Raw genomic sequence first — 57,671 nt, 5'->3', positions numbered from 1 at the left:
CAATTTTCTAAATATTAATATTGACAATATTAAACCAATAATACTCGCTACGTTTATATTTACCAATAACCCAAAGGTTAAATCTACAACCTTTAGATCAAGATGAACTGGTTCTTTTAATCCAACAGGATAACTTTTGGATAAAATCGGAAGTTTGTCGCTTAATAGATCGCCTATTACTCCGCCAATTACTATACCAACAATTAACAAAATAATCAATACTAAAGAACTTCTATTTCTTGTTCTCATTATTAACCTCCTTAAGTTTATGTTAATATAATGCCTTATTCAATACTTTTTTAAATTTATCAGTAATAAATATAGAACTCAAACCAACAAAATAACCTGTAAATAAGCTTGTTAAGCTCATAATAGGCAAATAAGAAAAAATCTTTATATTTTCCATTATGATACTTGCAACACTTATTTGGGCAACATTATGTGCAATTGCCCCAAAAATACTTACACCTATAAGGCTAAAATAACTTGAGAAATATTTATAGATACAAAACATTACAATAACACTTAAAACACTACCTGATAAGCTGTAAAATAAACTTGAAAAATTACCTGTGGCTAAAGTAAATGTTATACTTCTTAATATTGCCACTGTTATTGCACTTTTAAACCCGAAAATAACTAAGGTTATCAATGATACTATATTAGCAAGTCCTAGTTTTGCCCCAGGGGCAATAAAAGGTACTGGTATTGTTGATTCAATTATACTTAAGGCAAGTCCCAAAGCTACCAATAAAGCTAAGAAAATTATCTTTTTTATCCTACTCAATATTATCACTCTCTCTTAATAACTCATATAGTCTAATTCTTTATCTTCATTATTTTCTGTAATTATTTCAACAACTAGCCTATTTGGCAAACATACAATTACTTGACCTGGATTTGAAATCCAGCCTTGTTTAACATCTAATTTATCGGGACAATCTGCTTCAATTATCCTTACTCTTCCATCTCCTATTTCTAACTTGTTATATCCATACTCTGTTTTTACTTCTATCGTTTCACCTATCATATTATTACCGAAAGAAATTTTTTTATATTGTTCTCCATCAACCTCTATTAAAATATACTTTGTAGAATTGTTCGATGCAATTCCTTTAACATAATATAATCCTAATAAACTTGCAACTAGAACAAATACAATTAATAGTTTGTCCCATTTTGTCATATAGTCACCTCTCACAAAAATTAAATCTAACATACAAATTATTACAATTAAAGTTTACCACTTATAAATGTCAAATACAAGTAACAATTTTTTCATCAATTTCCGCATATAAAGCACCTTCTTTTCTATATCATATATATTCGAAAATAATAAATCAAAATTTGAGTGTTTTCTCAAATTAGTTATTATTTAATATACACTATTTTAGTAAAAAAGCCCTGCTTAGTCAGCAGGGCTTTTTACTTATTTTAATGTTATTGCATCTTTTGGACATTTTTCTGCACAAACTCCACAACCAATACATTTATCTTCTATAACTTTGTGATTTTCTTTTAGCTCTCCCTCTATAGCTTCAACTGGGCAATTCTTTTTACAAATTGTACATCCTACGCAGTTATCAGGATCTATTTCAGCCTTTTTTCTAGCTGAAAAATCAGCATATATTGCATTTGTAGGGCATTTTTCTGCACAGATCATACAATTTGTACATTTATCATAATTTATCTTTGCTAATTTATTTTCAAACTCCATAGCATCAAATGGACACGCTTTTACACATAACTGACATCCTATACAACCAGTAGTACATTTAACTTTAACATCTTTTCCAAATTCATTACTATTACATTCTACTACAACATTTTGACTATATGGTATTAACTCAATAACAGATTTTGGGCACGCTTTAATACATTTTTCGCAGGCTGTACATTTGTCAGGATCAATTTTTGCTATACCATCAACTATTTCTATAGCATCAAAAGGACAAACATCTACACATGTTCCTAAACCAAGACAGCCATATTCACATGATTTACTTCCGTTTGATACTAAAGAAGCAGCTTTACAATCTTTTATTCCCATGTATTCATACTTTTCTTTAGCATTTTCACATGTTCCTCCACAGATAACTCTCGCAACTTTCTTCTCTCCTGCACCAGCACTTACACCCATAATTTCTCCGATTTTTTCTGTAGTATCTGCTCCTCCTACCGGACAACCATTTACTGGTGCTTTTCCTTCTGCTACTGCATTAGCAAATCCATCACATCCAGGATAACCACAAGCACCACAGTTTGCCCCTGGAAGAGCAGCTCTAATTTTTTCAACCTTTGGGTCAACTTCAACTGCAAACACCTTTGAAGCTATTGCAAGGCCTGCACCAAATAATAGGCCTAATCCTCCAAGACTCAATATTGGGTATAATATACTATCTACCATTTAATTTCACCTCCTATACAAGACCTGCAAAGCCTAGAAATGCTATTGACATTAATCCTGCTGTTATAAGTGCTATTGGAAACCCTTGTAATGATTCAGGAACATCAGCAAGGGCTAATCTTTCTCTTATACCTGCAAATAGTACTATTGCTAATGAAAAACCAATTGCCGCTCCAATTGAATGAACAATAGTTTGTAATAGGTTGTATTCTTCTTGGATATTAATAATAGCTAATCCAAGTACAGCACAGTTAGTTGTAATTAATGGTAGGTAAACCCCTAATGCTTGATATAGTGTTGGGCTGGCCTTTTGGATAAACATTTCAACTAACTGTACAAGTGAAGCAATTACTAGTATAAACGCAATAGTTTGCAGATACTCTAAACCTAATTTATCTAATATTGTATGATGAATTATATACGTAATTATAGATGATAATGTCATAACAAATGTAACTGCCATACCCATTCCAAAGGCTGTTTCTACTTGTTTAGAAACCCCAAGGAACGGACAAATACCTAAGAACCTTGATAATACAAAGTTATTAACTAATATTGCACTTATTAAAATAACGAAAAGATTTCCAAAATCCATCTATAACCCTCCTTTTATGCATTAGCTGCCCTTTTCTTACTTAACCAATTATATATTCCAACTAATATACCAAGTGCTAAGAATGCACCAGGAGGTAGTATCATAATTATTGCAGGTTTAAAAGCTTCACCAAATACACTAATTCCAAAAATGCTTCCTGCACCTAATAATTCTCTAACACTACCAAGTAGAGTAAGGGCCCAAGCAAATCCAATACCCATACCTAATCCATCGGAAATTGCTCTTACTGGAGTATTTTTTGAAGCAAATGATTCTGCTCTACCTAGTATTAAACAGTTAACAACGATTAATGGTATAAATAATCCTAAAGATCTATATAAATCAATAGCATATGCATGCATAAACATGTCAATAAGTGTAACAAAAGTAGCAATTATTACTATATAAGATGGTATACGAATTTTGCTTGGAATTAACTTTCTTAATAAGGATACTACAAGATTGGCACTAACTAATACTGTTGTTGTTGCAAGTCCCATCGCAAGACCATCAGTAGCTGTCGTAGTAACAGCTAGCGTAGGACACATTCCTAAAAGCTGTATAAATATTGGGTTTTCCTTTAATAATCCATTTTTAAAAGTCTTTATAATACTCATTTTTTCACCTCCGACTTATTGCAGAGTCTATTTTGAAAGCTTATTATTAAACAATTCTCTCGCTATATTTACTCCATTAGTAACAGCATCTGAAGTTATTGTAGCTCCTGTTAGAGCCTGTATTTCATTTTCATTACTTGGTTGAGTTTTAACTACTGTGATTTCTTTTGATGTATTCATATCTTTATATTGATTTTGGAATTCAGCACTTGTTGCATTTGCACCTAATCCTGGAGTTTCTTGATGCTTAACTACCTTAATTCCTGTTATCTTTCCTTCTGTTGAAATACCTGTAATAACTTCTACATTACCTCCATAACCTGGAGTAGCTGTTTTTATTGCATATCCAACTATATTTTCACCTTTATACCCAGCATAAACTTCTAAAACCTTCTCATTTCCATTTAATATTTCATTAAGTTTTTCTTCCTCTAAAGTTTTGAAGTTTTCTGCTTCAGGTAAAACTTCTTTCCTTGCAACTTCACTTGCTTTTGCCTCAACAGCTTCAATAGTCCCAATAGTAGCAGCATTAGATAAACCTAATACTACAGCCGCCGCTGAAGTAATTAATAGTAATATTAATCCTAATTTAACTATCTCACGCATTTTGCTTCACCTCACCAAAAACTCTTGGACGTGTATATTTGTCAAGTAATGGCGCTGCTAAATTCATTAGAAGTATTGAATATGAAACCCCTTCAGGGTAACCTCCATAAAGTCTAATAATAGAAGTTATTAAACCACAACCAATTCCAAAGATTATTTGTCCCCTTGAAGTAACTGGTGATGATGCATAGTCTGTTGCCATGTAAAATGCTCCTAGTATTAAACCTCCTGCAAAAATATGATAAAGCATATTAGTAAATCCGCCACCAAATATCATTGTCATTATACCAACTGTAGCAATATAAGGAATTGGTATTCTCCAGTTAATTACACCTCTATAGAACAGGTAAGCAGCTCCTATTAATAATGCAAGTGCTGAAGTCTCACCAATACAACCTCCAATATTACCAATTAAAAGATTAGTAAGTGAGGGCATTGATGCTCCTGCTGCTTCACCACCTAAAATTCCTAAAGGTGTTGCCGTACTTACAGCATCAGCTCCTGGAGTAACCCAATTTGTCATAATTACTGGCCATGAAGCTAAAAGCATAGCCCTTGCTGCTAAAGCTGGATTCATAAAGTTATGTCCTAACCCTCCGAATAATTGCTTTACTATTATTATAGCAAAGGCTGAACCAATAACTGGTATCCACCATGGGGCAGTTGGAGGTATATTAAATGCAAGTAAAAGTCCTGTTACTACTGCACTCAAATCATTAATTGTAATCGGTTTGTTAAATAGTTTCTGCATAAGGGCTTCTGATACCACAGCAGAAACTATAGCAAGAACAATTAACTTTAAAGCATTAAATTTAAAATAGTAAATTCCTGCTAAAGTCGCCGGTAAAAGAGCAATTACTACATCTAACATTACTCTAGTTACAGTCTCATTTGACCTAATATGTGGAGAAGATGTAGCTATTAATTTTCCTTCCACTGTTCTCCCTCCTATTATTTAGCTTTTTTTCTTTTTGCAATTATTTCTCTTTTAGCTACTCTAATTGAATGAACAAGTGGTCTCTTTGAAGGACAAATAAATGAACAAGAGCCACATTCTATACAATCTAGAGCATTATATTGTTCAGCTTCATCATACATTCCCTTAAGTGAGAATTGGCTTATAAATAATGGTTGTAAATGGACTGGACAAATGTCTACACACTTACCACATCTTATACATGGTTGAGGTTCAGGTAATTTAGCCTCCTCTTCACTCAACACTAAAATTCCTGATGTTCCCTTTATTACAGGAACTTCATCTGTATGCTGAGCAATTCCCATCATTGGTCCACCCATTACTATTTTTCCTGGGTTTCCTTTATAACCACCACATTGTTCAATAATCTCTTTAAATGGTGTACCAATTTTTACTACTAGATTCTTTGGTTCTTTTACAGCACTACCTGTTATAGTTACTATCCTTTCAATTAGAGGCATTCCTGTTTGTATAGCTTCAGCAACTTTCGCAGCTGTTCCTACATTGTTTACAGCAACACCTACATCCATAGGTAGTCCTCCTGATGGAACTTCTCTACCTGTTACGGCATTTATTAGTCTTTTTTCACATCCTTGAGGATATTTTGTTACTAAAGTAGCAACTTCTATATTAGGTTCATTAGCAACCGCTTCTCTCATTTTCTCAATAGCATCTGGCTTATTAGTTTCAATACCTATAAAGCCTTTTTTTACACCAAATACTTTCATAATAGCTTTAAGGCCAAATACTACTTTTTGTGGTTCTTCAAGCATTAATCTGTGGTCTGCTGTTAAATATGGCTCACATTCTGCACCATTTAAAATTACAGTATCAATTTTCTTTTCAGGTGGAGGTGATAGTTTAACATGTGTTGGGAAACTAGCACCACCTAATCCAGTAATACCCGCTTCTTTTACTATTTTAACTATCTCTTCTTTTGTCAGCGAATCTAAATCTCCTTTTGATTTAATGCTTTCATCCACTTCATTGCTCCCATCTGATTCTATAACTACAGTTAAAGTTTTAGAACCTGTTGGAGTTACCATAGGAGTAATTTTCTTTACAGTTCCTGAAATACTAGAATGAATAGGTGCTGATACAAAAGCATCAGATTGTCCTATTTTTTGTCCTACTTTAACCTTGTCACCAACCTTAACTAAAGGCTCACAAGGTGCTCCAATATGTTGTTGTAATGGAATATAGACAGTTTTAGGTTCCTTTGCTCTTTCAATTGGAACCTTTTCAGTAAACTCTTTATAATGTGGGGGATGAACTCCACCTTTAAATGTGAGTTTCTCTAATTTCATTTCACTTCACCTCTTATTTATAAGATTTAAAGTTAATTAATAATAATTTTGTATACAAGATGCTAGAAAAAAATAAATAGCCAAACTATAAATTCTATAAAATAAATATTAAAGTAGACTTTAAGATATGACTAAATCTACAAAACTTGTCCAATATTTTCCCTTAAATAAAAATTCGACATTGGTAAAACGTTTTTCCACCGACAATATTAGACAAAATTTTAGGAACCCGACATAAGGGTTCCTATTTTATTTTTTCTGAATCCAATTATAACATTTTTGTGTTGAATTGTACAGATTATTATTTTTTTATCAAAGAATTTTACACAGTATAAAGATTTTTTATGTTTTCATTTATATAATCTTTTATCCATAATAACACTTCATTAGTTCTAATATCGACATCTTTCAACATTTCTTTTACTTCTAAAGTATTAAAAGTAAAACTCTTTTTATTATAATAGTGTCTATAAAAAATCTCTACACTTTGTTCATTATTTAACAGTATCATTATTGTTTCTCCAATATTCCCTAATGGTGGCCTATCAATATGATCATGCTTTAAACTACATAATACCTTAGTACCTTTATTTTTCTTTGATTCTATTTTAAAGTTTCCGTCACATCTTTCAGCAGTAGCTTTCATAAGAGATAGACCTAAGCCTACCTTTCTTGTTTTTCTAGTTGTAAAAAAAGGATCATCTGCAATTTTTAATAATTCTTTATCCATTCCCTTACCATCATCTTCTATTTCAATTATAAATTTATTTTTTTCTAAATCTTCTACAATAGTAATAATAACTTTATTTGCATCAGCTTTTAAAGAATTTTGTGCAAGGTCAAGTATATGCAATGATAATTCCTTCATACTTTATTCCTCCGTTTTTTGACTAAATAGCTAATTACTGACCCAATAGTTTTATCCTTAACATCAATAAATGATATCCTCTCATTAATATCACCTAAATAATGGGCATCTGAATTTACTATAACATTATAGTTACCTATATCTATAAACTTGTCCAATAAGCTATAATCTTGGTTAACTGAAATTTCAACTGTATTAAACTTTAAATTATCTGGCATAAAACCTAATACTGATATTATACTATAGGCTTTTTTATCTATATGTGCAGGTACAACTACTCCACCATATTTTATAGCTAAATCTCTTATCTCAGATAATGAAAAGTTAGTACTATTTATTAAAAGTTTATTAACCTCTCCTATTACTTTATCCTTTTTATTGAAAATTAACTGTTTTCCAAATACTTCAGTATTATTTTTCACATTAGGAAGATTGTCATAAATAATATCTTGAAATTTCATCCCTGATTTTAATTCTTTGAAATAACATAACACATGAACTTCTTCTTTGGTTGTAACTTCTATTCCTGGAATAACAAGAATATTTTTCTCTTTCCCTAATTCCATTACAGGTTTTGCATTCAACATTGTATTGTGATCAGTTACTGCTATTACATCTAGTCCTTTTAAATAGGCCATATTTACAATATTATTAGGAGTCATTTCATTATCTCCACATGGTGATAATGCTGAATGGATATGCAAATCTATACTCAATTTCATTCTATACACCTAATCTACATAATTTACAAGCAATTTCATAAGCACTTAATTCTGATTTTAATATTGGAATGTTTTCTTCCTTTGCCTTTTTTATAGTATCTTCATCTACATCCATTCCCTCAGCAATAACTATTGCAGAAAGATTAACTAGTGTAGCTACTGCTACTATATTTATGTGTGTCTGTATTGTTATCCATATATCATTTTCCTGAGCCTTTGCCATAACAAGACTTAATAAATCACCTATATATACACCTTCAACTTCAGTTTCATCTTTAGGTTCAACAACTACTGTTGCATTTAGTTCATCAATAATCTTTGTTAATTTCATAATACAATACCCCCAAATTATTTTGATATATTCGTACTTTTATTCATTCTAAAAACACAATTGTCAATAGTAGCATACCCTAAAACAATATCTTCTGCAAGTGCTCTACAAGTAGGCGCTCCACAGGAACCACAATCAAGCCCTGGTAATGAATCTGTAATCTGTTTAATCTTTTCTATTTTTCTGATAGCCATTTTAATATCCTCATCTAATTTCATAATTCCCTTTGCTTCAATCTCTTCTGTTAAGCTAAAAATACCTTCTTTATATAGATTTAAAATCTCTTCTTCATTAACCCTCATTATTTTACTTTTTTCTTCTATAGTTCTTCTAATTCTACTTTTAGCTATGAAAGGGTTTTCGACAGTTAAAGGCCCACCAACACAACCTCCAACACACGCCATTGCTTCTATATAATCTATATTATCTAATTTTCCAAGTTCTGCTTCCTCCAAAACTTTAATAACGTTTTCAATACCATCAACAGCAATATAATTTTCTATACCTAAGGCTTCACTTTGACCACCTACTTTTGCCCAACCTATTCCAAGGGAAGAACCTTTAGAAAAGCTTTCTACTTTTTTAACTGTAGTTGCATTTCTTAAAATATCTCCATAAATTCTTTTTATAGCAATTGCTCCATCAATATAAGAATTTTTTATTCCTATAGGATTTTTTATACTTGTAACTTTTGCTGGGCAGTGTGTTAAATAAAAAACACCTACTTCATCTGAGTCAAGATTATATTCATCCATAACTTTTTTCTTTGCTAGTCTTCCGGCAATTTCCATAGGAGACTCAATCCTAATTATATTATCAATTAATGAAGGAAAATTAATCTGAATTAGTCTTAATACAGCAGGACATAATGAAGAAATAATTGGCTTTGGTAAATCTGTTTTCTTAATTTCCTGTTTGATTGATATTGTAGCTATATCTGCTGCATGAGCTTCATCATAAACGTAATCAAATCCTAAAGATTTTATTCCTTGAAAGATTTTATCCATATCTAAATCAGAAGAAAACTGTCCGTACATAGAAAATGGTACAATAGCAATATTAAATTTATATTCTTTAAGCTTATTTAAATCATCTGTTGCAGAATTTTGAGCATAATAAGGACAGACTCTTATACATTCTCCACAATCAATACATCTTTCCTTGATGATATGTGCTTTTTTATCTTTTATTCTAATTGCCTCAGTAGGACATCTCCTCATACAGTTAGTGCATCCATTACATTTAGTCTCATCAAGGATAACAGAATGAAAATATTCTTTCATAGTTATCACCTACTAATCTCTTAATTTTGGTTAGATTTCATAAAAATCTCCATATAAACAGTAGTTCCCTTACCTTTTTCTGAATCTATTTTTAGCACATCTGAGCACTTTTTCATATTTGGAAGTCCCATTCCTGCACCAAATCCAAGTTCCCTTATTTCATTAGAAGCTGTTGAAAAACCTTCTTGCATTGCCTTTTCTATATCCTCTATACCAGGGCCATTATCTTTAGCAGTAATTTCAATCTTCTTAGATGATATCTCAACTAAAAGTTTTCCACCATAAGAATGTATAACTATATTCATTTCTGCTTCATATGTTACTATAGCAACTCTTCTTATTATTTTCGAATCGATTCCTAATTGCTTTAGTATCTTTTTCACATTACTTGAAGCTTCTCCTGCTCTAACAAAGTCATTCTGTATAATATCATACTCTAATTTAATTGTATCATCTTTTTTATTCATCTAAGTCATTACTCCCTTTTCAAATTCTATACCCTTTAATCCATTTTCATAAAGTTTACCACAAGAAGTATAAAGGGTATAGTCAGTCATTAAAATAGTAATATTATTTCTTTGACCCATTTTGATAATTTCATCACTTGGCCTTTTTCCTCTTACAAAAATTATTGCAAATAAATCTATCATTTCAGCCGTCCTAATTACTTGAGGATTTGTAAGGCCTGTAAGCAAAACTGAGCTGTTATCAACAAAAGCTAAAACATCACTCATTAAATCTGAACCAAAAGCTGAGCTAACTTTTCTATCTAGAAATTGTTCACCAGTTAATACTTGAGCATTTAGTATACCCTTGATATCATTCAAAGTCATCAAATCACCTCTACTCTTCCCTAAAATATAAATAATCAAAAAATATTTTGTTAAATTCTTCATAACTTTCTAGTATAGTTCCTTTTTCACCTTCATCTAATTTATCTATTATACTATTTCTCTTTTCTACTTGTTCCTCAATCCTCTTAATAAAAATTTGTAAATCATTACTGTAAATCTTATCTTCTATTTCATTTAAAATATTGTCTATTTTAACTGTATTACTCTCGATAAGTTCTTTAATTTTACCAATTTCTCCAGTATTTATACAATCATACCATAAACTTGTTTCATCATCATGAACGCTTTGTACAACTGACAGTAATTCTTTTATTTTCTTTATATTTTCCATGTCGTTTTCCATATATTTTATCTTTTTTTCTCCTAATTCCATTGTCTTAATATATGCATCAGAATAATCCTTTTTTATCTTAGTTAAAATCTTTTCTGCTTTATCTCTATTAAAAAATGAAGCCGCAAATACTTTAAATCCATTATTTCTAGTTATATCTTTAACAATATATGCACCATATCCTTTTCTATTTAAATTATCAACAAAGTTTTTAGCATTATCTATAGTACTAAAACTACCTACTTGTACATTATAGATATTTAGTCTATTCAGCTCTAAAGTCATAAACTTGTCCATATTTTCATTATTAGCTTCTTCCTCTATGTTTTCTTGCCTTTTTGTATCCTTTGACTGTATATTTTCCTCATTAACAATCTCCTTATTTTTCACAACACTAATTATATCACCATCAGCTAAATAAGGTAAAATGAAATATTTTACAACACCTATACCTAAAAGTATAGAAACAGCTGGAGCAAATACAAAAAAAGCTAAAAAATTCATAAGCTTATATTTCTTTTCCTCTAGCTTTCTTTTATTCCTAGTACGTCTCACTATGTTCCCCCCTTAGATACTGTCCCCCATTAAATAGAACTCCTATTAAAATTTTAACATATTTTTTGTTTATTTAAATGTCTAATTTTTTTGGGTTAAGTTTTCTACTTTTAAAACTATATCCCTAGCTGTCTTTAATCCTTCTCTATACCAATATTGACTTTCTTTTAATTGTTTCCCTTTCCTTTCTTTTTCGTTTAGCTTACCTATTGTATAGTTAAGTTCATCTAGGATTATCTTTATTTCTTTACTCAAAATATCACTCCCTTTAATAAATTATTCTATTTACTCTACTTTTAAAATATTACATTTTCTAGGTAAAGTAAATAGATTTGGTACTAAGATTTACTAAAATTAACATAGTTTTATTGAATAATACCAAAAAAATACTCCTTGGATACATTTATTTAACCAAGGAGTATTTTTCAAGATAAAGTTTTGAATTCCTAAGATTTATTCTTTCTTGATGAAATATCAACCCATACAGCTAATAATAAAACTAAGCCTCTTACAATCAATCTTTGTGTAGTTCCTACATCTAAAAGCAACATACCATTGTTAAGAGTAGCCATAACTAGTGCACCAATTATAGCACCGACTATAGTACCTTCTCCTCCTAAAGTACTAGTACCACCTATAATTGCAGCTGCGATAACATCTAATTCCATTCCCTGTCCTGCTGAGGCTGCTGCAGACCCAACTCTTGCTGTATATATTATACCTCCGATGGCTCCTAAAATTCCAGATGATATAAATATCCATAAAGTTCTTTTTCTAATATTTATACCGGATAGTTTTGCAGCTTCCCTATTTCCTCCTATAGCATAAACTTGTCTTCCAAAAGTAGTTTTTGTAGTTAAAAAAGTGTAAAGACTTCCAATTAACATTAGTAATAGTATTGAATAAGGTATTCCTAAGTAAAATGCCATAATTAAAAATACAGTAGTTATCAGTAATATTACTAAACTAATTTTTACAATAAATAATGACTTAGGTAGTATATCAAATCCATATCTAATTCTTTCTTTTCTTTTTCTAAACTCCATCCACAGATAGCCTATTATTACAATTATTAAGATTATAACTGTTGTATCATGAGGAATCATATCTCTCGGGGAATTTTTAAGAAATAATGTAGGTATATAATCTTGTCCAATTTTGTTAAAAGTATTATTTGTAGGTATTGTCTCTCCATTTGTAATACCAAGTAAAAGACCATTAAATATCATCATACCAGCTAAAGTAACAATGAAAGCTGGGACATCTCTGTATGCAACCCAATATCCTTGCCATATTCCTATTAAGGCTCCCACACCTAAAGTAATAATAATTGCTGGCACAACTCCTAGCCCAAATTTAGCTTGTAATATTGCAACTATAGCTCCTGTTAGTCCAACTACTGCTCCAATAGATAGGTCAATATGACCAGCAACAATAACTAATACTACCCCACATGCTAATATAGCAATATGTGCTGTCTGTAAAAATAATATTGACAAGTTTCTTGGAGTAAGAAAAACGTCGCTTAAAACTGAAAAAATCAACATAATACCAATTAAAGCAATAAACATTGTATATTGTCTAATATTGTTTCTAAGTGAAAATTTTATTATATCTATTGCTTTATTATTACCTTTAGCTTTGGATATCATTGAACATCCTCCTTTACTTTGACGCTAATTCTAAATCACCACTTCCAGTGGCAAAATACATTACTTTTTCTTGAGTAGCTTCTTTATAATCTAATTCTGCCGTTATTTTCCCTTCATGCATTACTAGAATTCTATCGCTCATCCCTAATACTTCAGGTAGCTCTGAAGAAATCATTATTATACAAACTCCCCTATCTGCTAGTTCATTCATAATATTATAAATCTCATATTTAGCACCTACATCAATACCTCTAGTTGGTTCATCTAGTATTAAAACCTTTGGCTCTGCCATAAGCCATTTAGCTATTACTACTTTTTGTTGGTTTCCTCCACTTAAATTTCTAGTCTTTTGCTCTATAGATGGTGTCTTGATTTTTAATGCATCTACATAATGATTAGAAATTTTTATCTCTTCATTCTCATTTATTCCCATTAATCCAGAAATCTTTTTTAGGCTAGCAAGTGTTATATTTTCTTTTACATCCATCATCAACACTAATCCAGATTTTTTACGGTCTTCTGAGAGATAACATAGACCTTTTTCTATAGCTTCTCTAGGTTCCTTTATTTTAACTTCCTCACCATCTATATAAACCTTGCCTGATTTCTTGATACCAAATGCTCCAAAAAGACTCATCATAAGTTCAGTTCTTCCGGAACCCATTAACCCTGCCACACCTAAGATTTCGCCTTTTCTAGCTTTAAAACTAACATTATCTATAATTTTTCTATCTGGTAGTTCAGGATTATACACTGTCCAATCCTTCACTTCCAACATTACATCCCCTGGTGTATGTTCCTCCTTTGGAAACAATTGATTAATTTGTCTTCCTACCATTCCTGTTATTATTTTATCTTGTGTGACTTTTTCATCATTAGTATAGGTTGCTATTGTTTTTCCATCCCTTAAGATAGTTATTGTATCAGCAATGGCTTTAACTTCTTTAAGCTTATGGGAAATGTAAATACAGCTTATTCCGTCTTCTTTTAACTTTCTTATTATTTTTAATAGATTTTCTGTATCATCTTCATTTAAAGCTGCTGTTGGTTCATCTAATATTAATATTTTTATATTTTTAGATAAAGCCTTTGCTATCTCTACTAATTGCTGTTTACCAATTCCTAGGTTAATAATTTTTGTAGCTGGGCTTTCTGTTAAACCAACCTCTTTTAACAGCTTTTTTGTCTCTGACATAGCCTTATTCCAATTTATTACCCCAAACTTTTGAAATTCATTTCCTAGATATATATTTTCACATATATTCATTTGCTTTACTAAAGTAAGTTCTTGATAAACTATACCTACACCGGCATTTTCACTATCCTTTGTATTACTAAATCTTTGTTCTTTCCCATTTATAAGTATTTTGCCTTCATAGGTTCCATATGGATAAACTCCACTTAAAATTTTCATTAATGTAGATTTTCCTGCACCGTTTTCCCCTACTAAAGCATGTATCTCACCTTTTCTTACTTTAAAATTAACATTATCTAATGCTCTTACTCCCGGGAATTCTTTTACTATGTTTTGCATTTCTAGTATATATTCACTCATACTTAGCTACCCACCTTTCTAAAAGAGAGAGGAATAACTTTAAAGCTATTCCTCTCTCTTTACACCTTTCTTTACTTTAAATCTTCTTCGGAAATATATCCACTATTAACTAATACTTCTTTTAGATTGTCCTTTGTAACTATTTTCGGTTCTAACAGCACAGAAGGTACATCTATTTTGCCATTGTCAACCTTTCCATTTGTTTCGATTTTTTCTCCTTTAGCAAGCTTAATAGCTATATCTATAGCTTCCTTACCAAGATCTCTAGTATCTTTAAATATAGTCATTGATTGAGTACCTTCTAGGATTCTCTTTGCAGCAGCTTTTTCAGCATCTTGTCCTGTAATAGGTACCTTTCCAGCTAAGCCTTGAGCAGCTAATGCTTGAATAGCAGCCCCTGCAGTACCATCATTTGGAGCTAAGATAGCATCAACTTCATTATTATTTGCCGATAAAGCTGCTTCAACTATTTTTAGTGCATTTTCAGGTACCCAGTTCTCTACTGCCTGTTCTGCAATAACATTTATCTTTCCTTCATCTATAAGTGGTTGTATATACTTCATAGCACCCTTTTTAAATAATTTAGCATTATTGTCTGTAGGAGCCCCTGATAAGATTATATAGTTACCTTCTGGCACCTTTTCTGTTATGAATTTTCCTTGCAATTCTCCAACCCTTACATTGTCAAATGATAAGTAAACATCCAGTTTATCAGTATTTGTTATTAAACGGTCATATGATATTACAGGAATTCCTTCTTTCTTAGCCTTTTCAACTAGTGTTGCAGCTGCAGCTGCGTCATGTGGAGCAAGTATCAAAACATCAATTCCTTGAGCTAATAAAGACTCAACTTGTGTAATTTGTTCTTCCATATCTGCATCTGCAACTTTAACTACTAATTCGATGCCCTTCTCAGCTGCTACTTTTTCCATTGTTTCTTTATCTCTTACCCATCTTTCTTCTCTTTGAGTTGGTAAAGATAGACCAACCTTTATTTTTTTGCTTCCCCCTGATGTTTGTTGACTACATCCTGTAAACAACGAAATAACCAACATAAAAACCATTAGTACTGTTAATACCTTCTTCATTTTCATAAAAAATCCCCCTTCATAAAAATTAGTGTTTCTTAAGACTCTGATACATCCGCTTGGCAAACGTTTGCCACTTGTCTTATGTAATCATTTCTGTTGTTTTCATTATATAATTTATCTTTCATTTTGGCCCTAAATAGTTTTGGTAATATTCTTTATTTTTTTACTTTTTGTAATATTCAGATAAATAAAAGTAGTATTTTTTTAAGGCAAAAAAAAACAGCTATTAGTTAGAACTAATAGCTAATTTTAACCTACAACTTTAACAAGTTAAATATATTTTGTAATATCTAGGATATCAATACCAAAAAAACTTATTAAGGTAAGTTTCTATATACATCATCCTTCATATGAAATCCATCTTTTATAACAGTATCATCAATATTATATTTGTCAACAGCAATTGGGTTAATAACATAATAAGGTATATGATATTTACCGTTATAAATAGTTTTTTCTATATCTATACTTTCTCCTCGTGCAAGACTTATTGCTACTTTAGCTGTTGCATGTGCTAACTTTTCGATCGGTTTATAGACAGTCATAAGTTGTGTTCCTTCTACGACTCTTTGACAAGCTGCTAAATCTGCATCTTGGCCTACAACTGGTATTTTTCCTGCTAATCTATGCTCTGATAAAGCTTCAATTATACCGTCAGCTAATCCATCATTTCCTGCTATTATTGCATCTATTTTTTTTCCTTTTTGTAAGAGCTTATCTACCACTTTAAATGCATATTCTTTCATCCAATTTGGAGCCCTTTCTTCACATATTATTTTAATATCTCCCTGTTGTATTTTAGGTCGTAATATTTCATCATATCCTTCCTTTATCATATTAGTGTTATTATCACTTTCAGGGCCATTTACTATAACGTAATTACCCTTTGGAGCTTTATTTAATACATACTGAGCCATTAGTTTTCCTACTTTAATATTGTCAAAGGATATATACATATCAATGTCAGAGTTAAGTACAAGTCTATCATATGAGATTACTTTCACACCTTTTCTTTTTGCAAGCTCTACTGCGTATGATGCTTTTATTAAATCATTTGGAACTATTATTAGCACATCAATATTTTGTTCTAGTAAATATTTCACCTGTTTAATCTGGTCATTATCATTATTATTGGCATTTTGAACTAAAATTTCAGCTCCTAATTCTCTAACTTTTGCCATTAAAATATCCCTATCCTTTAACCATCTTTCTTCTTTAAGGGTACCTAAGGAAAAACCTATCTTGATTTTATTATCTTCCTTATCCTCTGATGTATGGTTAGACTGGGCTATATGGTCATTTTGAAAAAGACTTTTAATGTTAATTACAACAAGTATAACAAAGATAGTAATCAGTAAAATAATTATCCCTTGTCTATAGTCTTTTTTGAAATTGCCCATCACATCACCTCTTACGATACGAAGTTAATACGATAATCTGTAGGTCTCATTCCTGTAGCCTTTTTGAATATTTTACTAAAATAATTTGGGTCACTATATCCTACCTTATATGATATTTCTTTAATGCTCATACTAGAACTTCTTAGCATTTCTTTAGATTTTTCTATTCTCAGTTCAGTTAAATAATCAACAAAATTTTTACCTATTGAATCTTTAAAGAACTTACTAAAATAGTGATAACTCATATTTATTTCTTTAGCTACATCATCTAAACTAATATTCTTATCATAATTGTTTTCTATATACTTTATGGCTTTTGATATAAGTCCATCCAATTCTTGCTTTCTTGACTGTTTAACGCTTTGAATAATATTTTTTAGATGGTTAATATAATTAATTTTTATATTTCTAATATCGTTATTTTTTAATATATTAATTACCAAAGTTTTGTCAGAAAAGTCTTTTTTTCTAATTTCAAAGGGAATAGACCTTTGTAAAACTATCAACAGTTCTAAAAGGCTTGATTTAATCTTATCTATATCTTCTTTATAATTAATTGTAATCCACAAAAATATTTCCTCAAAAACTTCAATAGCACCATTTATATCCCCTACCATAATATTTTGGATTAATCTTTTTTCATTTTTTAAAGGATATGATTCCTGTTTATTAATTGATAATACTATATCTTCAAAATGTATTATTGTATCTTTACTAGGAACTGATGTAGCCATATAGGCTTCATTATAAGATTTTAAAAAATTTTCTATAGAGTAGTTTCTACCTAAACCTATTTTGCAGTTTACATCAACATTCTTTCTAATTTTATCTATTATCTTTGTAGCAATTTCTATCGAATCATTCCTAATCTTATATGAATTTTTATCTGTATCACATGGTATATAAGCAACTATCCTGTCTAATAATGGCTGCCCTACAAGACAATTAGTTATACTTTTAAGTTCTAAACTAAATACATTGAAAAATTTTTGCTTTTTAAGACTGTTTTTTAAATTTTCTTCTTTTAATGAACTGCTAAAATCCTCTATAAGACCCATTATTACATAGCCATTTTTTAGCTTTGTATTAAAGATCTCTTCATAAAATTGTAAATCATTTATTATTCCACTATTAAAAAGCTGAGAATTAATAAATTGTCCTTCCAAAATAGGCAATATCTTATTAATTTTTTCTTTTAATATTAATTCTCTTTGAATTGCTTTCTTTTTCATAGATATAACTCTATTTAAATCATTAAGTACTTTAATTACTTTTTGCTTATTTAAAGGTTTTAAAAGGTATTCAAAAACATCTAAATTAACGGCCTCTTTAGCATATTCAAAATACTCATAAGCAGTAATTATTACAAATTTAGTATCCTTATCAACATCCCTTATTTGACGAATAGCATCAATACCATTAATTCCTGGCATTCTTATGTCCATAAATATAACATCAGGTTTTAAATCTAAAGCCATTTCTATAGCCTCTCTACCCGACTTTGCACATCCTACAACTTCTACAAAGTCTACATATTTGTCAATGATAAACTTTATTGACTCATTAACTATATATTCATCATCAGCTATTAGTAGCTTCAGCACTAGAAATCACATCCTTATAATAAGGTAGTTTCAATTTTACTTTTGTTCCAAATCCAACCTTACTTTCAATTTCAATAATTTCTTCATTTTCTGGAATATCATAAAATATCCTTAATCTATTTATTACATTTCGAATCCCTATACCTGTTACGTGTCTTCTTGAAGAGTATTTATCTTTTTCAGAATATATTATTGAATTAATCTTCTCTTTTTTCATGCCTATTCCATTGTCAATAACCTCTATTAATACGCTTTCTCCTTGATTTTTAACATTTAAATGTATTTCTCCATCCCTCTCTAGTCCCTCTAATCCATGTATGAAGGCATTTTCAACAATTGGTTGTATGACAATACAAGGAATTTTCATTTCAAGTACTTCCTCATCTATTTCTGTATAGAAGTTAATTTTGTCTCCAAATCTTGTCTTTAATATATACATGTATTTTTTAACGTAATAAATTTCATCTCTTAAGCTTACTGGCTCGTCTAACTTTCTCAAATTATATCTAAAGAGTTCCGCTACATTATGTATAAATTCGGAAGATTTATCTGCTCCTTCCATCATAGAAAGTTGTGAAGCTGCATTTAAAGTATTAAATAAGAAGTGAGGATTAATTTGTGACTGGAGTGATTTAAGCTCAGCATCCTTTAAAAGACTTTTCATTTTGAGATACTGCATTTCTTGTTCTTTTAGTTTTTTCTCAATCTCAGCTTGGCCTTTTATTTCATCAATATGACTTTTAACATTAACTACCATTTTATTAAATGCCTTAGTTAGTATATCTATTTCATCATTAGTCTTAATTTTTACTAATTCTATTTCATAATCTCCCTTTGAAATTTTTTCAGCTGAATGTGAAAGTTCTATTATGGGCTTTGTTAAACGATATGTGAGAAATATTGCTAAGAAAACGCTTACTATTACTGCAATTATAATAAAGAGCAGATTAAAATAGCTTACATAGTTTAAATTTTTAGTGATGGTCATATATTTTTCTGAACCCTTTTTAAGTTTATTGTTAAGCAAATTAGTAATGTATAATTTTATATATTTACTTATCTCATTAGCCCTTTTAAAATGTGCTATATATTCATTACTTATTCTACCTCTTTTTGCATTTACAGCATTGTCAGTTTCTCTTAGAAGTTCATCTATCATAAAGCTGATATCTTTTAACATTAATTTATCGATATCATAAACCGTTTCTCTAGATATATTCTTTGTTTTTTCTTGAAGTCTATTGTAAATAGTATAATAATTTAATAAAGAATCTGATGATTTTGTAGAAAGAAATCTTTCTACTTCTAACATTATTGAATTTACATCATTGTTTAAATTATTAAGGTAAATGTAATCTGTAATTATAGATTCTAGTTTTGTTAAAATTTGCTTTGCATTATAATAGGAAAAACCGCTTACTGATACAAACAATACAGCAATAACTAAATAGTATATTAATAATTTTTTTCTGATTCCAGTAAACTTAAAAATTTCTTTTCCCATTATTTCACCAACTATTCATCTTTATTAATTTCTTTTCTATTTTGTAGAGATTCCTCATAAAGGGTGTATGTAGTTAATACCTTAACTCCTGTATCGATAAAAGTAGATACATTGTTATTTTCTTCGATATCAATTAATGCTTTCAAACTTTCATATCCCATTTTATATGGATCACTCATGACTGTTCCATAAATTATACCTTTTCTTATGTATCTTAGAATACTTTCTGAATCTCCATATCCTACAAGTGTTATGTTTCCAACCTCATTCTGATTAACAATCTGTTGAGCTGTTCCCAACGTATCAACTGAACTAGTTGTATATATAGCATTAATATTTTGTTCATCATTTAAAATAGTTTCAGTAATTTCCTCAGCACTCAAAATTCCCATTTTAGAAGTATATATTTTTACTACTTTCATTTCAGCATAATTTTTTATAGCACTTAAAAATCCATTTATTTTAAGATTTTGGCTTACAGTATCTAATTCATAATCATTACTTACAATAATCGCTATATTTGCTTTTCCTTTAGTTGCTTTTATCATAAGTTTAGCAGCTTCTTTTCCAAGTAAAAAACTAGTAGTCCCAACAAATGCATTTCTATTACTTTTTTTATCATCATTCTCAATAGTTACTACTGGAATACCTCTGTTATAGGCTTCATTTATGAGAGAAGTGAAATCTAAACCATTTGAAACATGGGTTATAATACCATCAACATTAGAAATGACTGCCATGTCAAGGTATTTCAATTCTTCCTGTGGATTATTAAATTTAGGTGCATTAAATTCAACTACTACATTATAGTCCTTAGCTGCATCTTCTACACCTAATCTAACTTCCCGCCAAAATGGATCAACTGAATTTGGAGCAACTACATAGAAGTGATACCTAGGTTTTAATTTAGAGGAAATCTTTTGCTGATTATTGTTGTAATATAAAAATATAAGATTAATAATAATTAAAATAGTAAGTATTAATATTATCATATTTCTTTTTATTAAACTAACTAAGAATTTTAAACTTTGCATTTATACAATTATTCCTCCTAGAAAAATTCCCCAGTATTTAACTATTTATTATATTCTATATCAGTTAATAATTTCCTTTTTAAAATTCTTATTTAATCTAGAATGACCTTTTCTTTGATTTATCCCTTATAATATTTATTTGTATAGTAATTGACAATGTGTTAAAATAATTTATGATGGATAGTATCACTTTGTGTGAACTATACCACAATTTAATCATTTACTTAAAATTAAATATTAATTAATGGTTCTGCTCTGAGCCTTTGCTATGGACGGAGACAGAAAAGATAAGGAGAAATTCTAATTTGATAACCGCGTCCTTTCTATGTCCATTTGCATATGGGCTTAGAAAGGACTTTTTTATTGAGGGGTTGATCTATGTGCATATAGGGTTTATTGGAGCTGGAAAGGTGGGTACTGCCTTTGGTATATATCTTTCAAAAAAATGTTTTAAAGTAACGGGTTATTACAGTAAAACTTTTGAATCTGCTATAAAGGCTTCTAAACTAACTAAAAGTACTCCTTATAAAAAACTTAGTAATTTATGCTGTAATTGTGACATTATCTTTATTACTACTAATGATGATGAAATTGAAAAAGTATGTGAAAGGTTAGTGCAAGAAAATATATTAACAAAAGGCCAGATTATAATTCATATGAGTGGGGCTTCATCATCAAAAACTCTAAATAAGGCAAAAACTAAAGGCTGTTTTATATATTCTTTGCATCCTCTACAATCTTTTGCTGATATAGATAAGGCTGTAACTGATTTAGAGAATACTTTTTTTACAGTTGAAGGTGATAAAGAAAGAATTGATGTTATTGAAAATATTCTAAAAAAATTAGGTAATGAATACTTTGTTTTAAGCTCAGAGCAGAAAAGTATTTATCATGCTACAGCCTGTGTTGTATCAAATTACTTAGTAACCCTTATAGACTATGGCTTAACATTATTCGATACTATTGGAATGGAAAAAGATAAAGGATTTAGAGCCCTTTATCCCCTTATAGAAGGAACTATTAAAAATATTTATAATTTAGGCCCGGAAAAAGCCCTTACTGGACCAATAGCTAGGGGTGATGTCGATACTATAAAAAAACATATTGAATCTTTAAGTTTATATGCTCCTGATAAGGTAGATTTTTATAAAATCCTTGGAAAAAAGACACTTGAGCTTGCAGAAAAAAATAAGCTTAAGGACAAAAATAAGATTAAAGAGCTTAAAGAAATTTTTTAAAGAGGTGTTGTAAATGAATAATAAAAAATTTACTGTAAATTCTTTTCTTGAAAATAAAAAAAATAACGAAAAAATATCTATGTTAACAGCCTATGATTATTCAACAGCCAAACTTCTTGATAATGCTGGAGTAGACAGTCTACTTGTAGGTGATTCTTTAGGGATGGTTGTTCTTGGATATGAAGATACTCTAGAGGTAACAGTCGATGATATCATCCACCATTGTAAGGCAGTTTCTAGAGGTGCTAAAAGGGCTATGGTTATTGGAGATATGCCTTTTTTATCATACCATATAAATGTTGAAGAAACCGTTAGAAATGCTGGCCGAATTATCCAAGAGGGAAGGGCCCAAGCTGTAAAACTTGAGGGTGGAAAAGAGATTTTAGATAAAGTAAAAGCTATTGTCAAAGCTCAAATTCCTGTTATAGGTCACCTTGGTCTTACACCACAGTCTGTTAATGTTTTTGGAGGATTTAAGGTACAAGGCAAAACTTTAGAAAGTGCTAAAAGGATTATTGAAGATGCTTTACTATTACAAGAAGCTGGAGTATTTGCTATAGTTCTAGAATGTGTTCCAGAAAAGCTTGCTAAGATTATTACTGAAAAACTTGATATACCCACTATTGGAATAGGTGCAGGTAAATATTGTGATGGCCAAGTCCTTGTTACACAAGATATGTTAGGAATGTTTACAGGCTTTACACCAAAGTTTGTAAAAAAATATGCTAATTTAAACAAACATATAGAAAACGCTACCAAGGAATATATTAGTGAAATAAAAAAAGGTGTTTTCCCTTCTGATGAACATGTATTTAGCATTGATGAAAGTATAATCGAAAAGCTATATTAAAGTAGTTTTATTGTTATACTGTAAGGAGGCTTTAATAATGCAGATTGTAAAAACTATAAAAGAAATTAGAAATGAAATAAAAAGAGCAAAATCAAGTGGTAAAAGTATAGGTTATGTACCAACTATGGGGTTTTTGCATGATGGTCACATTTCCTTAATAAAAAGGGCACATAAAGAGAATGATTTTGTTGTAGTTAGCATTTTTGTTAATCCCACTCAATTTGGACCTAGTGAAGATTATGAAAGCTATCCCCGTGACCTAAATAGAGATGCTAATTTAGCTGAAAAGGCAGGAGCTGACATAATATTTGCACCTTCAGTTAAAGAAATGTATCCTGATGGATTTAGCACATATGTTAAAGTTTATGGTAATATCTCTAAAAAGCTTTGTGGTCAGTCTAGAGAAGGGCATTTTAAAGGTGTTACTACTGTTGTTAGTAAATTGTTTAATATAGTAACTCCTGATAGGGCTTACTTTGGACAAAAAGATGCCCAACAACTTGCAATAATAAAAAAGATGGTAAAAGAATTAAATTATGATATAGAAATAGTTCCATGTTCTATAGTAAGAGAAAAAAATGGACTTGCAATGAGTTCACGAAATACTTACCTAAATACAGAAGAAAGAAAAGCTGCTTTAATCCTTTCAAAATCACTTTTTAAAGCTAAAGAAATGATAGAAAATGGAGAAAACAATCCAGAAAAAGTTAGAAATTTTATAATAGAAAATATAAAAACAGAAAAACTTACTGAAATTGACTATGTTGAAATAGTAAATGCTGATACTTTAGATAATATAGACAAAATTAAAGGCAAAGTATTAATTGCTTTAGCTGTTAAAATCGGACAAGCAAGGTTAATAGACAATATTCAAATGGAGGTATAATTATGCTATTAAATATGTTTAAATCAAAACTTCATAGAGCTACAGTAACTGAGGCCAATTTAAACTATGTAGGCAGTATTACTATAGATAAAACACTTATGGATGCTGCAGGTATCCTACCAGGAGAAAAAGTCCAAGTAGTAAATAACAATAATGGAGCACGACTTGAAACATATGTTATAGAGGGACCAGCTGACAGTGGAGTTATATGTCTTAATGGAGCAGCTGCAAGACTAGTTCAACCAGGTGATAAGGTAATAATAATTGCTTACTGTTATGTTACTGAAGAAGAAGCAAAGAAACTTAAACCTAAAGTGTTATTTCTAGATGATAATAATAAGATAGTAGATAAAGCAGATGTAGAAATACATGGACAACAAAAATAGCTTATTATATTTTAGAAGAGGATAGTTCCAAAATTAGAAACTATCCTCTTTCATATTTTTTGACAATGATTCATTTTTTTAATAATAAAAAACTACCAGAACTAATCTGGTAGTTCAAATATGGTGCCGTGGGCGGGACTCGAACCCGCACGCTCATTTGAGCATAGCCCCCTCAAGACTACGTGTCTGCCAGTTCCACCACCACGGCATTTAGTTTCGCCATAATAGTATAACGGCTTTTTTTTTAAATGTCAAGTAGTTTTATTCTTCTTTTTCCTGATTTGCATTTTGGTATTTTTCTGGAATAAACCATTTTTCTATATTGTTATAAATATTGTAACTTGTAGGATTATCTATTCCTTCTACTTTATCAGCTACTAAAATAGCTTTATTTCTAAAAAGTAAACTTACATAAGGAAGTTCATCTATAATAAGCTTCTGTAATTTATTATATGCTTCTTTCTTTTCCTTTCTAGATGCTGCCCTAAATGCCTTTTCTAGTAATCTATCCATTTCATCATTTGAATATCTTATAAAATTTGTTCCCTTTTCAATCTGTGAAGAATGAAAAGCAAATGTTAAGTCAGGTATCTGGGATAACTCCCATCCTAGTAATACTATATCAAAATCCCCTGCTATTATTTTTCCTTTTATTTCTTCCCACTGTTTGTCAGCTTGATCATTTGTTATACTTTCAGGTTTCTTAATTTCATAATCAGGTATTACTTTTATTCCTATATCTGATAGATTTTCTATAATAATATCTGCTGTTTCCTTTCTTAGAATATTGTATGAATTGGTAAGGAGCTTAAATTCTAGTTTTTGACCATTTTCATTCTCACGAACTCCATCATTATCTGTATCTTTCCAGCCTGCATTCTCTAATATTTCTTTTGCTTTATCTTTATTATATTTATAAGTATCTACTTTAGAAGCTAACCAAGAGTCAGCTAAAATAGGAACATCTGTAGTCTTTCCATGTCCTAAGTATACCTTTTTTATAATTCTCTTTTTATCTATACCATAAGCTATTGCCTTTCTTATATCTTTACCCTGTTCTCCTTTAAATATTTCCTTATCAAAGTTAAATCCTAAAAATTCATAATTTGTTGATGTAAACTCATATATTTTTCCCTTTCTATCTTGAACATATTTTTCCCAATCTATTCCTTTAGCTAATGATAAATCAACTAGGCCAGATTTAAAAGCAGCAATAGTTGCATTATCATCCTTAAATATCTTACCAGTAATATTGGAAACATATGGTTTACCTTTCCACCAATTTTCATTAGATTCTAACTTTATCCATTTTAACTTATTGTATTCTACAAATTTGTAAGGTCCTGTTCCTATTGGAGTAAAGTTTTCTTTTTGTAAGGCATTTTTATATGAGTTTTTATTTATCTTTCCATCTTGTAAAAATTGATGTCTAGGTAAAATAGGAAATGTTAAAGTTTCTAATGCATTTGAATAGCTTCTGTCAAAGTGAATTTCAATATTATAATCATCTATAATTTTAGTAAATAATATATGTTCTATATCAACTATTTCTAAAGAATTATATACATTTAATAACATTTTTCTGTATGCAGAGTCTATAGCCCCATACTTTAATAGGTCTATAGTAAATTTAACATCTTCTGCGGTAAACTTTTCACCATCATGCCATGTAACATTATCCTTAAGCTTAATATTGATTACTAATCCATTGTCAGTAATCTTATAGTTATCTGCTAAAACCTTCTTTACATTAAATTTTTCATCAATATCAAATAATCCTTCATAAATTAGTTTGTTAAAGTAATAAATACTTTTTTTCCTATTAAGTAAAGGGTTTAAAGTTTCAACATTTGATATTGGTAAAATTAATTCTCCACCATATACTGGCTTTACTTCAGTATCTATATTGTCTTCAGTCTCATTACCATTTTCATCTTTTCCGTCATTCTTAACCTCACAACCTACAAAAGAAAATATTAAAGATATTATCAAAATAATAACCGCTATTCTCCTAAAAACCACTTTAATTCCTCCTTATCTTACTGCTACTTTATTAACTACTTATCTGCAGTGTTAAAGTTTATTCTTCAGGATAAAAATGTTTGTAATCATAAAGTTTTTTGTATATTTTATAGCTATTAAGGACCTTATCTACATATTGTTCTGTTTCTTTAAATGGTATATAATCTAAATTTATTCCATCACTACTATATTTCTTATTTGATAGCCACTTTGTGACATTACCGCTACCTCCATTATAAGCTGCAACAACTACACTAATATTATTATCAAATTGATCCATCAATTTACTTAAATACCAACAACCTATTTTTATATTTATCTCTGGATTATATAATATATCTTCATTATAGTTTTTTATTCCTAACTCTTTAGCAGCCCACTTTCCAGTAATTGGTGATATCTGCATAAGTCCTTTAGCACCTTTATAGGATTTTGCTTCTTTATAGTATTTACTTTCAACCCTTATTATTGCTGCGACTAAAAAAGGGTCTATTCCATATTCTTTAGAATATTTACCTATATATTCCTCATAATTTAAGGGATATAAAAATTTAAAAATCCATTTTATATTATATATAGCTAATAATATTATTAACGCTATTAACAAAAACAAAAGTACTCTTTTATATCTAAAGGAAATAATTGTCAAATATACCCCTCCAAAAAATTATGTTAATTCATTTAATAAACTATTTATTTTGTGTTTAAGTTGGTCTATATTTCCTGAGTTATCAATTATAACATCTGCATACTTTTTCTTCTTATTTAACGGCATTTGGGCTTTCATTCTTTGATATGCCTCTTCCTTACTAGTATTATCTCTGTTCATTAATCTCTTTAGCTGAAGTTTTTCGTCTACATAAACCAACCATATTTCATCAAAGATTAATCCATAATCATTTAGTTTTTCCCTTTCTTCTATTAAAAGTGGTATATCTAAAAATATAACATTACTCCTTTTAGAATACTCTACAATTTTATCTTTAATCTCTTGAACTACTCGTGGGTGAACAATCTTGTTTAGCTTTTTTCTAAATTCTTCATTTTTAAAGATTATATCACCCAACTTTTTTCTATTTATCGTTAGATCCCTATTTAATATATCTTCTCCAAACTCATTAACTATATCAGAATACGCAGGCTTACCTACATTAACTACCTCTCTTGAAATTATGTCAGCATCTATTACAGGATAACCTTTATCCTTTAAAATGCCTGTGACAGTGCTTTTGCCACTGGCTATCCCTCCCGTGATCCCAATTATTTTAGCTTTTATGTTATTTTGTTTCATACCAGCTATCACCTGTTTTCATATCTACTTTTAATGGTACATTCAATTTAATAGCATTCTCCATTAAATCTTTTAAAAGCTTTTTAACTTCATCTACTTCATCCTTATGGGCTTCTATTATGAGTTCGTCATGAACTTGAAGTATAAGTCGAGATTTCATTTTCCTCTTTTTTAATTCTCTATACACATTTACCATAGCAACCTTTATTATATCTGCTGCACTCCCTTGTATAGGGGTATTCATTGCCATTCTTTCTCCAAAGGATCTAACATTATAGTTTCTTGATTTAAGTTCTGGTAAATATCTTCTTCTGTTTAAAAGTGTCTTTACATAACCATTCTCTTTACCTTCTTTTATTAGATTATCCATAAACTCTTTAACTTTTCCATATTTCTCAAAGTAACTATCTATATATTTTTTGGCTTCTTTCCTGGAAATATTTAAGTTTCTTGAAAGACCAAAGTCACTTATTCCATATATAATTCCAAAGTTTACTGCCTTTGCCCTTCCCCTCATGCTTGGAGTAACTTCATCTAATGGTACATCAAATACCTCTGATGCAGTTTTTTTATGAATATCTTCATTTGCAGTAAAAGCTCCTTTAAGCTTTTCATCATCAGACAAATGGGCAAGTACCCTTAATTCTATCTGTGAATAATCAGCATCAACTAATACATATTCACTATCTTCTGCAACAAAAACCTTTCTTATTTTTCTACCTTCCTCAGTTTTTACTGGTATATTCTGTAGATTAGGTTCAGTACTACTAATTCTCCCTGTTGTAGTAATTGTTTGGTTGAAACTTGAATGTATCCTATTAGTGCTTTTATCTATTAATTTCATTAGACCATCCACATAGGTTGTTTTCAACTTAACTATTTGCCTATATTCTAATATATTTTCTATAATAGGATGTTTTCCCTTTAACTTTTCTAAAACTTCTGCACTTGTTGAATAACCAGTCTTAGTTTTTTTAATAGGCGGGAGATTTAGCTTATCAAATAGAATGTTACTTAATTGCTTCGTTGAATTAATATTAAATTCTTCTCCTGCTAATTCATGTATAGTTTTCGTTAAAGAATCAATTTTATCCTGAAATTCATTTTCTAATTCCTTTAACTTATCTTTATCAACTTTAAATCCTTTAAATTCCATATCTGCTAAAACTTCAATTAAAGGTAATTCTACGTCATAGAAAAGTTCTGCCATCCCTTGACTTTCTATTAGGCCTGCTATTTCCTTTTCTAATTTGAATATAACATTTGTTTGGCTACAGAAAAATTTGGCCCTTTCTTCGACTGAAAGGTCACTAAATTTTCTTTTCTTTTTCCCCTTCCCAAGTATATCTTCTTCATCCTTTAAACTTATTTTAAGGTATTCATCTGCTAAACTTTTAATACTATAATTTTTCTGTGATGGATTTACAAGATATTGACCAATAATAGTATCAAAGTGTATATTTTTTAACTGAATACCATTTCTCATTAGGACTAATATATCTTCCTTAAGATTATGACCTAATTTTTCTATATTTTCATCTTCAAATAAATCTTTAAACTCTTTAATAATGCTTTCGGCTTTATCCCTAAAATCAATATAATAAGAAGGCCCATTATCCCCTTTAATAGTTAGACCAATTATATCATCTTTTAAAGGATTACTACCATTAATACAAAATTTGAAACAAAAGCTTTTAAAATTCTTAAAATCTGAAGTTAGATTCTTTACTTTACTAACATCATCAATAATTTTAAAATTATCCCGAATATCTTTTTTTAGTTCCTTATCTTCTATTTCAGAAGTATCAAAACCTGCCTTTTTTATTAAACTCTTGAACTCAAGTTTTCTATAAAGCTCTAATAACTCTTTACTGTTTGGTTCTTCTTTTCTTAATATTTCAAAATCAACTTCAATTGGTATATTATTAACTATAGTAACTAATTTTTTGCTCATTAAAGCCTGTTGTTTATTTTCTTGTAATCTCTCTTTAAGCTTCTTTCCAGATATCTTATCTATATTTTCATAAATATTTTCAATTGAATCAAATTGTTTTAAAAGTTTAATACCAGTCTTTTCTCCAACACCTGGAACACCTGGTATGTTATCTGATTTATCTCCCATAAGTCCCTTCAAATCAATGAACTGCTCAGGTGTAATGTCGTATTTGTCAATAAAGTTTTCCCTGTTATATATTTCTAAATTTGATATACCTTTTTTAGTTATTAGTACTCTAGTATTTTCAGTTACAAGTTGTAAGTAGTCTTTATCCCCAGTCACTACGATTACCTCTAATCCTTTTTCTTCTCCCATTTTCGCCAGTGTACCAACTATATCGTCTGCTTCAAATCCTTCCATTTCTAATCTATATATATTAAGCTTATCTAAAACTTCTTTAAGTATAGGAAATTGAGATTTTAATTCATCAGGGGTTTTGGCCCTTCCTGCTTTATATTGCTCAAATTCTTTATGTCTAAAGGTTGGTGCTTTTTTGTCAAAAGCAACACCTATATAATCTGGTTTATATTCATGTAGTACCTTGTAAAGCATTGTTAAAAAGCCATAAACGCCATTTGTATATATACCATCAGATGTTTTTAATGGTGGAAGCGCATGGAAAGCTCTATGTAATAAACTATTTCCATCAATCAACATTAATCTTTCTTTAGACAAACAAATCAACTCCTTAAACCTTATGTCATTATTATTTGAAAAATCCTTATTTTTAAGTATATAGTAAATAAAATAATTAGTAAATAGGTACAAAATCTTTGGTCTAGATATTTATCCTATGTTAAAGAATTCTTTAGTAAATATTTTAGACTATTTTACTCTTAAGTTGTAAACTATTTTTTAAACTTAAAAAGGGTTCTATTGTTTAGTTTTATATAACAATAGAACCCTCACCTAAATTTTATAAGTATTGCTTGTAGTAGGTTCATCCAAAACTTCTAATGTCTTCATTGAGTTTAAAGTTTTAATATTTATATATAACATTTACTGAAGCTCTGATTGTTAATTCTCCGCTAGATATAGGTGTTTCAAGTGCTGCTTCACTTTTTATTACGTCCATATAAACACGATTGTTTACAGAATATTCTATTCTTGAGTTTTCTGTAACCTTATATGGTTTATCAACTTCAACACCAAAGGTCTTTCCTATAGTTTTAGCCTTATTCTTGGCACTTTCCATTGCTAGTTCTAATGCTTGTAAATAGTATTTTTCTCTATATTTAGTATCAAAGTTTATATTTCTAATATAATTAGCCCCTAAGGATGAAACAGAATCTATTACCTCCCCTACTTTATCTAAATCTTCTATCATTACCTGAACTATATTTCTTACTTTATAGCCTGTTACAATTGTTTTTTTATTTATTTGATCATATTCTCGCAAAGTAATTATACTATATTCTATAGTTTTTATATTGTCTTCCTTTATACCATTATCTTTCAACTCATCTATTACCTTATCCATTTTTGCTCTATTATCTTCCTGGGCTTTTTTACTATCTTTATTTTGAGTTTCAACACCCATATTAATATAAGCAATATCAGGTTTAATTTTCACTATTCCTTCTCCATTTACGTTTATTGTATTAATATTTTCTTCCTCTTCTTTTGCATTAACGACTGTTGTTTTATCTAATTCTCCTAAGAGGTATCCTAACCCTAAAACTAAAGTTAAAACTAAAGAAATAAAAACTACTTTTTTACCTTTAAACATTAAATCACCCCTTCAAATATTTTTTTAATCCCCGATATATCACGTATAATATTGGTAGTCCTAATACAAATCCTATTACTATATAAGTATCATTAATTAGTTTTTGTTTTTCTAATTTATCAATTGAATCACTTTGTGCCTTTTGTTTTTCTTTCACCTCCTCTTGTACTTTAGGGCTCTTTTTAGTTTTTGTAGGCTCTTCTAAAGCTGTAATCTTCATGTCATTTGTTTCAGCTTCCTGTGCTATTTGTGTATTATCAGATTGTATTTTAATATTCTCCCTTGGTAGTGACTCTTGAACCATTTCATTTTGTTGGTTTTGAATTATAAAATTATCAGATATAATTCCAAATGAAACAATGAAAATTAAAATACATGCAGCTAAGGCTGAATATAATCTCCAATTAATTTTCTTTTTATTATCAGTCCTTCTAGACCTTTGATTTTTAAGTTTTCTCCTAAGTTCACTCTTATAATTTTTAGGTAGTTCAACCTGTTTAAAACTTCCTAAGCTTTCTACAATTAATTTCATGCTTTCATATTCTTTTTTACACTGCTGACAATGCTGTAGATGAGCTTCAAAGTCCTCTTTTTTTTCCATTGTTAGCTCATTATCTATATAAAGAGATAAATTCTCATTAAATTCTTTGCAATCCATATAAGCCCTCCTTTCTATATATTTAGACTTAATAATCATAATTTTGTTGCATTTCTTTAACAATTATCTTTTTAAGTATTTTTCTTCCCCTACTTATTCTTGATTTTACAGTACCAATTGAACAATCTAATATTTGTGCAATTTCCTTGTAGCTAAATCCCTGTATATCTCTTAAAATGATAACAGTTTTATAAATTGTATCTAGTTTATCTATTGAATCGTAGATTATCTCTTTAGTCTCTTTTCTATCTATAATAACTTCTGGAGTATATGTATTATCTTCTATTTCCCTTTTAATCTCTCCAGTTTCTGTTGTTATTGGATTATCTATAGAAAAAACCTTCTTCTTCTTTTTATTTAAAAAGTCAATACACGTATTTACTACTATTCTATATAACCATGTTGAAAAAGCAGATTTCCTATTAAATTTACTAATAGACTTATATACTTTTATTAATGCCTCTTGGGATATGTCCATTGCATCTTCATGGTTTTTTAACATTTTTAATGCAATATTGTATGCTGTTTTCTCGTATTTTTCAATTAGCTTTTCAAAGGCATCAATATTTCCCTTTATACTTTCTGCAATTAATCTATCTTCATTATCCATAATATTTTCACCCCTTTACAAACCCCTACTAAAAATTAGACGAAAAAATTAGTAAAAGGTTTCATAAATAAAAAAGCTTCCAAAAAAAGCTGGAAGCTTTTTTAATTTATATTCAATTTTTTATTTAAATTCCCTTTTTTCAATGTATAGTTTTAAATTATAAGGGTCCTTTTCAATTCGTAGGTATTTTTTTATATCACTTAATTTAACATATAGTTCACCATCAATATCTTTCATAGCTATTCTTTTAAAATCAAATATTATTACTGGTTTTAATATTGTCTTCTTCGTAATTTTATCCTTAAAGAAAATTCTATATGGGATATATATTTCATTATCTATTAGTTTTCCCTTATATATTGTGTTTTTAAATATAATTTCAGGATCTTTATATAGTTTTACGTGTTTATTAAGTGTAAATATGTCTGATTTTATACCAAATTCCTTTTCTAAAAGTTTAATACTTATATAAGGTTCATTATTATATATTATATATTTTATCTCCTTTCCATTATTTTTTACAAGTTTCAATTTATTATTTTCAATTCTAATATTAATATCTAAAAACTTGCAGATTGCAGATAACGAAATTTTAGGATCAGTCCTTAAATCTCTAATTTTTCCTTTTAAAAGCCTATTATTAAGTAAAATATATTCAGTAGAATAATTGATCTTATTTATTTCATAATCAATATTAATTTTTCCACCTAAGAATTTTTTTAAATCATCTATTAATATATATTTTTTACCTTCATTTTCTACTTGTAATATTGAATTACCCATAAAAAAGCCTTCTACTCCACTTTCTAAGCTAGGAATTTTTATATTAAAAAATTTGCTTATTTTATCTTTATTTATATAAAACTTATTGTCCCTAACTATTATGTCTTTAGTTATGTATTTTCCATTTATAAAGAACGTCCATTTATCCGAAAAAACTGTAACTTTCTCATTAACTAATTTTTTTAATTTATTTATCTTTTCTTTAGTTAGCTTATTGTTTAATTCTATTTTATCTAACATTTCATCAATCTTTTTATTCATATTCTTCACTTTGTTATAATAATCTGGATATACAACTAAGATTGGATCTTTCCCCTCAATATCATTTAAAATATGAAATAGTTCATATTTTACGGTAACAGGAGTATTTAAACTTACTAAATTGTATATTTCTTTTACATCCCTTTCATACATACGAACGCATCCTGCTGAAGCAAAAGTTCCTATTGAGGAAGGATTGCTATTTCCATGTATCCCATAATGTGGTTTAAAACCTATCCACCTATTACCTAATGGATTCCTTTCACTACCCCCTGGTATATTTGCCTTTTTATAGTATGGATTTACCACTTTGTTAATAACACTAAAGTTCCCAACAGGTGTCTGACTGTTTGATTTCCCAACAGCAACTGGGTAATTTTTAACTATTTTATTGTTACTGTAAAGGGTTAATTTTCTTTCAGGTATATTAATTTCTATTTTTTTAGCTATTGTTAAGTCACTACCAAAAACAACCGAACTATTAATAATTAAAGCTAGAATAATTACAACCATTAGCTTTTTTAAAGGCATAATACAGTCCTCCCCAAATTTAAGTCTAAACCTTACTTTTAATTCATATTTTGAGGAGAAGTAATTTATTCTTAAAAAATAAAAAAGTAACTAAAATAGGATAAAAAAATAAAAGCTACCAAATGGCAGCTTTATGCTATTTCTTTTTCTTCAACTAAAATATTATTTTTTAAACTATAAGGGTGAAAAAATGTTTGGAGCTTTTTCTTTTCATAACAGAATATCACTGTTGCATGGTGCATAAAATTATTTTTAATATAATATCTTAAGTCAATTGCCTTCAAAATAATTCTTTCTCCTTGTTCTATAACATTTATATGTCTTATGGGACTGAATTCAGAAAAATATCTTCCTAACTCTGTTTGATAAAATTTTTCTATAAAGCTATGTTTTTCTTTTTTAAGTTCTTTTCTGATATTTACTTTTTTGCTTATGGAATTAACTTCTCCAACAATATTATGATTTTCAGTTTCTATAATAAAGTCCCATTTAAATGGATTAAAAAGTGAAGGCAATATATTTATTCTATTAATTATATATTTATCTTGATAATTTTCTTTTAATATTTTTTCTGCTCTTGACCTTAAATAATACCTTTTTACAATGTAAAGAGAAAACACTGTTAATGCCACTACTCCTTTTATATACCTGTCTACATTAATAAAAACAAGACTTAAACTTAAAATAGGTATAAAGGGGTCTACTAGCATAAGTAGACTAAAAGCAATTTTTTTCTTACTAAATGGTAATAAGAACCGGGCTCCATAAGAATTTAGCATATCGAAAACCGTATGTGATAAGCTTCCTAAAAATGTCCAAATAAATATTGAAAAAAAGGTATAATCTTTAAACATCATACTCAATCCCAATGAAATAACTGCTGAAATAACTCCTAAACCTACTATTGAATGAGAAATTCCTCTATGATGTTTTAGGTATGCATAATCTCCCCAATATTTTACAATAATATCTATATCAGGTGACATTGCACCAATAACTGAACCTAAAACAATAGGATTTGAGAAACTTATATCTTGTCCACTTAATGCAGAAATTCCCAGCCCAATAATTCCATGAGTTACTGGGTCCATTATACCACCACCGATTCAAATTGTTAAAATACCTCGATTTTAATTATAACATAAAGTAAAGCAAGATTATCCTAGGATATTTTAGTATAAATGTTAACTAAAGGTTATTTTTCGATATTTTTAGTAACTAAAAGTGTTTGATTTTTATAGGGCTATATGATATTATATAATTCGGACTCAATAATGTGAATATGCCGAAGTGGTGGAATTGGCAGACGCGCCGGACTCAAAATCCGGTGGGGCTTACACCCCGTGTGGGTTCGAATCCCACCTTCGGCACCAGTAAAACCCCTAGGTTTTTAACCTAGGGGTTTTATTTTTTATTTCCATATTTATTCCCTTTCTTCATTAATAGACTATCACATTAATATTAAAAAAGCATAAAATATATTAGTACTTTGAAAAGGGGGAATTTTTATGGATAGTGAATATTATCCAGAAGAATATTATTCAGATTATAACTATCAAAACCAACCTGAATATTATAGAGATGATAGATATTATCGTAATCAACCAGATTATTATATGAATCCATATTACTACATGAATCCTTATATGCCGTATAACCCATATCAACAATATAATCCTTATTTTATGTTTCCAAATTATTTCAATCCAATTAACCCATATATGTATGGTGGCGACCAATATAACCCTAATCCCTACAATCCTAGCCCTGGACACAGATATAGATATAGAACACCAGGATATGGCTCATATTGCCCTTATAGATAACCTTAATAGATGGGAAGAAATTTCTTCCCATCTTAATTCTATAACACATAGGAAATTATAAACAAATCAAAATTGTGGATAAAATATAATTTCCGTTATATGTTTCAAAAAAGTCAACCTTGAGAATGTTCTATTTTAATAGAAGACTTTTTTATATATTTACTTAAGATTTTAAATTTTTAAAAGGGTGAGAAAATGTTTATTACAGACAGTTTCTTTGATGATGAGGACTTTATTTTAATAATCATCTTAATAGTTTTATTTGAAGTTTTTGGTGGCGGGTTTGAAAGTTTAAAGCAGTATGACGACAATTTTATACTACTTATAATTATTATAGTCTTGTTTGAGATTTTCGGCGGAGGAATAATAGATTCCTTTATATAAGTAAAAAAACTAGGGCAAATACCCTAGTTTAAAGTTCTTTTTTCTTTTCTCCCAGTTTAGTTTCACTAAATAACTATTCAGCAGCATTAACTGCTATTCTTACCCAAAATTGAATATTCTTTTCTTGCTCATTAGTTAGCTTAGATTTAATATAAGGGCATTATTTACAATTCCTTATTCTTATTTTTTGTTTCATTATGTTGTATTACATGTCTTGAATCCATAGCGGATAGAATTCTATCTTTTTTAAAGATCCTAATCTCTTTTTTATCAATATCAATTGCTTTTATAACTTTATTCTCTATCTTAAGTACCTGGATATTTCTTTTTACTATCTCAAACTTTTTCATATAAATGATTGATATTGGTTTATGCTCAATTAAAGAATATTTTAAAACATAATCAATCATTAAAATCACCACTTAAAACTTTTGGTATTATTATATCAGAACGTGTGTTTGGTGTAAAATGTTATTCTAATTTTTTAATCTTCAGTTTTAATATTTTTGTCATACCATTATTATTTTCATTTTCAAAATATATTAATATATTATTTTGTTCAATAAACTCCAATCCAGAAAAATCTCCAAAATCTTCTATCATCTTTTTATCATTATTTTCATCATATATTAACCTTACTCCTTCAATTTCACTAAATTGATCTGGATATAATTCTCCCTCTAAATATATAAAAGAATTGTTTCCTACTGCTTCAAGTTCTATAATATTATATTTACTTTCGAAAGATTTTATTTTACTATCCATTCCTTTACCAAAAATTTCAGCTTCTGAATTATCCAATTTTACAATCATTCTATCTTCTTTATTTATATCTGTTATGAAAGGTCCTCCACCACCAAGAAACCTTTCTCCAAGATCTATCATTTCTTGTGTTTCTAAATTGAGTATATGCTCGTACCATCCATCATCCCAGCCACTTACAATGTGAACCAATTTTCCTGGAGAAATCCATTGGGATTTTCTATATTTTTTTGGAAGTTCTTTATTATCCTTATATGAAAGTATTTTTATTTCCTTATTATCTTTAAAGGAATATATATATATTCCTTGTCCATTACCGGCTCCATCTCCTAGATTTTCCCCTAAATCTTTAAAAAAGAGTAGATGACTTTCATCAGGGTACCAAAGTGGATAATAATCATATTTTCCCTCAGTTAATTGCTGTTTAGAGTTGTCATTAAAATTATAAATCCATATACCATCATCTCTACTGTAGGCTATTTTATTAGATTTTGGTGAAAATGAAGCTGAGAACACCCTATCATCAATTTTTGATATTGTATTCTTTTCCATATAAACATTGTAAACATAGAGGTCTTGACCTAATCTATATAGTATTCTTTTTCCATCTTTAGACCAATCTAAAAGCCTTATGGATTTTTCTGATTCAGTAAGTATAGTCACTTTTCCAGTAACTAAAGAAGCTCTAACTAATAGATTTTTCATTTTTCCATTGTCATCTGAAGCACTAAAACAACTAAATGCAACAAAATTTCCATCTGGTGAAACCTTCATATCTTGATTATAGTAATTTAAAGGCTTATCTAATTTAGTAAAATCTATTTCACTTATTTCTATAGTTTCTCTTTCTTTATCAGATTGCTTTTCTTCATTTGGCTTTTCTTCATTTTCTTTTTCTTCTTGTAATTCACTATTTTGATTATCTGAATTTGTATTATTATTTTCTATAGTTTCATTATTACAAGCTACTGTGAATACAAGAATAAATATCATCATTATTAAAATTATTTTTTTCAATATATTCACCTCCTTATATTTTAGACTTCAAAATTAAAGTTTTGTTCCGCAAAATCGTAATATATGAACAATTTAAATCATACCTTTTTAAAAAAGTATATTATTTAGGTGATTAATGTGACAGATTTTATATCAAATCTTTTATATGATTTTTTAATAGCCTTCGGAGTTACCTTCGGTGCAAGTATATTTGCTGGTTTAGGTGCTATTATAAACGATCACCCTCCACTAAAGACAATGTTAAATGTAGCAAGCTCTATTAAAATTTGGGCAGTTGCAGTGGCTTTAGGGGGAACTTTTACTTCTTTTCAGGTAATTGAAAAGGGCTTATTAAAGGGTGAGTTCAGATCAGTTATTAAGCAAATTATATACATTCTTATTGCACTAACCGGAGCAAATTTAGCATATAGTCTAATTAAAATGATTCAGAGGAGTAGTAAGTTATGGCTAGAATAAAGAAAAAATATTTGTCTTTTTTTTTAACATTAATTGTTGGTAATATATTTGGAATAATTATAGGAATATCAATCATGACTACTTTAGTTAGCTTTAGAATAGATAAATATCATGAAAAAATAAAATATCTAGAAAATGTAATTGAAGATAAAGATACAAAACTAAAAAAACTTGAAAAATCAATAAATAATAGAAGATTTATATTACAAAGTATTGAAATAATCCTTATATATGATGGTGACGATTTAGACAAAATAAGTCTTGAAAAAAATATTAAAGAAAAATATAAAAATTTATTAGGTAAAGAAGTACAAAAAATAGACATTGATATGGTAAAAGAAATTGTTGACCAAAGGATTATAAAGCTGGATGACAAAATATATAAACTTGAAGTAACAAAACTCGTATTAAGTAACGTATTAAAAATTTGGATTAAAGTGAGACTAATTGATTAGATTATTCGCCACCCTAATAGCTTCAAATCCATCTTTAGCATATCCATCAGCTCCAACTTCCTTCCAAGCATTTTTTTGAAAGTTAAATGCCCTTCCTCCCACAATAATTTTTAAATTTTTTGTCTCTTCATATGAGCGAATAGTATTAATAAGATCTTTTGCCAAATTAAAATTAAAATTCATTGTTACAGATATAGCAAGTAAATCTGGTTTTTTTGTTTTTATAAGATCTACAACACTTTTAGTAGGAATGTTATTGCCTAAAAATATAGTATTCCATCCATCTAATTCTAAAAAGTCTGTAATCATTCTTATGCCTAAAGTATGAAATTCACTATTTACTGATAATGTAACTGCTAATTTATCTTTTTTAGGAATTAAATATATATTAGAGCATAACTGGGACATAATAGTTTCTGTTGACTGGGAAAAATAATGTTCATCTGAAATAGATAATTTATTTTTCTCCCAAAGTTCACCTACCCTTTTTAAAGAAACTTCAAATACATATTTATATATATCTTTTATATCTATTCCATTTCTAATTGCTCCATTAACTAAATTGTAAGCCTCATCCCTTTTTCCACTTAATAATATATTAAAATACTTTAATTCTATTTCTTTTAAATATTCTTCCTTTTTTCCCTTGTAAACTTTAATCTCTTCTAAATCTTTTCTAAAATCATGAATATCTACTCTTCCAAGAAGATAGTCTAAAGAGACTTTAAAATAGTCAGCAAATTTATTTAATATATCCTGATTTGGAAACCTAGTACCTTGCTCATAATTAGCTATTGTTGTTTGAGCTAATCCAAGTTCTTTTGCTAAGTCTTTTTGTCTTAAATTATGAGTTTTCCTTAAATCTTTTAATCTCTCTCCAAAAGTCGCCATTAGACTCACCCCTATATATAATCTTATCACAATTTGTGTTATATTTTAAATTTTTCACCCTATTTTTCCAGCCAATTCTTGAATTATTTCATTTTGTGTATTATAATATTAATAAATTAGCCCTAATTTTTAGACATATTTCCATATATTTCACAGTTATTTTTAGTTAGGAGGATTTATTATGAAATTAACAAACTCAAGTATAAATAATCAAATTAAAGTTGCCCTTCTTGGTGCAATTTCATTTATTTTAATGTTCTTAAATATAAGTATTCCATTTTTTCCTCCTTTTTTAAAGTTAGACATTAGTGATTTGCCTGTAATTATTGGTCTGTTAACAATTGGTTTAAACAATGCTATTTGGATCAGTGTTATAAAAAATATACTCCATTTATTTGTATCTCAATCCCTTGGAATTGGGGAACTCATAAACTTTATAATAATTACTACATATATACTTATTTTTTATATATCTTACAAAAAGTTTGGAAAAATATTATCCTCATTAATCATCGCAACAATTGGTACTAGTTTTATTTCAATTCCTGTAAATTATTATATCATGTTTCCGTTATATAGATATATTTTAAATATTAAACCTGAATCTATTCTTAAACTAGCAGCTTCAAGTAACCCACTTATACATAATTTTATTTGGTATTTTGCAATAATAATTTTTCCATTTAACATTATAAAGTTTAGTATCTTATCTTTAACAAGTTTTTTTGTTTGTCCGCTTATTCAAAAGAAAATATATTTTATTAAAAATAAAAAGGGGGATTTTAAATGAAAAGAATATCATTATTTAAAGAAATCTTTGATAAAGTAGAAGGTGATGTTCAAAAAATAGAAGGTAAAGCTTCCGATAGTGTTCTCTCTAAAAATACAATAAAATACGAAACTAAAGTTCGAAATTTAGAACGTATGTGTTACATCATGGAAAGTATGATCTTAAAGAAAAAGAGGAATGGTATAGTTTACGCAGGCTTTCAGAAACTATCTAGAACTGAAGGAGTGTGGGATAGGTTTTTAAAAATGGCTATTAATGTAGATAAAATTTATGTATTTGGTGTGAATGATAAAAAACCTCAATCTCATCCTAATATTGAATTTATTAATTTACCACCAAACCATCCTTTAGTAAGGGAATGGTTTTTAGTTATTGATGTGAAGTTTATGAGGAATATGATGGTAGCATATGATAAAGACGGATTTGGAACAAAACCACTAGATACAGACCGTAATTTTATAGGAGCAAAAACAGTTAATTTAAAACATATTGATAAAGCAGTTAAGTTACTTAATGAAATTATACAGTAATTAACTTTACTTAAAGGGATAATTATTTAAATTATCCCTTTAATTTTTTTGTTTCTAAATTTCTAGGTTGTGTAGCATTACATTTTGGCTTTTTCAATTTCTCTGCTTTCCTTAAGTCCTAGGTCGTTATGAATAAATCTTGCATGTTCTCCCAGTATTTGTAGCCAAAATCTATGTTGAAATAACGCTACTTCCATGTAATTATTTGCCTTCAAAATACCCTCTTCTCAAAACATAAATCAATATATACTGATATTTTATGAAAATTTTTAATATCTGTTCACTTTATTTTAATAAAACTAAATCACTTTAATAGCTTTATTCATATATTATAGTAATAATTATGAATTCAAAAGGTGTGATTATAATGTTATATTATGTTAAATCTGGTGATACTTTAAGTAAGATTGCAAGACAATTTAATACTACTGTAAATTCAATATTAAATGCTAACACAATTTGTAATCCTAATTTAATTTTTCCAGGAGAACCATTAATAATCCCAAGGAATGATGTAATATATAGGGCTGGTGCTACTCCTTATTACATTGTACAACCAGGAGATTCTCTCTGGTGTCTTTATAGACTATATAATATACCAATAAACGTAATCGCAGAAGTCAATAATATACAAAATCCTAATATACTATATCCTGGAACTGAATTACTTATTGGAGATTATAGAGCTAATCCTGAAGAATTAAAAGAAACTTGGGAAAACACAGGTGGGGTTGAATGTGATCTATTGTCACCTCTTCAGATTCATGGTATTTATTATATAGGCTCCTTTAGTTGGGAAGCTTTAGGAACAACTGGTATACCATACCTCTTAGATCTGTTAAATCATCCTTGTGATATTGTACGATCTTATACTGCTTTAAGTCTAGGAAGAATAGGTTTAAATGAAAGTGTAACAGAAGCTCTAACTGAGCTTACAAATGACCCTAGCTCTTTTGTTGCAGATATAGCTAGATTAGCTATTAAAAGAATTAATCTAACTCAGGAGTATGGAAAAAGAATTCATGTCACAATTGAGGATAATAGATTATATAATCAGCCAAATTTAAATTCTCAATCCATAATTTTATCTGAAGGAAGTGAAATTATAGTACTAAAATGGAATATTCCGAGTCCGACTTATGAAGAAGGCCCAAGGGGAGATTTACAAGTTTATGATTACGTACAAGTTGTTAATACTGGACAGGTAGGCTTTTTGCCTAGAGTTGGTTTCAATGAAATAAGGATAATATAGTAATTTTTTATAACTATAAAGCTGTAGATATTTATCTACAGCTTTATAGAAAATTTTATTACTTAAGTTTAGCATTTTATTTGTTAATAATAACAAAATTGCTTAAATAGTAAAAATATAGTAATATATATAAAAGATATTTATTTATGGATAAATTAATATTAAATAATTATATTTTTTTACAGAAGGGAGGTACAAGCCCTTTTAGCAGGGGGAGTTATTATGGTAGATTTTTCTCAAGTAATTATGTTTGGCTTTTTAATTCTTTTTGCAGTATTAGTAGGGTTTATTATTCCTATATTAGTAAAGGCCTATAAGATTTTAAAATCAGTACATAATATGTTAGATAAAAATGAAGAAGATATTAATAAAATAGTAACACATTTTACAAATACTTCAAAGAACGTAGATACAATTGTTAAATCTTTTGAAGATAAGGTATCTGATATAGATAAAATAGCAGATGCTGTAAAGATAGTTTTAAATTTAGTACTACCTAGGTTAAAAAGAAAAACAAAAAAAGAAGAAGCCTAAAAAAATATCCAGTGGACTACCCACTGGATATTTTTTTAGCTAAAATCTATCTTCTAGCAATCTTGATTTTATTGTTTTAATACTATAACCTTCATGTTTCTCATTATATATAAATTTAGTAGTAATTAAAGCTAAACTGTAAGCCCCAATAACATCAAGTATATAGTGTTGTTTTATCATTAGTGTAGATAGGATTACCATAACTATAAATAATAAAGAACTGTATTTAACCCATTTCTTTACTCCCTTTATATGAATAATAGCTTTATGTGTTAGTAGACTCTGAAGAACATGTATACTTGGAAATACATTAACAGGGTTATCATTAGAGTACACCATTTCAATAAGTTTTGAAAAAATATCTGTCCCTAATATTTCTGGTCTTATAACATAGGTAGGATATGTTATATAAATTACCATACATATTAACTTACTTAATATAACTCCTTTTGTATGTAATATAAAAAGTTTTTTATAGTAAAAAGCTAAATAAAATATAACAAACCAAATATATAAATACCATAAAATATAAGGGATAACCATCCATTTAATAAAGGGAATATAATTGTCAATAAAAATTTTTACTGAATGTATCTGTAGGTTTAGCCTATTAATCCATACATACATTATATTTAGCAATATTAGACATAAAAAAGCAAAAAAGTATCTTTTATCAAAATAATTTTTTTTCATGTTTTGTCTATCCTCCTTGCTATATACCTTAACAATTTTAAGATATCTTTAAATATTTTTCAAATATATTTTTCGAAAAAATTCTATTTATATACTTCTTAAATTGACAAAATCTCCTGTTTAAAATATTATAAAAAAGACTTCTATTAAAAAATAAAAGATTCTCAAAGTTGACTTTTTTGAAATACATAACAGAAATTATATTTTATCCACAATTTTTATTTGTTTATAATTTCCTATGTGTTATAAAAAAAGAAATTTATGTTTTGAAAGTGGTGATATTGTGGACTTCAGACAACTAGAGACTTTTGTAGAGGTAGCAAAGGCAAAGAGCTTCTCTGAAGCTGGAAAAAAACTCTATTTAACTCAACCAACAGTAACAAATCATATACAAAATTTAGAAAAGGAATTGGGAACATTACTTCTAAATCGATGTGGTAAAAAAGTATCTTTAACAGAAGCAGGCACAATACTTTTTAAGTACGCCATAGATATAATTAATATGCGTGATATGGCTCAATTTGATTTAGGAATGTATAAAGGAAAAATAGAAGGACACTTAAAAATCAGTTCTAGTTCAATTCCAAAACATTACGTTCTTCCATATATTCTAAAAGAATTTACTAAAAAATATCCACATGTAACATTTTCTTTAACTAGTAGAGATTCTAAGGATGTTGTTGAAAGTATTTTAAATAATTACACGGATTTTGGAATAATTGGTGCAAAATATGAATCTAGGCAATTAGAGTATATTGACCTAATTGAAGATAATATTGTTATTGTAACACCTAATAATGACAATTATCCATGGGAAATAGGTAAAAAATTAGATAAAGATTTTTTATTAAATCAAAATATTATAATGAGAGAAAAAGGGTCTGGAACTAGGTTGTTAGTGGAAAAAGTGTTTAAGGAAAATAATATTGACCTTAACTCTCTTAATATAAAGGCTTGTATTGAAGATATAGAAACAATAAAAAAATTTGTTGAATTAGACCTTGGTATTAGTTTTATTTCTGAAAGAGCTGTGAAAAAAGAAGTTAACCAAGGTATCTTAAAAACTTTTAAAATAAAAAATTTAAATTTATCTAGAAAATTTTATTTTGTTTATCATAAGAATAGACAACTATCCCCTCTTGCTAAAGCTTTTAAGGAATTTGTTATTGAGTACATATAAATCACAGGAACCGTCCCTTTGATTTTGATTCTTTGTATACATAAATCACAGGAACCGCCCCTTTGATTTACAATAAGAAAAGGGCCAAATTGGCCCTTTTTTATGCTATATAGAATGCTCTATATCCCTTATATGTCATATATACATCTGCTTTACTTACCAATTCATATGGGGCATGCATACTTAGAACTGGAACTCCACAATCAACAACTTCCATACCATAATTTGCAAGTATGTAAGCTATTGTTCCACCGCCACCTTGATCAACTTTTCCTAATTCTCCTATTTGCCAAATCACATCATTTTCATCAAATATTCTTCTTATCTCACTTATATACTCTGCATTAGCATCGTTACTTCCTGCTTTTCCCTTAACTCCAGTATATTTAACAAGTGTTATTCCTTTATTTATAAAAGGTGAATTTTGTTTATCTGAAACACTTGGATAATTTGGATCAAAAGCTGCTGATACATCACCTGATAATACCTTTGAATTAGATAATGCCCTTTTTGTTTTAATTTCACTGTAAGATTCCTCAGTTAATTCAATTAGTTCTGATACAATATTTTCGAAAAACTTAGAGTGCATACCTGTATTTCCATAACTACCTACCTCTTCTTTATCAACAAATAGGGCTACTGCTGTTTTATTTGGAGTTTCTTCTATATCTAACATAGCCTTTAATGAGGTAAATGCACAAACCCTATCATCATGTCCATGGGCTGATATTAAACTTCTGTCCATTCCAACATCTCTTGCTTTACCTGCTGGTACTAATTCAAATTCTGCTGTAGTTAAGTCATCTTCAGTTATTCCATATTTATCATTAAGAAGTTTTAAAACATTTAGTTTTATTTTTTCTTTTATTTCTTCATCATCATATGGAATACTACCAATTATTGCATTTAAACCTTCTCCTGTAATTCCTTCAGTCATTTTCTTTGTCATTTGATCTTTAGCAAGATGTGGTAATAGGTCTGTTATGAATAATACTGGGTCTTTTTCATCCTCACCAATTACAACATTTACTTTTTCTCCGTTTTTCTTAATTATAACTCCATGTAAAGCTAGAGGTAAAGAAACCCATTGATATTTTTTTATTCCTCCATAATAATGAGTTTTTAATAATGCTATTTCACTATCTTCATAAAGTGGGAATGGCTTAAGGTCAATTCTTGGTGCATCTATATGAGAACCTACTATATGCATTCCCTTTTGTATACTTTCCTTTCCAATTACAAACATTGCTACTGCTTTATCTTTATTGTTAGCATATATTTTCATTCCTGGCTTAACATCTATTTTCTTTTCAACTATTTCATCAATTGATATGTATCCATTTTCTTTGGCAATTCTTATTATTTCAGCAGCTGATTCCCTTTCGGTTTTTCCCTTATCTAAGAATTCCTTATATTCTTCAGCTAATTGAAAAATCTTTTCTTTTTCATCCTTATCAACTTTTTCCCATATATTATGCCATTTACGCGTCAGTTTTTCTTGTAATTTTTTCCCTTCTAATTTTTCAGTCATAGTATCCCTCCTAAAATCATTTTTCAGGAAAATGTTTTACATATATATTATATCCCAATAATTCCATTTCTTTCTTTATATTTTCTTAATATTATTTTTATATGCATATATAGCTGCTTGAATTCTATCACTAACATTTATCTTTTTGAAAATATTAGAAACATGATTTTTAACTGTTTTTTCACTAATAAATAGTCTTTGAGCAATTTCTCTGTTATTTAATCCTTCAGCAATTAAAGTTAATACTTCATATTCTCTCTTTGTTAATAAATCTCTAGTAGATTCCTTTGCCCTATCTCTACTATTAAATTCCTTTACTAACAAAGAAGCTAGACTTGGTTCGATATAAGATTTTCCTGAATATACATCCTTAATTGCTTTTACTAAACTGTCTGAATCTGAATCTTTTAAAACATATCCATCAGCACCAATATTAACAGTTTCAAATAAATACTCTCTATCATCATGGATTGTTAACATAACAATTTTCGAATCTATTCCCATATCTTTAAGTCTTCTTAGTGTTTCTATCCCATTTAATTCAGGCATATTTATATCAAGTAGAACTAAATCTGGCTTTAATTCTAAAGTTTTTTCAATTGCTTCATTACCATTAGAAGCTTGTCCTATTACTTCTATATCTTTTTCAAGACTTAAAATTTGTTCTAAGCCCTCCCTTACTAGTGAATGATCATCAGCAATTAAAACAGTTATTTTCTTATCAGTCATTAATATCATCCTTCCTATAAAGAGGTATTTTTATAATTATTTTTGTTCCTTTGCCTAGAAAAGAATTTATCTTCAGTTCTCCATTCATAAGTTCTGCCCTTTCTTTCATACCTAAAATACCAAATTTTTCACCTGAATTGTTATGTTGTTCTAATTCTTTATCTACATTAAAACCTATTCCATTATCTTTGACAATTATAATAATTTCATCATTTGATTTTTCTATCTTTATTATAGCACTGTTGGCTTTTGAGTGCTTTTTTATATTATTAAGTGCTTCTTGGATAATCCTAAATATTCCAATCTCAACTATAGACTCTTGTTTTTCATATTTGCCATATAGAATAACATCGACATTAATTCCTGTTTCTTTAGTAAAATTATATGCATAACGCTCAATTGTGGGTATAAGTCCTAAGTCATCAAGGGACATTGGTCTTAAATCATATATAATCTTTCTTACATCTCTAAGACTATTCCTTACTATGTCCTTTAAATTTTTAAGCTCTATTTTTGCTTTTTCCTCATCTAAAGCTAAAAGCTTTTCACAAATTTCTGCTTTTAATACTACATTTGCCATAGATTGTGCAGGACCATCATGAATATCCCTTGCTACTCTTTGTCTTTCCTCTTCTTGTGCTTGTAGTATCTTTATACCTAGTAACTGTTTTTTCTGCATATCTTCAATAGTTACTAGAATATCTTCAAGATTACCACTCAAATAATCCATTGCTACTCCCACCTGTGTTACTAGCCTTTCTGCCCTCTCTACAACATCTTTTGCATTTTTTAATCTTATTTCTAATTCTCTCCTCTTTTTTGCCATTTCCTTCTCTTGATGTCTTTTAAAAATTAGCTGTATCTGTAAATTATTTGCCTCTTCATATGCCTTTTTAATATCCTCTTCCGAATATTTTTTAAAATCCCTACTAACTATTAGCAATCTTTTCCTACTTTTTCTTTCTTCTAGTTCCAGCTTGTCTACTTCCTTAATAATGTCTTTTGTTTTTTCCTTTACATCTTCTAATTCGTTTCTAATCATATCGCATTCTTTTCTGGCATTTTCAGCTATTTCAAATATTTCTTCTTTACCCTTATTAATCGATTCTATTGTTTCTTTTAATATTTGGTCAATCTTATCTATTGTAAAATTTGATTTTGGCATAATAAAACACCTCTTATGCTAATTGTTCTTTTTTGATCTTATAAATATATCCTTATACTCACCATCCCACTTAACATTTAATCCAAAGGCTTCTGATATAAATCTTAATGGAGCGTAAGATTTATCTTCTTTTAATATTACACTTTTTCTCATCTCTTTGCTAATATTATCAACTAGTACTTTATTACTGTTTATCTTTAAAAATAACTCTTTATCAAACCCTTTAAGAGTTATAGATTTTTCTTTTCCATTCCAAGATACTTTAATACCTAAAAACTCACAATATTCCCTTAATGGCACCATAGTTACTCCTTCTGTTATAAAAGGAGAATTGTTTAAAAAAACCTCCATATTATTAAAGTATATATTCAATTCTTCTTTATTTTCTTGGTAATCAAACCTAAACTCACCATTACCTGTTGTAAATCCCCATTTTTTCGAAAAATCTTTTTCTTCTCCACTTTTATAAATTATTTTCCCTGCAATCTCCACACTATACTTTTGGTTTTTTTCTAATATTTTAGCTGGAATTATTATTATTTCTTTTTTTAATTTTTCATCCTCTTTTAAATATGGAGTATTATATAAATTTTCTTTATTGAGTTTTGGTACCAAAATATAAGACTTTACCTTTTTATCGTTAGTTTTTAAAAGGGCTTTATTTATTTTTACTGATTCAATATCCTTTCCAGAAACCAATAAAGTAATAGGATAACCCATTGGAGTTTCAGTTTCTTCAAATTCTCTTAAAGGATTAGGTGTTTCCTTGCCATCCCATTTAATTGGAACATTCCTTTGACCATCTGTTGGATAAGTGATAATTTTTTCTTCTATACTATTAAATTTAGGCGCACCTAAAACTAAAACATCTATAGAACTATTTTCATTACTACTAAAGCCATAGCCAATTTCTGTGAAAGCAGGATTTATAAGACTTAATCTATGATATATAGAATTCATCCAATCAATAATTGCTAATTGATGGGAGTTTATAAAATTAATTTCTTCATCAATAACTGGACTTGAATAGTTATAATATTTCACCCTGTCTAAAGGTTCTTCACCAATATAAAAGGGGTTTTCTTTATCATATTGATAATGTCCTGTATCCTTATTAGCCAACATATAATTACTATGCATTTTTGCTGCCATATTTAAGCTATCATTAAATCTAACCGGGGCTAATTTAAGGATTTTTCTATACTTATTCAATGTGTTCTTAATTTCTTCTATTTCACTTATTTTCTCAATTTTACGTAAAGCATCTTCATCTATTTCAAATTCAAAAGACTGCTTTATTTTTTTGCTATCATCTAATGTTACAATAATTGTAACATTGTGTTTTCCAGGGGATAATTCCTCTTCTGGAATATAACTTATTCTCTTTAATTTTCTATTATATACTCCTTTATATTTATTACCATCAATTAATATATCTACAGAAGTTATACTATTTTCTCCAAGCTTATCAAAATACCAAGTTATTGTAGGTTTTGATACACCAATTAATCCTTGAGGATAGGGTTGGTAATACCAAATATCTTCAGAAAATGCATAATTTGAAAAAACAACTATAAATATCATTAATAATAATATTTTAGTCCTCAATTTAACCACACTCCCATAATAAATATATATTCTATTTTTCAACAAATTATCCTGCAAATCACCTGAAATTTTTGTCGAATATTCTCAAATTTATATAAATAAAAAAAATACATCCATAAATTATGGATGTATTTTTTTTATTTATTTATCATATGTTCAATACTACTTATAAAATATTTTTTTCCTTTTTTTTCTAATTCAATATTCATATAATATTTTTCCTTGGTATCTTTATAAAGATAGGATATCTTCCATTCAGTTAAAGCTTTTACTTTAAGCTTTGAAGAACTCTTATTTATATTTAATAATTTATTAACTTTAACTTTGTGAATATAAGGATAATCTGTTTTCTTATCTTTATTTTTTTCTAAGAATTTTAAGTCTTCTGTTAAAATATTATTTGTTTCAATGGATTTTAATTTGTTTAGTATATTTTGAGAGTTATTAGTATAAAGTGCTTTATTGATAATTAACACTCTTTTATTTAACAAGTCTTCTATAACTTTGGAATAAATTAAACTATTATCTTTTTCACTTGAAGCTATTACTTCATTATTTGTTAAGGTAATTATTATTAAAGTTAAACATAAACATATAATTACAGGGATACAAGAGGTTTTTTTTGCGTTCTTCATAACTATCCTCCTAACCTAATGTTAATCTTTAACATTAAGTATAGAAAAACAGTTATGAAAATTTTAGTATTTATTGGAGAGTACAAATATTTTTTTCTTGACATAATCTTTCACTTTTTTTGAGATTAAAACCTATTCGACAATTATATTAAGCTTTCTATTCAAGATTCATATTCGCAATCTCTTCTTTTTCTTTATCTGATAATACTTTTTCTAAATCAATTAGGATTATTAATCTTTCATCTAATTTTCCTACCCCTGTAATATATCTTCTATCAATACCTGCAACGATCTCTGGAGCAGGATCTATATCTTTATCATCTATTCTAACAGTTTGAGATGCTTCATCTACTATAAATCCAACTTGCTTTTCTTTAAGAGTTATTACTATTATTCTTGTGTTATTATCTATTCCTGTATCTTCTAAATTAAATCTCTTTTTTAAGTTTATAACTGGAATAACTTCCCCTCTATAATTTATAATTCCTTCAACAAAACTTGGAGAATTAGGTACTTTTACACTTTTTTGATATGGTCCAATTTCTTTTACATTCATAATATCTATTCCGTATTCTTCTTCGTCTAATTTAAAAACAACATATTGTTTTTCACTCATAAATTTTCCTCCTTATCTAGAAAATACTAGCCATAATACTATATTCTACAATTTTTTTATTTATCCTTTAATTTTCTACAATTTCTATAGACTCTAATTGCTGTCTAAATGATTTTCTAAATGCTTTTAAATATTCTTCCCTTAATTTTTTTTGTTCTTTTTTTTCATCTTCTGTTAAACCTTCCTTTTTTGACTTTCTTGCTAAATAATTTATTCTGTCTAGTTTTTCTTTAGGTAGCATTTTTCCACTCCTTTCAAATAATCTACTAGATTAACCCTTAAGTTTATATTCAGCTATAGGTTCATAAATTCTTTTTCTATTAACTTGTTTACTTTCCATAAAAGTTATTTTGTCTAAAATAAAATCATAATCTAAATCTTCTGATATTATATTTTTAAGTTGACTAAATTCAGTATTAAATACTATATCTCTTCCAAGGGTAATATGTGGAGTATATCTTCTTTTTTCTTTAACAAAACCTATGCTATTCATTTTATTTTCAAGATCTAATTTTAAATCATATAAAGATTGTGTATCTCCATTTATACCTAACCACACAACTCTAAATTTATTTTTGCCTGGAAAATACCCTAAATTATCAAGTGAAAAATCTAAAGGAGAATAATTTTTAGAAAAATCATTTAATACTAACTTAATTCGATTAATCTCCTGTGGACTAATATTCCCTAAAAATTTTAATGTTAAATGAAAATTATCAACATAAACCCAACGGCCTTTTAATGAATATTCTCTAATTTTTTTCTGTATTTTTCCTAGCCTTTTCTTCAAATTATTATCAAAAGTCAAAGCGATAAATGTTCGCATATTCACACCCCATATACATTGTATATATTTTAATTTTAACTGTTTCAATATACTATTTCAATGTATATATTATCAAATACTTAATTCCAAGTAAAAGAATTTTTAACTAAATTTTTTTCTTAAGACCTTTTTATAAAAAAGTCTTCTATTAAAAATAGAAGATTCTAAAGGTTGACTTTTTTGAAACACATAACAAAAATTATATTTTATCCACAGTTTTTATTTGATTATAATTTCCTATGTGTTATAAAAAAAATTAGGCTAGAGATTTAAAACCTCTAGCCTTAAAGTTTATTAAAAATCTATTTTGTTATAAGGGTACCACTTTTACCCTCTATAGCTTCCTTTGCCTTTGATAATGCTGCTATTATAGCCTTTCTACCCTCTTTTGATTCAGCAAATTTAGAAGCAGCCTCAACCTTTGGAAGCATGCTACCAGCTGCAAAGTGTCCCTCTTCAATATATTTCTTAGCTTCTTCTGTTGTCATTTTAGCTAAATCTTTTTGATTTGGTTTACCAAAGTTTAGAGAAACCTTCTCAACCGCAGTCAATATTATAAAAATATCTGCATCTAAAATTTCTGCAATTTTTTCACTTGCAAAATCTTTATCTATTACAGCTGGGACACCTACTAAACTATTTCCTTTAGCTATTACTGGTATCCCTCCACCACCTACTGTTATTACAATATGACCATTTTCTACTAAAGTCTTAACAGTTTCTTTTTCAGCTACATCTACAGGTTTAGGTGATGGGACAACCCTTCTCCATCCTCTTCCTGAATCTTCTTTCATAATATATCCTTTTTCTTCTTCTAATTTTTTAGCTTCTTCTTCTGAATAGAAAGCACCTATTGGTTTTGTTGGATTTTCAAAAGCTGGATCATCTTCATTAACTATAACTTGTGTCACAACTGTAGCAACAGGAGTATTCATTTCTCTGTTTAAAAGTTCTTCCCTAATTGCATTCTGTAAGTGATAACCTATATACCCTTGACTCATTGCTCCACATTCAGGAAATGGCATTTCAGGAGTGCCTGCTCCATTATTACTTGCTGTTTCCATAGCTAAATTAATCATACCTACCTGTGGTCCATTTCCATGGGCAATAATAACTTCATTCCCACCTTGAATTAAATCAACTATCGGCTTTGCAGTATTTTTTACCAATTCTAACTGTTCTTTTGGAGTTTTTCCTAAGGCATTTCCTCCTAAAGCCACAACGATTCTACTCATTTTTATTACCTCCCGTTATATATAATTATAGTATTACCGCTAAACTCATAACTATCATAATCATTAAAGATACAATAACTAGTAATTTCCAAACATGTTTAAAATACTTTTCATATGGAACTTTAGCTAAAGCTAATGCTCCCATAATAACTCCACTTGTTGGAGTAAATAAATTTATAACTCCAGAAGCCGATTGATATGCAGTTATGACAATATCTCTTCCAACACCTGCAAAATCACCAAGTGGTGCCATAATTGGCATTGTTAATGTTGCAAGCCCTGAAGTTGAAGGAACTAAAAATGACATTGGTAAATAGAATAAATATGTTAAGTTAACAAAAGCTACTGAACCTAATCGTGCTAATGTCTCTTCTCCCCAGTTAAGTACTGTTGCAGTCATACCCCCATCATTCATCACTACTGTAATACCACGTGATACACCAATAATTAAAGCAACACCTAATAAATCTTTTGCTCCACTTACAAAACTGTCAATATATTCTTTTTCAGTCATTCCATATATTTTTGATATAATAAAGCTTGAAACTAAGAATAATAGTGTTATTTCACCAAACCACCAGTCACCAAGTGGTAATGGATTACCTAATAATTTTCCAATTACGGGAATACCTAAAATTGCATTATTTAAGCTTTCAAAGAATGTAATATTAAATTTCCATGCCCAAGGTATAACCCCTAAAATCATTACTATGAAAGTTGCACCAAATACCCATAAAACTGTCTTTCTCCTTTTTGTTAACTCTAAAACTTCTTCTTTTTCCTTATCACCTAAGAAATGTTTTTTATGTTCTTTTTCTAGATCAGCTACAATTGATTTAGAAGGATCTTTTCTAACCTTTTCGGCATATCTCATAACATATATGATCCCTATAGCTTCAGCTAAAACTAAAATAATAACTCTTAATATAATACCTTCACCAATTGAAATTCCAGCAAAACCTGATGCTATACCTGTAGCAAATGGATTAACTGTTGAGCCAAGAACTCCAAGTCCTGCTCCTAATGCAATAATCGATACAGCTGTTATAGCATCGTATCCTGCAGCAAGGATTACCGGAATAATTAAAGGATAAAAAGCTATTGTTTCTTCTGCCATACCATAAGTTGTACCACCTAAACCAAATAATATCATCAATATAGGTATCATCCATTTTTCTCTTCCCTCAAGTCTCCTAACAACATGTCCAATTCCAGCATCAATTGCTCCTGTCTTCATTACAATAGCTAAAAATCCCCCAATAACAAGTACAAATAATTCAATATCCATAGCATCATAAAAACCTTTTATTGGAGCATATAAAACTTCCCATAATCCTTGTGGATTTTGTTCTGCTCGTTCATAGGTTCCTGGAATTGGTTCCAATTTAGATGCATTAGGGTCAACATATTCATATTGACCTGCAGGAACAATCCAAGTTAAAATAGCTATTACAACAATAATGCTAAATAAAATAGTATAAGCTGTAGGCATTTTAAATCCTTTTCTCATGGTTTTAACTCCCCTTTTATCTTTCAAGTTATTACATCCATACTTTTAATTAGATAGCAGTGTACATGGGTAAAGAAATTATTATCCATGTACACTGCTATATTCTTTACATTAGTCTACTTTCCAATAGTGGCAACCATAACAGCTTTTATAGTATGCATTCTATTTTCAGCTTCATCAAATACTACTGAGTGCTTACTTTCAAATACCTCATCTGTTACCTCCATCTCTGCCAATCCATATTTTTGATATATCTCTTCTCCTATTACTGTATCTCTATTATGGAAGGCTGGTAAACAATGCATAAATATTACTTCATCGTCTGCCTTCTTTATCATATCCATATTTACTTGATATGGTTTTAATAGTTTTACTCTTCTTTCAAATTCCTCTTCTTCTCCCATTGATGCCCATACATCTGTATATATTGCATCTACTCCTGTTATCCCTTCATCTACTGAATCCGTTATTGTTATCTTTCCTCCTCTTTCCTTTGCCATTTCTTTTGCTTCTTTTACTAACTCTTCTTCTGGGAATAATTCCTTTGGTGCTACTATTCTAAAATCCATTCCCATCTTTGCTGCACCTATCATTAATGAATTGGCCATATTGTTTCTTCCATCTCCTACATACGCAAATTTAATCCCTTTTAAATATCCCTTATGTTCTTTTATTGTTAGTAGGTCTGCTAACACTTGTGTTGGATGGAATTTATCTGTTAATCCATTCCACACTGGTACTCCTGCATGCTTTGCTAACTGTTCTACTGTCTCATGCTTAAACCCTCTAAATTCTATTCCATCAAACATTCTTCCTAAGACTCTAGCTGTATCTGCTACTGTTTCCTTTTTACCTAGCTGGATATCTCCCTTTCCTAGATATTCTGGATGGGCTCCTTCATCTACTGCTGCTACTACAAAGGCACATCTTGTTCTTGTTGATGGCTTTTCAAATATTAATGCAATATTTTTACCCTCTAAGTTCTTTGGTCTTATACCTGCATACTTTAAACTTTTTAACTCCTGAGATAAATCAATTAAGTATTCAATTTCCTGTGGTGTAAAATCCTTTAATGTAAGTAAACTTCTTCCCTTTAGGTTAAATGCCATTTTATATTCCTCCTTTATTTTTTCTTTTTATATATAAGTTATTTATATGTCTTCCCTTACAAGGGGCATACTCATACATCTAGGACCTCCACGTCCCCTTGATAGCTCTGAGCCTGGAATTATATGGGTTTTTATTCCATGTTCTTGTAATATTTTATTTGTTACATAGTTCCTTGCATATACGACCACTTCACCTGGTGCAATAGCTAATGTATTTGATCCGTCATTCCACTGTTCCCTGGATGAATCTATTGGATCCCCACCAGCACATCTAATTAGAGTAACATTACTAAGTCCTAAATATTTCTTTAGAATATCCTCTAGGATAGCGTTTTCTTCCTTGATATTAATTTCACCATTATCTCCTTTAGTGATAGAATATACAGTTAAAGGACCTTCTATTTCTGGATGTATAGTAAATTTATCGTAATCTACCATTGTAAATACTGTATCTAAATGCATAAATGCTCTCTTTTTAGGTATGTTAAATGCCAGTATTGTTTCAAAAGTCTGACCATCTTTAAATATATTTCTAGCTAATTTCTCTACTGATATAGCATCTGTTCTTTCTGATATACCTACTGCTATTACTTTATCACTTAATACTAATTCATCTCCCCCTTCAAGGGACGATGTTTCGTCTCTATTAAACCAAATAGGTATGTTTTTATCCTTAAATCTTGGGTGATTTTCAAATATATATTTAGCAAAGATAGTTTCTCTATTTCTTGTTTCAGTTCTCATATGGTTTAACGTTATCCCAGTTCCTATAGTTGCAAATGGATCTCTTGTGAAATATAAGTTTGGCATAGGATCTACAACAAATGGATAATCATTATCAGCTAAATCAGCTAAAGACTTCATTTTTACATTTGAAAGCTCTTTCTTTCTTATCCCTTCCATTGCCTTTTGTATAAGTTCCTCATTTTTAAAATCAGACAAATATTTCCTTAGGGCTTGTCTTAAACCCTCACCATCAACATTGGCTTCATCAAGAAAATCTTCAATAAATCTTTCTCTTACTTCTTTTTCTTGAATAGCTTCTGATGCAAGTTCTTCAAGATATAAAACTTCTACACCGTTTTCCTTCAGTGTTTTAGCAAAATAATTATGTTCTTCTTGAGCTACTTTTAAATAAGGAATATCATCAAATAATAATCTCCCCATTAAATCCGGAGTTAAATTTTCTACTTCCTTTCCCGGTCTGTGTAGTAAAACCGTTTTCAATTTACCTATTTCAGATGTAACATACAATGGTGATTTTTTATTATCACTCAATTTAGGCCCCCCTTAATTATACACTCTTTATAAGATATATTTTTGTTAACCACCTTAGTGGTTATCCTCTTTAAGTCCGATTATATGCCATTGTTGGTTTTTTGTCAACTTTTTCTAAATGTATAT

Annotated in this window: 63 protein-coding genes and 2 tRNA genes (1 of these 65 running past the window's edge); 14 read left to right on the top strand and 51 right to left on the bottom strand. The window is 28.9% G+C overall.

Annotated elements, in window-relative coordinates; all coding sequences use genetic code 11:
- From BET03_RS05155 to BET03_RS05045, 24 genes are all read right to left on the bottom strand, one after another.
- Positions 1-249, bottom strand: partial view of a DUF4321 domain-containing protein gene (locus BET03_RS05155; protein WP_120167997.1) — the 5' portion only. 3 nt of this gene lie to the left of the window's left edge; 249 of the gene's 252 nt are visible here — the first part of the coding sequence; its start codon is at positions 247-249; its stop codon lies off the left edge, out of view.
- A gap of 22 nt (positions 250-271) precedes the next feature.
- On the bottom strand, positions 272-787 hold the full coding sequence (locus BET03_RS05150) for a Gx transporter family protein (RefSeq protein WP_120167995.1): 516 nt from the start codon (positions 785-787) through the stop codon (positions 272-274).
- Positions 788-802: 15 nt separating this feature from the next.
- Positions 803-1,186 carry a NusG domain II-containing protein gene (locus BET03_RS05145; protein WP_120167993.1) on the bottom strand — a complete coding sequence of 128 codons (384 nt, stop codon included), beginning with the start codon at positions 1,184-1,186 and terminating at the stop codon, positions 803-805.
- A 243-nt stretch (positions 1,187-1,429) separates the two neighbouring features.
- A complete protein-coding gene (locus BET03_RS05140; protein WP_120167991.1) occupies positions 1,430-2,407 on the bottom strand; it encodes an RnfABCDGE type electron transport complex subunit B in 978 nt (325 codons plus the stop codon).
- 13 nt (positions 2,408-2,420) lie between these two features.
- Entirely contained in the window at positions 2,421-3,002 is a 582-nt protein-coding gene (gene rsxA / locus BET03_RS05135) for an electron transport complex subunit RsxA (RefSeq protein WP_120167989.1), read from the bottom strand.
- 14 nt (positions 3,003-3,016) lie between these two features.
- Entirely contained in the window at positions 3,017-3,619 is a 603-nt protein-coding gene (gene rsxE / locus BET03_RS05130) for an electron transport complex subunit RsxE (protein ID WP_120167987.1), read from the bottom strand.
- A 27-nt stretch (positions 3,620-3,646) separates the two neighbouring features.
- Positions 3,647-4,225: an RnfABCDGE type electron transport complex subunit G gene (locus tag BET03_RS05125; RefSeq protein WP_120167985.1), complete on the bottom strand. Its 579-nt coding sequence runs from the start codon at positions 4,223-4,225 to the stop codon at positions 3,647-3,649.
- Entirely contained in the window at positions 4,218-5,162 is a 945-nt protein-coding gene (locus tag BET03_RS05120; RefSeq protein ID WP_120167983.1) for an RnfABCDGE type electron transport complex subunit D, read from the bottom strand. The genes BET03_RS05125 and BET03_RS05120 overlap by 8 nt, the downstream gene beginning before the upstream one ends.
- A 14-nt stretch (positions 5,163-5,176) precedes the next feature.
- A complete protein-coding gene (gene rsxC, locus BET03_RS05115) occupies positions 5,177-6,508 on the bottom strand; it encodes an electron transport complex subunit RsxC (protein ID WP_120167981.1) in 1,332 nt (443 codons plus the stop codon).
- Between the two features lie 322 nt (positions 6,509-6,830).
- On the bottom strand, positions 6,831-7,376 hold the full coding sequence (locus tag BET03_RS05110; protein WP_120167979.1) for an ATP-binding protein: 546 nt from the start codon (positions 7,374-7,376) through the stop codon (positions 6,831-6,833).
- The gene (locus tag BET03_RS05105; protein ID WP_120167977.1) at positions 7,373-8,098 is read right to left on the bottom strand and encodes a PHP domain-containing protein; all 726 of its coding nucleotides are present in this window, start codon (positions 8,096-8,098) and stop codon (positions 7,373-7,375) included. Before BET03_RS05105 ends, BET03_RS05110 begins: the two co-directional genes overlap by 4 nt.
- A gap of 1 nt (position 8,099) precedes the next feature.
- Positions 8,100-8,429, bottom strand: a complete 330-nt coding sequence (locus BET03_RS05100) for a DRTGG domain-containing protein (RefSeq protein WP_120167975.1) — start codon at positions 8,427-8,429, stop codon at positions 8,100-8,102.
- A 17-nt stretch (positions 8,430-8,446) separates the two neighbouring features.
- Positions 8,447-9,712, bottom strand: coding sequence for a [Fe-Fe] hydrogenase large subunit C-terminal domain-containing protein (locus BET03_RS05095; protein WP_120167973.1), 1,266 nt, complete (start codon positions 9,710-9,712; stop codon positions 8,447-8,449).
- Between the two features lie 20 nt (positions 9,713-9,732).
- Complete coding sequence (locus BET03_RS05090) at positions 9,733-10,179, bottom strand: ATP-binding protein (protein WP_120167971.1); 447 nt, start codon at positions 10,177-10,179, stop codon at positions 9,733-9,735.
- Complete coding sequence (locus BET03_RS05085; RefSeq protein WP_120168034.1) at positions 10,180-10,545, bottom strand: DRTGG domain-containing protein; 366 nt, start codon at positions 10,543-10,545, stop codon at positions 10,180-10,182.
- Positions 10,546-10,555: 10 nt separating this feature from the next.
- Positions 10,556-11,452 carry an SPOR domain-containing protein gene (locus BET03_RS05080; RefSeq protein WP_120167969.1) on the bottom strand — a complete coding sequence of 299 codons (897 nt, stop codon included), beginning with the start codon at positions 11,450-11,452 and terminating at the stop codon, positions 10,556-10,558.
- 81 nt (positions 11,453-11,533) lie between these two features.
- Positions 11,534-11,707, bottom strand: coding sequence for a hypothetical protein (locus tag BET03_RS13600; RefSeq protein WP_183108733.1), 174 nt, complete (start codon positions 11,705-11,707; stop codon positions 11,534-11,536).
- Between the two features lie 191 nt (positions 11,708-11,898).
- A complete protein-coding gene (locus tag BET03_RS05075; RefSeq protein WP_120167967.1) occupies positions 11,899-13,104 on the bottom strand; it encodes a sugar ABC transporter permease in 1,206 nt (401 codons plus the stop codon).
- 13 nt (positions 13,105-13,117) lie between these two features.
- Positions 13,118-14,659 carry a xylose ABC transporter ATP-binding protein gene (locus BET03_RS05070; RefSeq protein ID WP_120167965.1) on the bottom strand — a complete coding sequence of 514 codons (1,542 nt, stop codon included), beginning with the start codon at positions 14,657-14,659 and terminating at the stop codon, positions 13,118-13,120.
- 71 nt (positions 14,660-14,730) lie between these two features.
- A complete protein-coding gene (locus BET03_RS05065; protein WP_120167963.1) occupies positions 14,731-15,753 on the bottom strand; it encodes a sugar ABC transporter substrate-binding protein in 1,023 nt (340 codons plus the stop codon).
- Between the two features lie 314 nt (positions 15,754-16,067).
- Entirely contained in the window at positions 16,068-17,150 is a 1,083-nt protein-coding gene (locus BET03_RS05060; RefSeq protein ID WP_120167961.1) for a sugar ABC transporter substrate-binding protein, read from the bottom strand.
- 11 nt (positions 17,151-17,161) lie between these two features.
- Positions 17,162-18,754 (bottom strand): response regulator transcription factor, encoded by a 1,593-nt coding sequence (locus BET03_RS05055; RefSeq protein WP_120167959.1) that lies wholly within the window; start codon positions 18,752-18,754, stop codon positions 17,162-17,164.
- Complete coding sequence (locus tag BET03_RS05050) at positions 18,732-20,258, bottom strand: sensor histidine kinase (protein WP_120167957.1); 1,527 nt, start codon at positions 20,256-20,258, stop codon at positions 18,732-18,734. Before BET03_RS05050 ends, BET03_RS05055 begins: the two co-directional genes overlap by 23 nt.
- Positions 20,259-20,269: 11 nt before the next feature.
- Positions 20,270-21,292 carry a substrate-binding domain-containing protein gene (locus tag BET03_RS05045; RefSeq protein ID WP_120167955.1) on the bottom strand — a complete coding sequence of 341 codons (1,023 nt, stop codon included), beginning with the start codon at positions 21,290-21,292 and terminating at the stop codon, positions 20,270-20,272.
- A gap of 380 nt (positions 21,293-21,672) precedes the next feature.
- Here BET03_RS05045 and BET03_RS05040 point away from each other — a divergent pair, with 380 nt between their 5' ends.
- The 4 genes from BET03_RS05040 to panD are packed head-to-tail and all read left to right on the top strand — an operon-like array spanning position 21,673 to position 24,652.
- Positions 21,673-22,530, top strand: a complete 858-nt coding sequence (locus BET03_RS05040; RefSeq protein ID WP_183108732.1) for a Rossmann-like and DUF2520 domain-containing protein — start codon at positions 21,673-21,675, stop codon at positions 22,528-22,530.
- A gap of 13 nt (positions 22,531-22,543) precedes the next feature.
- On the top strand, positions 22,544-23,380 hold the full coding sequence (panB, locus tag BET03_RS05035; protein WP_120167951.1) for a 3-methyl-2-oxobutanoate hydroxymethyltransferase: 837 nt from the start codon (positions 22,544-22,546) through the stop codon (positions 23,378-23,380).
- 37 nt (positions 23,381-23,417) lie between these two features.
- On the top strand, positions 23,418-24,266 hold the full coding sequence (gene panC, locus BET03_RS05030) for a pantoate--beta-alanine ligase (RefSeq protein ID WP_120167949.1): 849 nt from the start codon (positions 23,418-23,420) through the stop codon (positions 24,264-24,266).
- Positions 24,267-24,268: 2 nt separating this feature from the next.
- Positions 24,269-24,652, top strand: coding sequence for an aspartate 1-decarboxylase (panD, locus tag BET03_RS05025; protein ID WP_120167947.1), 384 nt, complete (start codon positions 24,269-24,271; stop codon positions 24,650-24,652).
- A 121-nt stretch (positions 24,653-24,773) separates the two neighbouring features.
- On the opposite strand, the gene BET03_RS05020 is transcribed toward panD, so the two are convergent.
- The 10 genes from BET03_RS05020 to BET03_RS04975 all read right to left on the bottom strand — a co-directional run bounded on the left by BET03_RS05020 (position 24,774) and on the right by BET03_RS04975 (position 35,624).
- Positions 24,774-24,860: transfer RNA gene (locus BET03_RS05020), tRNA-Leu, on the bottom strand.
- Positions 24,861-24,913: 53 nt separating this feature from the next.
- Positions 24,914-26,674, bottom strand: a complete 1,761-nt coding sequence (locus BET03_RS05015) for a peptide ABC transporter substrate-binding protein (RefSeq protein ID WP_120167945.1) — start codon at positions 26,672-26,674, stop codon at positions 24,914-24,916.
- 58 nt (positions 26,675-26,732) lie between these two features.
- Positions 26,733-27,323, bottom strand: a complete 591-nt coding sequence (locus BET03_RS05010; RefSeq protein WP_120167943.1) for a lytic transglycosylase domain-containing protein — start codon at positions 27,321-27,323, stop codon at positions 26,733-26,735.
- A gap of 18 nt (positions 27,324-27,341) precedes the next feature.
- A complete protein-coding gene (gene coaE, locus BET03_RS05005; protein ID WP_120167941.1) occupies positions 27,342-27,965 on the bottom strand; it encodes a dephospho-CoA kinase in 624 nt (207 codons plus the stop codon).
- Positions 27,952-30,636, bottom strand: coding sequence for a DNA polymerase I (polA, locus tag BET03_RS05000; RefSeq protein WP_120167939.1), 2,685 nt, complete (start codon positions 30,634-30,636; stop codon positions 27,952-27,954). The genes coaE and polA overlap by 14 nt, the downstream gene beginning before the upstream one ends.
- Before the next feature lie 304 nt (positions 30,637-30,940).
- Complete coding sequence (locus tag BET03_RS04995; protein WP_120167937.1) at positions 30,941-31,690, bottom strand: SIMPL domain-containing protein; 750 nt, start codon at positions 31,688-31,690, stop codon at positions 30,941-30,943.
- 4 nt (positions 31,691-31,694) lie between these two features.
- A complete protein-coding gene (locus BET03_RS04990) occupies positions 31,695-32,348 on the bottom strand; it encodes a zf-HC2 domain-containing protein (protein WP_183108731.1) in 654 nt (217 codons plus the stop codon).
- Between the two features lie 28 nt (positions 32,349-32,376).
- Positions 32,377-32,958, bottom strand: coding sequence for an RNA polymerase sigma factor (locus BET03_RS04985; protein ID WP_243096863.1), 582 nt, complete (start codon positions 32,956-32,958; stop codon positions 32,377-32,379).
- Between the two features lie 120 nt (positions 32,959-33,078).
- Positions 33,079-34,533, bottom strand: coding sequence for a L,D-transpeptidase (locus BET03_RS04980; protein WP_120167930.1), 1,455 nt, complete (start codon positions 34,531-34,533; stop codon positions 33,079-33,081).
- Positions 34,534-34,664: 131 nt separating this feature from the next.
- Complete coding sequence (locus tag BET03_RS04975; RefSeq protein WP_120167928.1) at positions 34,665-35,624, bottom strand: metal-dependent hydrolase; 960 nt, start codon at positions 35,622-35,624, stop codon at positions 34,665-34,667.
- A 193-nt stretch (positions 35,625-35,817) separates the two neighbouring features.
- Here BET03_RS04975 and BET03_RS04970 point away from each other — a divergent pair.
- From BET03_RS04970 to BET03_RS04960, 3 genes are all read left to right on the top strand, one after another.
- A tRNA-Leu gene (locus BET03_RS04970) sits at positions 35,818-35,906 on the top strand.
- A 135-nt stretch (positions 35,907-36,041) separates the two neighbouring features.
- The gene (locus tag BET03_RS04965) at positions 36,042-36,359 is read left to right on the top strand and encodes a hypothetical protein (RefSeq protein WP_120167926.1); all 318 of its coding nucleotides are present in this window, start codon (positions 36,042-36,044) and stop codon (positions 36,357-36,359) included.
- Positions 36,360-36,554: 195 nt separating this feature from the next.
- Entirely contained in the window at positions 36,555-36,743 is a 189-nt protein-coding gene (locus BET03_RS04960) for a hypothetical protein (RefSeq protein ID WP_120167924.1), read from the top strand.
- Positions 36,744-36,907: 164 nt separating this feature from the next.
- Here BET03_RS04960 and BET03_RS04955 read toward each other — a convergent pair whose 3' ends face one another.
- Together BET03_RS04955 and BET03_RS04950 are read right to left on the bottom strand one after the other, a co-directional pair.
- Positions 36,908-37,153 (bottom strand): hypothetical protein, encoded by a 246-nt coding sequence (locus BET03_RS04955; protein WP_120167922.1) that lies wholly within the window; start codon positions 37,151-37,153, stop codon positions 36,908-36,910.
- Between the two features lie 61 nt (positions 37,154-37,214).
- Entirely contained in the window at positions 37,215-38,522 is a 1,308-nt protein-coding gene (locus BET03_RS04950) for a hypothetical protein (protein WP_120167920.1), read from the bottom strand.
- A 117-nt stretch (positions 38,523-38,639) separates the two neighbouring features.
- On the opposite strand from BET03_RS04950, the gene BET03_RS04945 reads away from it, so the two are divergent.
- Positions 38,640-38,978, top strand: coding sequence for a YtrH family sporulation protein (locus BET03_RS04945; RefSeq protein WP_120167918.1), 339 nt, complete (start codon positions 38,640-38,642; stop codon positions 38,976-38,978).
- Positions 38,966-39,433 (top strand): sporulation membrane protein YtrI, encoded by a 468-nt coding sequence (locus tag BET03_RS04940; RefSeq protein WP_120167916.1) that lies wholly within the window; start codon positions 38,966-38,968, stop codon positions 39,431-39,433. The genes BET03_RS04945 and BET03_RS04940 overlap by 13 nt, the downstream gene beginning before the upstream one ends.
- Here BET03_RS04940 and BET03_RS04935 read toward each other — a convergent pair.
- A complete protein-coding gene (locus BET03_RS04935; RefSeq protein ID WP_120167914.1) occupies positions 39,422-40,324 on the bottom strand; it encodes a cobalamin-dependent protein in 903 nt (300 codons plus the stop codon). The two genes, BET03_RS04940 and BET03_RS04935, sit on opposite strands and share 12 nt — an antisense overlap.
- A gap of 181 nt (positions 40,325-40,505) precedes the next feature.
- On the opposite strand from BET03_RS04935, the gene BET03_RS04930 reads away from it, so the two are divergent.
- Positions 40,506-41,114, top strand: a complete 609-nt coding sequence (locus tag BET03_RS04930) for an ECF transporter S component (RefSeq protein ID WP_120167912.1) — start codon at positions 40,506-40,508, stop codon at positions 41,112-41,114.
- Positions 41,111-41,644 (top strand): DICT sensory domain-containing protein, encoded by a 534-nt coding sequence (locus BET03_RS04925; protein WP_120167910.1) that lies wholly within the window; start codon positions 41,111-41,113, stop codon positions 41,642-41,644. The genes BET03_RS04930 and BET03_RS04925 overlap by 4 nt, the downstream gene beginning before the upstream one ends.
- A 77-nt stretch (positions 41,645-41,721) precedes the next feature.
- Here BET03_RS04925 and BET03_RS04920 read toward each other — a convergent pair whose 3' ends face one another.
- Positions 41,722-41,859 carry a DUF2935 domain-containing protein gene (locus BET03_RS04920; protein ID WP_243096862.1) on the bottom strand — a complete coding sequence of 46 codons (138 nt, stop codon included), beginning with the start codon at positions 41,857-41,859 and terminating at the stop codon, positions 41,722-41,724.
- A gap of 152 nt (positions 41,860-42,011) precedes the next feature.
- Here BET03_RS04920 and BET03_RS04915 point away from each other — a divergent pair, with 152 nt between their 5' ends.
- Positions 42,012-42,896, top strand: a complete 885-nt coding sequence (locus BET03_RS04915) for a HEAT repeat domain-containing protein (protein ID WP_183108730.1) — start codon at positions 42,012-42,014, stop codon at positions 42,894-42,896.
- Between the two features lie 222 nt (positions 42,897-43,118).
- On the top strand, positions 43,119-43,430 hold the full coding sequence (locus BET03_RS04910; protein WP_120167906.1) for a DUF948 domain-containing protein: 312 nt from the start codon (positions 43,119-43,121) through the stop codon (positions 43,428-43,430).
- A 39-nt stretch (positions 43,431-43,469) separates the two neighbouring features.
- Here BET03_RS04910 and BET03_RS04905 read toward each other — a convergent pair whose 3' ends face one another.
- Positions 43,470-44,057, bottom strand: coding sequence for a phosphatase PAP2 family protein (locus tag BET03_RS04905; protein WP_279230348.1), 588 nt, complete (start codon positions 44,055-44,057; stop codon positions 43,470-43,472).
- 349 nt (positions 44,058-44,406) lie between these two features.
- Between BET03_RS04905 and BET03_RS04900 the strand changes: the two genes are divergently transcribed.
- The gene (locus BET03_RS04900) at positions 44,407-45,303 is read left to right on the top strand and encodes a selenium metabolism-associated LysR family transcriptional regulator (protein ID WP_120167902.1); all 897 of its coding nucleotides are present in this window, start codon (positions 44,407-44,409) and stop codon (positions 45,301-45,303) included.
- A gap of 100 nt (positions 45,304-45,403) precedes the next feature.
- On the opposite strand, the gene BET03_RS04895 is transcribed toward BET03_RS04900, so the two are convergent.
- The 12 genes from BET03_RS04895 to arcA all read right to left on the bottom strand — a co-directional run bounded on the left by BET03_RS04895 (position 45,404) and on the right by arcA (position 57,545).
- Complete coding sequence (locus BET03_RS04895) at positions 45,404-46,834, bottom strand: aminopeptidase (protein WP_120167900.1); 1,431 nt, start codon at positions 46,832-46,834, stop codon at positions 45,404-45,406.
- A gap of 75 nt (positions 46,835-46,909) precedes the next feature.
- Positions 46,910-47,563, bottom strand: a complete 654-nt coding sequence (locus BET03_RS04890) for a response regulator (RefSeq protein ID WP_120167898.1) — start codon at positions 47,561-47,563, stop codon at positions 46,910-46,912.
- Positions 47,556-48,728: a sensor histidine kinase gene (locus tag BET03_RS04885; RefSeq protein WP_120167896.1), complete on the bottom strand. Its 1,173-nt coding sequence runs from the start codon at positions 48,726-48,728 to the stop codon at positions 47,556-47,558. The genes BET03_RS04890 and BET03_RS04885 overlap by 8 nt, the downstream gene beginning before the upstream one ends.
- Before the next feature lie 18 nt (positions 48,729-48,746).
- Positions 48,747-50,336 carry a stalk domain-containing protein gene (locus tag BET03_RS04880; RefSeq protein ID WP_120167894.1) on the bottom strand — a complete coding sequence of 530 codons (1,590 nt, stop codon included), beginning with the start codon at positions 50,334-50,336 and terminating at the stop codon, positions 48,747-48,749.
- Positions 50,337-50,473: 137 nt separating this feature from the next.
- The gene (locus tag BET03_RS04875) at positions 50,474-50,971 is read right to left on the bottom strand and encodes a hypothetical protein (RefSeq protein ID WP_120167892.1); all 498 of its coding nucleotides are present in this window, start codon (positions 50,969-50,971) and stop codon (positions 50,474-50,476) included.
- 157 nt (positions 50,972-51,128) lie between these two features.
- Positions 51,129-51,587, bottom strand: a complete 459-nt coding sequence (locus BET03_RS04870) for a chemotaxis protein CheW (protein WP_120167890.1) — start codon at positions 51,585-51,587, stop codon at positions 51,129-51,131.
- A gap of 67 nt (positions 51,588-51,654) precedes the next feature.
- Entirely contained in the window at positions 51,655-51,828 is a 174-nt protein-coding gene (locus BET03_RS04865) for a DUF896 domain-containing protein (protein ID WP_120167888.1), read from the bottom strand.
- 30 nt (positions 51,829-51,858) lie between these two features.
- Positions 51,859-52,413, bottom strand: a complete 555-nt coding sequence (gene thpR / locus BET03_RS04860) for an RNA 2',3'-cyclic phosphodiesterase (protein ID WP_120167886.1) — start codon at positions 52,411-52,413, stop codon at positions 51,859-51,861.
- A gap of 302 nt (positions 52,414-52,715) precedes the next feature.
- Positions 52,716-53,648 (bottom strand): carbamate kinase, encoded by a 933-nt coding sequence (gene arcC, locus BET03_RS04855; protein WP_120167884.1) that lies wholly within the window; start codon positions 53,646-53,648, stop codon positions 52,716-52,718.
- Positions 53,649-53,673: 25 nt separating this feature from the next.
- The gene (locus BET03_RS04850; protein WP_120167882.1) at positions 53,674-55,158 is read right to left on the bottom strand and encodes a YfcC family protein; all 1,485 of its coding nucleotides are present in this window, start codon (positions 55,156-55,158) and stop codon (positions 53,674-53,676) included.
- Between the two features lie 116 nt (positions 55,159-55,274).
- Positions 55,275-56,267, bottom strand: coding sequence for an ornithine carbamoyltransferase (gene argF / locus BET03_RS04845; RefSeq protein ID WP_120167880.1), 993 nt, complete (start codon positions 56,265-56,267; stop codon positions 55,275-55,277).
- A gap of 42 nt (positions 56,268-56,309) precedes the next feature.
- Positions 56,310-57,545: an arginine deiminase gene (arcA, locus tag BET03_RS04840; protein WP_120167878.1), complete on the bottom strand. Its 1,236-nt coding sequence runs from the start codon at positions 57,543-57,545 to the stop codon at positions 56,310-56,312.
- Between the last annotated feature and the right edge of the window lie 126 nt (positions 57,546-57,671).

The sequence above is a fragment of the Thermohalobacter berrensis genome, assembly GCF_003609645.1.
In the GTDB taxonomy this organism is placed as follows: domain Bacteria; phylum Bacillota; class Clostridia; order Tissierellales; family Thermohalobacteraceae; genus Thermohalobacter; species Thermohalobacter berrensis.
This window is presented reverse-complemented; position numbering and strand designations above follow the sequence as displayed.

Excerpts from the sequence above, each read along its gene's own strand:
- BET03_RS05145 (WP_120167993.1), bottom strand. The coding sequence starts at position 1,186 with ATGACAAAATGGGACAAACTATTAATTGTATTTGTTCTAGTTGCAAGT.
- panC (WP_120167949.1), top strand. The coding sequence starts at position 23,418 with ATGCAGATTGTAAAAACTATAAAAGAAATTAGAAATGAAATAAAAAGA.
- panD (WP_120167947.1), top strand. The coding sequence starts at position 24,269 with ATGCTATTAAATATGTTTAAATCAAAACTTCATAGAGCTACAGTAACT.
- BET03_RS05110 (WP_120167979.1), bottom strand. The coding sequence starts at position 7,376 with ATGAAGGAATTATCATTGCATATACTTGACCTTGCACAAAATTCTTTA.
- BET03_RS05060 (WP_120167961.1), bottom strand. The coding sequence starts at position 17,150 with ATGGGCAATTTCAAAAAAGACTATAGACAAGGGATAATTATTTTACTG.
- BET03_RS05105 (WP_120167977.1), bottom strand. The coding sequence starts at position 8,098 with ATGAAATTGAGTATAGATTTGCATATCCATTCAGCATTATCACCATGT.
- panB (WP_120167951.1), top strand. The coding sequence starts at position 22,544 with ATGAATAATAAAAAATTTACTGTAAATTCTTTTCTTGAAAATAAAAAA.
- BET03_RS04905 (WP_279230348.1), bottom strand. The coding sequence starts at position 44,057 with ATGTATGTATGGATTAATAGGCTAAACCTACAGATACATTCAGTAAAA.
- BET03_RS05050 (WP_120167957.1), bottom strand. The coding sequence starts at position 20,258 with ATGGGAAAAGAAATTTTTAAGTTTACTGGAATCAGAAAAAAATTATTA.
- BET03_RS05125 (WP_120167985.1), bottom strand. The coding sequence starts at position 4,225 with ATGCGTGAGATAGTTAAATTAGGATTAATATTACTATTAATTACTTCA.
- BET03_RS04975 (WP_120167928.1), bottom strand. The coding sequence starts at position 35,624 with ATGGACCCAGTAACTCATGGAATTATTGGGCTGGGAATTTCTGCATTA.
- thpR (WP_120167886.1), bottom strand. The coding sequence starts at position 52,413 with ATGCGAACATTTATCGCTTTGACTTTTGATAATAATTTGAAGAAAAGG.
- rsxC (WP_120167981.1), bottom strand. The coding sequence starts at position 6,508 with ATGAAATTAGAGAAACTCACATTTAAAGGTGGAGTTCATCCCCCACAT.
- BET03_RS04990 (WP_183108731.1), bottom strand. The coding sequence starts at position 32,348 with ATGGATTGCAAAGAATTTAATGAGAATTTATCTCTTTATATAGATAAT.
- BET03_RS04895 (WP_120167900.1), bottom strand. The coding sequence starts at position 46,834 with ATGACTGAAAAATTAGAAGGGAAAAAATTACAAGAAAAACTGACGCGT.
- BET03_RS04890 (WP_120167898.1), bottom strand. The coding sequence starts at position 47,563 with ATGACTGATAAGAAAATAACTGTTTTAATTGCTGATGATCATTCACTA.
- BET03_RS04935 (WP_120167914.1), bottom strand. The coding sequence starts at position 40,324 with ATGGCGACTTTTGGAGAGAGATTAAAAGATTTAAGGAAAACTCATAAT.
- BET03_RS05100 (WP_120167975.1), bottom strand. The coding sequence starts at position 8,429 with ATGAAATTAACAAAGATTATTGATGAACTAAATGCAACAGTAGTTGTT.
- BET03_RS04870 (WP_120167890.1), bottom strand. The coding sequence starts at position 51,587 with ATGAGTGAAAAACAATATGTTGTTTTTAAATTAGACGAAGAAGAATAC.
- BET03_RS04875 (WP_120167892.1), bottom strand. The coding sequence starts at position 50,971 with ATGAAGAACGCAAAAAAAACCTCTTGTATCCCTGTAATTATATGTTTA.
- BET03_RS04930 (WP_120167912.1), top strand. The coding sequence starts at position 40,506 with ATGAAATTAACAAACTCAAGTATAAATAATCAAATTAAAGTTGCCCTT.
- BET03_RS05090 (WP_120167971.1), bottom strand. The coding sequence starts at position 10,179 with ATGAATAAAAAAGATGATACAATTAAATTAGAGTATGATATTATACAG.
- BET03_RS04910 (WP_120167906.1), top strand. The coding sequence starts at position 43,119 with ATGGTAGATTTTTCTCAAGTAATTATGTTTGGCTTTTTAATTCTTTTT.
- BET03_RS04925 (WP_120167910.1), top strand. The coding sequence starts at position 41,111 with ATGAAAAGAATATCATTATTTAAAGAAATCTTTGATAAAGTAGAAGGT.
- BET03_RS04940 (WP_120167916.1), top strand. The coding sequence starts at position 38,966 with ATGGCTAGAATAAAGAAAAAATATTTGTCTTTTTTTTTAACATTAATT.
- BET03_RS04965 (WP_120167926.1), top strand. The coding sequence starts at position 36,042 with ATGGATAGTGAATATTATCCAGAAGAATATTATTCAGATTATAACTAT.
- BET03_RS05070 (WP_120167965.1), bottom strand. The coding sequence starts at position 14,659 with ATGAGTGAATATATACTAGAAATGCAAAACATAGTAAAAGAATTCCCG.
- BET03_RS05065 (WP_120167963.1), bottom strand. The coding sequence starts at position 15,753 with ATGAAAATGAAGAAGGTATTAACAGTACTAATGGTTTTTATGTTGGTT.
- BET03_RS05075 (WP_120167967.1), bottom strand. The coding sequence starts at position 13,104 with ATGATATCCAAAGCTAAAGGTAATAATAAAGCAATAGATATAATAAAA.
- BET03_RS04915 (WP_183108730.1), top strand. The coding sequence starts at position 42,012 with ATGTTATATTATGTTAAATCTGGTGATACTTTAAGTAAGATTGCAAGA.
- BET03_RS04980 (WP_120167930.1), bottom strand. The coding sequence starts at position 34,533 with ATGCCTTTAAAAAAGCTAATGGTTGTAATTATTCTAGCTTTAATTATT.
- arcC (WP_120167884.1), bottom strand. The coding sequence starts at position 53,648 with ATGAGTAGAATCGTTGTGGCTTTAGGAGGAAATGCCTTAGGAAAAACT.
- BET03_RS05140 (WP_120167991.1), bottom strand. The coding sequence starts at position 2,407 with ATGGTAGATAGTATATTATACCCAATATTGAGTCTTGGAGGATTAGGC.
- rsxA (WP_120167989.1), bottom strand. The coding sequence starts at position 3,002 with ATGGATTTTGGAAATCTTTTCGTTATTTTAATAAGTGCAATATTAGTT.
- rsxE (WP_120167987.1), bottom strand. The coding sequence starts at position 3,619 with ATGAGTATTATAAAGACTTTTAAAAATGGATTATTAAAGGAAAACCCA.
- BET03_RS05085 (WP_120168034.1), bottom strand. The coding sequence starts at position 10,545 with ATGACTTTGAATGATATCAAGGGTATACTAAATGCTCAAGTATTAACT.
- BET03_RS05095 (WP_120167973.1), bottom strand. The coding sequence starts at position 9,712 with ATGAAAGAATATTTTCATTCTGTTATCCTTGATGAGACTAAATGTAAT.
- BET03_RS04955 (WP_120167922.1), bottom strand. The coding sequence starts at position 37,153 with ATGATTGATTATGTTTTAAAATATTCTTTAATTGAGCATAAACCAATA.
- BET03_RS04960 (WP_120167924.1), top strand. The coding sequence starts at position 36,555 with ATGTTTATTACAGACAGTTTCTTTGATGATGAGGACTTTATTTTAATA.
- BET03_RS04885 (WP_120167896.1), bottom strand. The coding sequence starts at position 48,728 with ATGCCAAAATCAAATTTTACAATAGATAAGATTGACCAAATATTAAAA.
- argF (WP_120167880.1), bottom strand. The coding sequence starts at position 56,267 with ATGGCATTTAACCTAAAGGGAAGAAGTTTACTTACATTAAAGGATTTT.
- BET03_RS04865 (WP_120167888.1), bottom strand. The coding sequence starts at position 51,828 with ATGCTACCTAAAGAAAAACTAGACAGAATAAATTATTTAGCAAGAAAG.
- BET03_RS04995 (WP_120167937.1), bottom strand. The coding sequence starts at position 31,690 with ATGTTTAAAGGTAAAAAAGTAGTTTTTATTTCTTTAGTTTTAACTTTA.
- BET03_RS04850 (WP_120167882.1), bottom strand. The coding sequence starts at position 55,158 with ATGAGAAAAGGATTTAAAATGCCTACAGCTTATACTATTTTATTTAGC.
- BET03_RS05045 (WP_120167955.1), bottom strand. The coding sequence starts at position 21,292 with ATGCAAAGTTTAAAATTCTTAGTTAGTTTAATAAAAAGAAATATGATA.
- coaE (WP_120167941.1), bottom strand. The coding sequence starts at position 27,965 with ATGAAACAAAATAACATAAAAGCTAAAATAATTGGGATCACGGGAGGG.
- BET03_RS04985 (WP_243096863.1), bottom strand. The coding sequence starts at position 32,958 with ATGGATAATGAAGATAGATTAATTGCAGAAAGTATAAAGGGAAATATT.